The 57,671-nt window shown below is 43.7% G+C and carries 56 protein-coding genes, 1 tRNA gene, 1 pseudogene and 2 riboswitches (1 of these 60 running past the window's edge); of the genes and pseudogenes, 18 read left to right on the forward strand and 40 right to left on the reverse strand.

Annotated elements, in window-relative coordinates; translation table 11 throughout:
• Positions 1-370 precede the first annotated feature (370 nt).
• Positions 371-472, forward strand: a riboswitch (TPP riboswitch).
• Positions 473-571: 99 nt separating this feature from the next.
• On the forward strand, positions 572-1,150 hold the full coding sequence (gene thiT, locus LNN34_RS15815; RefSeq protein ID WP_044158874.1) for an energy-coupled thiamine transporter ThiT: 579 nt from the start codon (positions 572-574) through the stop codon (positions 1,148-1,150).
• Here thiT and LNN34_RS15820 read toward each other — a convergent pair.
• The 3 genes from LNN34_RS15820 to LNN34_RS15830 are packed head-to-tail and all read right to left on the reverse strand — an operon-like array spanning position 1,147 to position 3,812.
• Positions 1,147-1,713, reverse strand: a complete 567-nt coding sequence (locus LNN34_RS15820) for a GNAT family N-acetyltransferase (protein WP_229043791.1) — start codon at positions 1,711-1,713, stop codon at positions 1,147-1,149. The genes thiT and LNN34_RS15820 overlap by 4 nt on opposite strands.
• Positions 1,714-1,739: 26 nt before the next feature.
• Positions 1,740-3,269 (reverse strand): flotillin lipid rafts scaffold protein FloT, encoded by a 1,530-nt coding sequence (floT, locus tag LNN34_RS15825; RefSeq protein ID WP_059292679.1) that lies wholly within the window; start codon positions 3,267-3,269, stop codon positions 1,740-1,742.
• Positions 3,270-3,287: 18 nt separating this feature from the next.
• The gene (locus LNN34_RS15830) at positions 3,288-3,812 is read right to left on the reverse strand and encodes an NfeD family protein (protein WP_199398220.1); all 525 of its coding nucleotides are present in this window, start codon (positions 3,810-3,812) and stop codon (positions 3,288-3,290) included.
• Between the two features lie 167 nt (positions 3,813-3,979).
• Here LNN34_RS15830 and LNN34_RS15835 point away from each other — a divergent pair, with 167 nt between their 5' ends.
• On the forward strand, positions 3,980-4,468 hold the full coding sequence (locus tag LNN34_RS15835) for a DinB family protein (protein WP_044158879.1): 489 nt from the start codon (positions 3,980-3,982) through the stop codon (positions 4,466-4,468).
• A gap of 5 nt (positions 4,469-4,473) precedes the next feature.
• Here the strand turns inward: LNN34_RS15835 and LNN34_RS15840 are convergent, their stop codons facing one another.
• From LNN34_RS15840 to betB, 3 genes are all read right to left on the reverse strand, one after another.
• Complete coding sequence (locus LNN34_RS15840; RefSeq protein WP_010331619.1) at positions 4,474-5,052, reverse strand: MOSC domain-containing protein; 579 nt, start codon at positions 5,050-5,052, stop codon at positions 4,474-4,476.
• Positions 5,053-5,141: 89 nt separating this feature from the next.
• A complete protein-coding gene (gbsB, locus tag LNN34_RS15845; protein WP_229043920.1) occupies positions 5,142-6,350 on the reverse strand; it encodes a choline dehydrogenase in 1,209 nt (402 codons plus the stop codon).
• Between the two features lie 16 nt (positions 6,351-6,366).
• The gene (gene betB, locus LNN34_RS15850) at positions 6,367-7,839 is read right to left on the reverse strand and encodes a betaine-aldehyde dehydrogenase (RefSeq protein WP_229043792.1); all 1,473 of its coding nucleotides are present in this window, start codon (positions 7,837-7,839) and stop codon (positions 6,367-6,369) included.
• A gap of 200 nt (positions 7,840-8,039) precedes the next feature.
• Between betB and cudC the strand changes: the two genes are divergently transcribed.
• From cudC to LNN34_RS15870, 4 genes are all read left to right on the forward strand, one after another.
• On the forward strand, positions 8,040-8,582 hold the full coding sequence (gene cudC / locus LNN34_RS15855) for a choline uptake/conversion transcriptional regulator CudC (RefSeq protein WP_059334714.1): 543 nt from the start codon (positions 8,040-8,042) through the stop codon (positions 8,580-8,582).
• Between the two features lie 207 nt (positions 8,583-8,789).
• Positions 8,790-9,335 (forward strand): biofilm surface layer hydrophobin BslA, encoded by a 546-nt coding sequence (gene bslA, locus LNN34_RS15860; protein ID WP_229043793.1) that lies wholly within the window; start codon positions 8,790-8,792, stop codon positions 9,333-9,335.
• 158 nt (positions 9,336-9,493) lie between these two features.
• Positions 9,494-9,643, forward strand: a riboswitch (cyclic di-AMP (ydaO/yuaA leader).
• Between the two features lie 71 nt (positions 9,644-9,714).
• Positions 9,715-10,383 carry a potassium channel family protein gene (locus LNN34_RS15865; protein WP_024122619.1) on the forward strand — a complete coding sequence of 223 codons (669 nt, stop codon included), beginning with the start codon at positions 9,715-9,717 and terminating at the stop codon, positions 10,381-10,383.
• Between the two features lie 6 nt (positions 10,384-10,389).
• On the forward strand, positions 10,390-11,727 hold the full coding sequence (locus tag LNN34_RS15870) for a TrkH family potassium uptake protein (protein ID WP_229043796.1): 1,338 nt from the start codon (positions 10,390-10,392) through the stop codon (positions 11,725-11,727).
• 35 nt (positions 11,728-11,762) lie between these two features.
• Here the strand turns inward: LNN34_RS15870 and LNN34_RS15875 are convergent, their stop codons facing one another.
• From LNN34_RS15875 to LNN34_RS15885, 3 genes are all read right to left on the reverse strand, one after another.
• Positions 11,763-12,026, reverse strand: a complete 264-nt coding sequence (locus LNN34_RS15875; protein WP_024122620.1) for a YiaA/YiaB family inner membrane protein — start codon at positions 12,024-12,026, stop codon at positions 11,763-11,765.
• Between the two features lie 106 nt (positions 12,027-12,132).
• Positions 12,133-12,981, reverse strand: coding sequence for a glucosaminidase domain-containing protein (locus tag LNN34_RS15880; protein WP_044158885.1), 849 nt, complete (start codon positions 12,979-12,981; stop codon positions 12,133-12,135).
• Between the two features lie 150 nt (positions 12,982-13,131).
• Positions 13,132-14,694, reverse strand: coding sequence for an MFS transporter (locus tag LNN34_RS15885; RefSeq protein WP_229043798.1), 1,563 nt, complete (start codon positions 14,692-14,694; stop codon positions 13,132-13,134).
• Positions 14,695-15,223: 529 nt separating this feature from the next.
• Between LNN34_RS15885 and LNN34_RS15890 the strand changes: the two genes are divergently transcribed.
• A complete protein-coding gene (locus tag LNN34_RS15890; protein WP_229043922.1) occupies positions 15,224-15,709 on the forward strand; it encodes a cysteine dioxygenase in 486 nt (161 codons plus the stop codon).
• Between the two features lie 203 nt (positions 15,710-15,912).
• Here LNN34_RS15890 and LNN34_RS15895 read toward each other — a convergent pair.
• The 3 genes from LNN34_RS15895 to LNN34_RS15905 all read right to left on the reverse strand — a co-directional run bounded on the left by LNN34_RS15895 (position 15,913) and on the right by LNN34_RS15905 (position 18,181).
• Positions 15,913-15,985 (reverse strand) — tRNA-Ala (locus tag LNN34_RS15895).
• 107 nt (positions 15,986-16,092) lie between these two features.
• Positions 16,093-16,923, reverse strand: a complete 831-nt coding sequence (locus LNN34_RS15900; RefSeq protein WP_010331630.1) for an undecaprenyl-diphosphate phosphatase — start codon at positions 16,921-16,923, stop codon at positions 16,093-16,095.
• A 91-nt stretch (positions 16,924-17,014) separates the two neighbouring features.
• Positions 17,015-18,181, reverse strand: a complete 1,167-nt coding sequence (locus tag LNN34_RS15905) for an AI-2E family transporter (RefSeq protein ID WP_024122625.1) — start codon at positions 18,179-18,181, stop codon at positions 17,015-17,017.
• Between the two features lie 180 nt (positions 18,182-18,361).
• Between LNN34_RS15905 and LNN34_RS15910 the strand changes: the two genes are divergently transcribed.
• Positions 18,362-19,348: a Gfo/Idh/MocA family protein gene (locus LNN34_RS15910; protein ID WP_229043800.1), complete on the forward strand. Its 987-nt coding sequence runs from the start codon at positions 18,362-18,364 to the stop codon at positions 19,346-19,348.
• Between the two features lie 40 nt (positions 19,349-19,388).
• On the opposite strand, the gene rhaA is transcribed toward LNN34_RS15910, so the two are convergent.
• The 10 genes and pseudogenes from rhaA to LNN34_RS15955 all read right to left on the reverse strand — a co-directional run bounded on the left by rhaA (position 19,389) and on the right by LNN34_RS15955 (position 33,882).
• Positions 19,389-20,663 (reverse strand): L-rhamnose isomerase, encoded by a 1,275-nt coding sequence (gene rhaA / locus LNN34_RS15915; RefSeq protein WP_059334720.1) that lies wholly within the window; start codon positions 20,661-20,663, stop codon positions 19,389-19,391.
• A gap of 15 nt (positions 20,664-20,678) precedes the next feature.
• Entirely contained in the window at positions 20,679-20,993 is a 315-nt protein-coding gene (gene rhaM, locus LNN34_RS15920) for an L-rhamnose mutarotase (protein ID WP_059292671.1), read from the reverse strand.
• A gap of 15 nt (positions 20,994-21,008) precedes the next feature.
• Positions 21,009-22,466: a rhamnulokinase gene (gene rhaB / locus LNN34_RS15925; protein ID WP_229043802.1), complete on the reverse strand. Its 1,458-nt coding sequence runs from the start codon at positions 22,464-22,466 to the stop codon at positions 21,009-21,011.
• Positions 22,463-23,248, reverse strand: coding sequence for a DeoR/GlpR family DNA-binding transcription regulator (locus tag LNN34_RS15930; protein WP_217828035.1), 786 nt, complete (start codon positions 23,246-23,248; stop codon positions 22,463-22,465). Before LNN34_RS15930 ends, rhaB begins: the two co-directional genes overlap by 4 nt.
• A 57-nt stretch (positions 23,249-23,305) precedes the next feature.
• Entirely contained in the window at positions 23,306-25,375 is a 2,070-nt protein-coding gene (locus LNN34_RS15935) for a bifunctional aldolase/short-chain dehydrogenase (protein ID WP_229043805.1), read from the reverse strand.
• Between the two features lie 143 nt (positions 25,376-25,518).
• Positions 25,519-27,507, reverse strand: coding sequence for a methyl-accepting chemotaxis protein TlpB (gene tlpB / locus LNN34_RS15940; RefSeq protein ID WP_202647628.1), 1,989 nt, complete (start codon positions 27,505-27,507; stop codon positions 25,519-25,521).
• Positions 27,508-27,619: 112 nt separating this feature from the next.
• Positions 27,620-28,570, reverse strand: coding sequence for a methyl-accepting chemotaxis protein (locus LNN34_RS22120; RefSeq protein ID WP_369810968.1), 951 nt, complete (start codon positions 28,568-28,570; stop codon positions 27,620-27,622).
• Positions 28,565-29,605 (reverse strand): annotated as a pseudogene (locus LNN34_RS22125) (cache domain-containing protein); the annotation flags it as partial. The gene LNN34_RS22120 and the pseudogene LNN34_RS22125, both read right to left, overlap by 6 nt.
• A 126-nt stretch (positions 29,606-29,731) precedes the next feature.
• A complete protein-coding gene (locus tag LNN34_RS15950) occupies positions 29,732-31,720 on the reverse strand; it encodes a methyl-accepting chemotaxis protein (RefSeq protein ID WP_229043807.1) in 1,989 nt (662 codons plus the stop codon).
• A gap of 173 nt (positions 31,721-31,893) precedes the next feature.
• Positions 31,894-33,882 carry a HAMP domain-containing methyl-accepting chemotaxis protein gene (locus LNN34_RS15955; RefSeq protein ID WP_229043809.1) on the reverse strand — a complete coding sequence of 663 codons (1,989 nt, stop codon included), beginning with the start codon at positions 33,880-33,882 and terminating at the stop codon, positions 31,894-31,896.
• 154 nt (positions 33,883-34,036) lie between these two features.
• Here LNN34_RS15955 and LNN34_RS15960 point away from each other — a divergent pair, with 154 nt between their 5' ends.
• Positions 34,037-34,774, forward strand: a complete 738-nt coding sequence (locus LNN34_RS15960; protein ID WP_069486991.1) for a protein-glutamine gamma-glutamyltransferase — start codon at positions 34,037-34,039, stop codon at positions 34,772-34,774.
• A gap of 12 nt (positions 34,775-34,786) precedes the next feature.
• Here the strand turns inward: LNN34_RS15960 and LNN34_RS15965 are convergent, their stop codons facing one another.
• From LNN34_RS15965 to LNN34_RS15995, 7 genes are all read right to left on the reverse strand, one after another.
• Positions 34,787-35,041 carry a hypothetical protein gene (locus LNN34_RS15965; protein WP_024122638.1) on the reverse strand — a complete coding sequence of 85 codons (255 nt, stop codon included), beginning with the start codon at positions 35,039-35,041 and terminating at the stop codon, positions 34,787-34,789.
• A gap of 24 nt (positions 35,042-35,065) precedes the next feature.
• A complete protein-coding gene (locus tag LNN34_RS15970; protein WP_069486990.1) occupies positions 35,066-36,097 on the reverse strand; it encodes a nitronate monooxygenase in 1,032 nt (343 codons plus the stop codon).
• A 14-nt stretch (positions 36,098-36,111) separates the two neighbouring features.
• The gene (locus LNN34_RS15975) at positions 36,112-36,510 is read right to left on the reverse strand and encodes a secondary thiamine-phosphate synthase enzyme YjbQ (protein WP_044158908.1); all 399 of its coding nucleotides are present in this window, start codon (positions 36,508-36,510) and stop codon (positions 36,112-36,114) included.
• Between the two features lie 118 nt (positions 36,511-36,628).
• Positions 36,629-38,293, reverse strand: a complete 1,665-nt coding sequence (locus tag LNN34_RS15980; protein ID WP_069486989.1) for a glycoside hydrolase family 13 protein — start codon at positions 38,291-38,293, stop codon at positions 36,629-36,631.
• Between the two features lie 182 nt (positions 38,294-38,475).
• The gene (locus LNN34_RS15985) at positions 38,476-39,765 is read right to left on the reverse strand and encodes a hemolysin family protein (protein WP_059292660.1); all 1,290 of its coding nucleotides are present in this window, start codon (positions 39,763-39,765) and stop codon (positions 38,476-38,478) included.
• 43 nt (positions 39,766-39,808) lie between these two features.
• Positions 39,809-40,486 (reverse strand): zinc metallopeptidase, encoded by a 678-nt coding sequence (locus LNN34_RS15990; RefSeq protein ID WP_024122643.1) that lies wholly within the window; start codon positions 40,484-40,486, stop codon positions 39,809-39,811.
• A 44-nt stretch (positions 40,487-40,530) separates the two neighbouring features.
• Positions 40,531-40,794, reverse strand: a complete 264-nt coding sequence (locus LNN34_RS15995) for a hypothetical protein (protein WP_044160303.1) — start codon at positions 40,792-40,794, stop codon at positions 40,531-40,533.
• Positions 40,795-40,926: 132 nt separating this feature from the next.
• Here LNN34_RS15995 and LNN34_RS16000 point away from each other — a divergent pair, with 132 nt between their 5' ends.
• Positions 40,927-41,181, forward strand: coding sequence for a protein mistic (locus LNN34_RS16000; protein ID WP_044158910.1), 255 nt, complete (start codon positions 40,927-40,929; stop codon positions 41,179-41,181).
• Positions 41,178-42,164, forward strand: a complete 987-nt coding sequence (locus LNN34_RS16005) for a potassium channel family protein (RefSeq protein ID WP_044158911.1) — start codon at positions 41,178-41,180, stop codon at positions 42,162-42,164. The genes LNN34_RS16000 and LNN34_RS16005 overlap by 4 nt, the downstream gene beginning before the upstream one ends.
• Here LNN34_RS16005 and LNN34_RS16010 read toward each other — a convergent pair.
• The 5 genes from LNN34_RS16010 to LNN34_RS16030 all read right to left on the reverse strand — a co-directional run bounded on the left by LNN34_RS16010 (position 42,161) and on the right by LNN34_RS16030 (position 46,958).
• Complete coding sequence (locus tag LNN34_RS16010; RefSeq protein WP_069486988.1) at positions 42,161-42,565, reverse strand: YugN-like family protein; 405 nt, start codon at positions 42,563-42,565, stop codon at positions 42,161-42,163. The two genes, LNN34_RS16005 and LNN34_RS16010, sit on opposite strands and share 4 nt — an antisense overlap.
• 60 nt (positions 42,566-42,625) lie before the next feature.
• Positions 42,626-42,997, reverse strand: a complete 372-nt coding sequence (locus LNN34_RS16015; RefSeq protein ID WP_069487015.1) for a hypothetical protein — start codon at positions 42,995-42,997, stop codon at positions 42,626-42,628.
• A 58-nt stretch (positions 42,998-43,055) separates the two neighbouring features.
• Positions 43,056-44,408 carry a glucose-6-phosphate isomerase gene (locus LNN34_RS16020; RefSeq protein WP_024122649.1) on the reverse strand — a complete coding sequence of 451 codons (1,353 nt, stop codon included), beginning with the start codon at positions 44,406-44,408 and terminating at the stop codon, positions 43,056-43,058.
• Between the two features lie 111 nt (positions 44,409-44,519).
• A complete protein-coding gene (locus LNN34_RS16025; protein WP_044158913.1) occupies positions 44,520-45,692 on the reverse strand; it encodes an iron-containing alcohol dehydrogenase in 1,173 nt (390 codons plus the stop codon).
• Positions 45,693-45,794: 102 nt separating this feature from the next.
• Positions 45,795-46,958: an iron-containing alcohol dehydrogenase gene (locus tag LNN34_RS16030; protein ID WP_229043811.1), complete on the reverse strand. Its 1,164-nt coding sequence runs from the start codon at positions 46,956-46,958 to the stop codon at positions 45,795-45,797.
• Between the two features lie 241 nt (positions 46,959-47,199).
• Here LNN34_RS16030 and LNN34_RS16035 point away from each other — a divergent pair, with 241 nt between their 5' ends.
• Entirely contained in the window at positions 47,200-47,436 is a 237-nt protein-coding gene (locus tag LNN34_RS16035; RefSeq protein ID WP_003220771.1) for a DUF378 domain-containing protein, read from the forward strand.
• 44 nt (positions 47,437-47,480) lie between these two features.
• Here LNN34_RS16035 and yugI read toward each other — a convergent pair whose 3' ends face one another.
• From yugI to LNN34_RS16050, 3 genes are all read right to left on the reverse strand, one after another.
• Positions 47,481-47,873, reverse strand: a complete 393-nt coding sequence (yugI, locus tag LNN34_RS16040) for a S1 domain-containing post-transcriptional regulator GSP13 (protein ID WP_044158915.1) — start codon at positions 47,871-47,873, stop codon at positions 47,481-47,483.
• Positions 47,874-48,073: 200 nt separating this feature from the next.
• Entirely contained in the window at positions 48,074-49,234 is a 1,161-nt protein-coding gene (locus LNN34_RS16045; RefSeq protein ID WP_059292656.1) for an aminotransferase, read from the reverse strand.
• Complete coding sequence (locus tag LNN34_RS16050) at positions 49,235-49,735, reverse strand: Lrp/AsnC family transcriptional regulator (RefSeq protein WP_024122653.1); 501 nt, start codon at positions 49,733-49,735, stop codon at positions 49,235-49,237.
• A 149-nt stretch (positions 49,736-49,884) separates the two neighbouring features.
• Between LNN34_RS16050 and LNN34_RS16055 the strand changes: the two genes are divergently transcribed.
• Complete coding sequence (locus LNN34_RS16055; RefSeq protein WP_044158917.1) at positions 49,885-50,709, forward strand: alpha/beta fold hydrolase; 825 nt, start codon at positions 49,885-49,887, stop codon at positions 50,707-50,709.
• Positions 50,710-50,735: 26 nt separating this feature from the next.
• Here LNN34_RS16055 and LNN34_RS16060 read toward each other — a convergent pair whose 3' ends face one another.
• Positions 50,736-50,996 (reverse strand): YugE family protein, encoded by a 261-nt coding sequence (locus tag LNN34_RS16060; protein WP_024122655.1) that lies wholly within the window; start codon positions 50,994-50,996, stop codon positions 50,736-50,738.
• 87 nt (positions 50,997-51,083) lie between these two features.
• Here LNN34_RS16060 and LNN34_RS16065 point away from each other — a divergent pair, with 87 nt between their 5' ends.
• From LNN34_RS16065 to LNN34_RS16075, 3 genes are all read left to right on the forward strand, one after another.
• The gene (locus tag LNN34_RS16065) at positions 51,084-52,247 is read left to right on the forward strand and encodes a MalY/PatB family protein (RefSeq protein ID WP_059292655.1); all 1,164 of its coding nucleotides are present in this window, start codon (positions 51,084-51,086) and stop codon (positions 52,245-52,247) included.
• Between the two features lie 125 nt (positions 52,248-52,372).
• Positions 52,373-53,659 (forward strand): sensor histidine kinase, encoded by a 1,287-nt coding sequence (locus tag LNN34_RS16070; protein WP_059292654.1) that lies wholly within the window; start codon positions 52,373-52,375, stop codon positions 53,657-53,659.
• A gap of 45 nt (positions 53,660-53,704) precedes the next feature.
• On the forward strand, positions 53,705-54,091 hold the full coding sequence (locus LNN34_RS16075; RefSeq protein ID WP_059292653.1) for a kinase-associated lipoprotein B: 387 nt from the start codon (positions 53,705-53,707) through the stop codon (positions 54,089-54,091).
• A 26-nt stretch (positions 54,092-54,117) separates the two neighbouring features.
• Here LNN34_RS16075 and kapD read toward each other — a convergent pair whose 3' ends face one another.
• Together kapD and LNN34_RS16085 are read right to left on the reverse strand one after the other, a co-directional pair.
• Complete coding sequence (gene kapD, locus LNN34_RS16080; protein ID WP_024122659.1) at positions 54,118-54,735, reverse strand: 3'-5' exonuclease KapD; 618 nt, start codon at positions 54,733-54,735, stop codon at positions 54,118-54,120.
• Positions 54,736-54,812: 77 nt separating this feature from the next.
• On the reverse strand, positions 54,813-55,016 hold the full coding sequence (locus LNN34_RS16085) for a hypothetical protein (protein WP_044160312.1): 204 nt from the start codon (positions 55,014-55,016) through the stop codon (positions 54,813-54,815).
• Between LNN34_RS16085 and LNN34_RS16090 the strand changes: the two genes are divergently transcribed.
• Together LNN34_RS16090 and LNN34_RS16095 are read left to right on the forward strand one after the other, a co-directional pair.
• The gene (locus tag LNN34_RS16090) at positions 54,919-56,127 is read left to right on the forward strand and encodes a multidrug efflux MFS transporter (RefSeq protein WP_348650179.1); all 1,209 of its coding nucleotides are present in this window, start codon (positions 54,919-54,921) and stop codon (positions 56,125-56,127) included. The genes LNN34_RS16085 and LNN34_RS16090 overlap by 98 nt on opposite strands.
• A gap of 92 nt (positions 56,128-56,219) precedes the next feature.
• Positions 56,220-57,671, forward strand: partial view of a transglycosylase domain-containing protein gene (locus LNN34_RS16095; RefSeq protein WP_202657731.1) — the 5' portion only. The gene runs 423 nt beyond the window's last position; 1,452 of the gene's 1,875 nt are visible here — the first part of the coding sequence; the start codon lies at positions 56,220-56,222; its stop codon lies beyond the right edge, outside the window.

The raw sequence follows: 57,671 nt of genomic DNA on the forward strand, positions 1-57,671 counted from the left end.
AATAAAACTTGAATTAACAGGTACGTTTTGTCTTGTTTAGTTTTCAAAGATCATCACTGCTCTCAATGAAGCAGCTTTACTAATATAACACTCAGCTTATTAATTGTCAACAACTTTTTTAAAAGTTGTTTAAAGCTTCTTGTTTTGTCTGCTGTTCATCAGCGACGTTTAATAATATAACACCTACAATTATTTATTGCAATAGTTTTTTTAAAAAAATCTATAAAACAATAAAGCTGTAATCTTTCTTTATTCTATCTAACTTATAATGCTTTATAAAACATTTATCTAATAAAGAACATTTACCACAGTCAATGTCGTCTTGTTGTTTTAACCTTTTTCTTGTATAGTAGAAACGAACTAAATATCCGATGACCACAAGGGGAGCATAAAAGCTGAGAGTGAGCGGTTTCGTTCTGACCCTTTGAACCTGTTAGTTAACGCTGGCGTAGGGATGTGGCAAAGTCAAATGAATTGCAGATTGTAAAGCAGTGCGTGGAACTTTCCTCATCCTTCCGCGTGCTGCTTTTTTGTGTCCTTTTGGATTGTCTATCGATGGAAGGGGATTTTTATGGCTCAATCAAGACAACTGGTACGTCTTATTGAAATTGCAATCATGACTGCTGCTGCTGTCATTTTAGACATCGTTTCCGGAATGTTCCTCCGTATGCCTCAAGGAGGGTCGGTATCCATCATGATGATTCCGATTTTTTTGATTTCTTTTCGCTGGGGAGTTAAAGCGGGGCTTACCACCGGTCTATTGACAGGTCTCGTTCAAATTGCGATCGGAAATCTATTTCTTCAGCACCCTGTACAGCTGTTGCTTGATTACATTGCAGCGTTCGCCGCTGTCGGCATAAGCGGCTTTTTCGCTTCCGCTGTCCGCAAATCCGCCTTATCAAAAGCAAAAGGGAAATTGATCGTATCAATTATTTGCGCAGTTTTTATCGGCAGTTTTCTGCGTTATGCTGCACACGTGATTTCAGGGGCTGTATTTTTCGGCAGCTTTGCACCAAAAGGAACACCGGTATGGATTTACTCGTTAACTTATAATGCTACTTATATGGTTCCGTCATTCATCATCTGTGCGATTGTCCTTTGTTTATTGTTCATGACAGCTCCGCGCTTGCTGAAAACTGAAAAAGCTTAATCTAACCCCCCCCCAGCGGCCGTTCCGCTGGGGGGGTTTTTATCTTCCGTTAAGCAGTTTTTTAATGAAGCGAGATCCGGCCAGCCGAATCCTATTTCTTTCATGCTTTCTCCTGCGATTTCAAAACTATCCTCGGCTGCTCTTTCAGGTGAAAACGACTGATAAAATGTAATCGAAGGATTCTCCTCTACGACCCAAACAAACATGCTCGTAAAGCCTTGATCAAGCAAAAAATCTGTTCCCTTTGTCAAAAGCGCTCTGCCTGCACCTTGCCGCTGCTTTTCTTCTAAAAGGTAAATGGCATACAACTCTCCGTCATAGCCGCTCTGCTCTGAACGAATTGGACCAAAAGATGCAAAGCCGAATACTGAACCTTCTTCATCTTCTGCTACAAAGACCCCCTTTAATGAACGGCTTTTCCATTTGGCTTCAAAATCCTTGTAGTTCAAACCATTTAAGTATTCAGCGGAGACAATGCCGCTGTAAGTTGTCACCCAGCTGTCAACATGCACTTTTGCGATGGCCTTTATATCATCTAGACGTGCTTCTCTTATAGTCACCATTCATTCTCTAATCCTTTCCGCAATGGTTATTCAGATTTTTGAACAGGTTTTGTTTCTTTTAATTCATTTGTCAGTTCGTTGATGCTCTGTTTGATGTTGCCTTTTCCTGAAAAGTTCTCAATCATTTCTTTTACGTCGATTCCCGAAGACGCTTTTAAGCTTTCTTGCAGGCTGGACATTAAGTTTGTCGCATAGCTTGTGACTTTGTTGGCGCCGCTTGAATCACCGTTTCCTCCTGTATCAACGACAGTGATCTTATCAATATTTGAAAGCGGTGCTGATACCTGTTTCGCGTATTCCGGAAGCATTTTGACAATCATATCAAAAATCGCAGCCTGACCGTACTGCTCAAAGGCAGCGGCAATTTTTTCTTTCGCTTCCGCTTCCGCAAGACCTTTTAAGCGAATAACCTCAGCCTCTGTCTCACCTTTTGCTTTTTCAGCTTCTGCTTTTGCAAGGCCGTCAATTCTGACCCTTTCAGCTTCAGCCTTCGCCATTGCTTCTATGCTGTATTTCTTGGCATCGGCTTGGGCGAGCTGTTTGGCTTTTTCAGCAGCGGCAGATTGCTCAACTGAATAGCGGTCTGCATCGGCTTTTTTCTTCACTTCAGAGTCATACTGGCGTTCACGGCGGAGAATTTCTTTTTCTTCTAATTCAATTTGTTTTTGGCGTTCTATAATCTTGACCTGCATTTCCTGTTCAGTCACCTGCTGGCGTGCTTTGGCTGTTTCCAAATCGTATGCCTGGTCAGCGTTGGCTTTTGCTGTATCTTGATCTCGCCGGTATTCAGCCATTTTAAGCTGATTGATTTTTTCAGCTTCGGCAATTTCCGTCGCTCGTTCAAGCTCTGATTTTTTGGCTTCTTTATCGGCTTCCGCCCTCTTAATTCTTGTTTCTTTATCGGCTTCTGCGGTTGCAATGTCAGCATCACGTTTTACCTGCGCAATTCTCGGTTTACCTAGTGATTCAAGATAGCCGTTTTTATCACGGACATCTTTAATGGTAAAGGAGACAATCACAAGACCCATCTTCGCAAGATCCTGTGAAGCGACACGCTGCACTTCTTGAGAGAATTTTTCGCGGTTTTTATAAATTTCTTCTACTGTCATAGACCCGAGAATGGAACGGAGGTGGCCTTCCAGTACCTCACGTGCCTCCTGCTCACGGTCTTCTTTTGACTTTCCTAAAAATTGTTCGGCTGCTGTGGCGATTTCTCCAATAGAGCCGCCGATTTTAATAATTGCAGTTCCGTCTGCCATTACAGGCACACCTTGCTCGGTATACACTTCAGGTGTCGATACATCGAGTTTGCTTGATAACAGACTTAGCGGCTCAGCCTGCTGAAAAACCGGAAGAACAAAGGTTCCTCCTCCGCGAACAATCTTCAGGCGGTTGCCTCCCTCATCAACGTGAACATTTTTATTTCCAAGATAACTTCCTGTAACAATTAACGCTTCATCAGGCCCTGCCGTACGATATTTTGTAATAAATACCGCTATAAGTGCAATGAGTAAAAAGAATACAACTGCGATGACGATGATAATCGGCATTGTCATATGACATTCCTCCTTGTTTTATAAAGATTCATGCGGAGTGACTGAAAGAACTCCGTTTTTGACATCAACAACTAAGACGACTGTTCCGTAACTGATCTGTTCATTTTCAAAGCTGATCGCTGATTTTGAAATCGTACCGCCTATCCCTTCAATCAGTACTTCTCCAAATCCATCAACCGGAACAGCGGTTATGACTTTTCCGAGTCTACCTCTAAGATCACCTTCCCGATAAGTCAATGATTCTTCTGCCGATGATAAAGGGACAAGCACAAATAAATGGAGCAATATCACCAGCAGCACTGAAAGAAGACAGGATAATAGAGCAATAATCAGGCTGGAGAGGGGGAAAACTGTTTCGCCTATATATCCTAATGCGGAGAAAAATGTGAAAAATGAGAGCACCAATGTCGGGTTTAAAAACGGAATAGCTTCGGACAGCCCTTCAAACACATCTCCGAAAAATAAAAATAGCAGCGTGAGGCTTCCGGCTATGATAAGGGTGTAAAGGTAAATCGTTTGGACAGGAATACCGTATAACTCCAATTTTCTCATCCTTTCTAAGCTGCTACTTTAACCGACGGCCGTCGTTACCTTTTATACGAGATACAGAGGAAAAGGTTTCGAAATTTTTCGATAAATGCTCCCCGCAAAGTACTTTATAAATGATAAATGCTTTTATATATGGTAATGTTTTTTCAGGAGGAGATATGATGAGTATCTTTAATGAAGCCAGATTAGAAACATGGAATGAAGTAAAAGGACTTTCCGATGAAAAGCTGAATCAGAAGCCTTCTTCTGATGAATGGAGTATACGGGAAGTTCTTGATCATTTGAAGAAAATTGATATGACCGCCCAAAATATGCTGAAAGAACGAGTAAAGGAAGCGCCTGTTAAGGAGATTGAGGAAAAACCGCTTACGGCCGCACAGGATAGAAGCAATAAACGAAAAGCGCCGGCCCATCTTGAACCGGATCATGATTTTATTTCAGGCAGCCAAATGAAACGGGAGCTTGATGTTGTAAGGGAGCAGCTGACAGCTGTTATTGCCTCTCTTAAAGAAGAAGATTTTGAGAGAGTATTGCCGCATCCCGTGTTTCAAGAGCTGACCGTCAGACAATGGATCGATTTTATCGGCCATCATGAAAAACGCCACCTCAGCCAGATTAAAGAAATTAAAGAGAAAATAGAAAGAGTCTGATTTATTCAGACTCTTTCTGCTTTTTGTTTGATGTTCCGCTGGTATGAATGAACGATTATTTCATCACCCGCATACACGGCACCGGGTCTCTCGACAATACATACAATGCCCCTTATCCCCAACGCATGGCGGACAAAAGCCGGTGCAAGCTTTGGCTTGTCCGGATAATAAGACTGGATGACTTCACCCGGCTGGATACACGGATCATTTTCTCCCTCACACAGTAAAGCGGCGCCGCTCGGAAATATAAGCCGGCTTCCTTCTTTTAATGTTGTGAAATCAGGTATACCGCTGATTGCAACATTTGCACCGAGCCATTCGGGAAAAATACTCGGGACTCCCATTTTCAAAGCAATTTCGTCACATTCTTCTGTTGAAACAATTGAAATTTGTCTGCGGTTAAAAATTTCTGTTCCTCTTGAAAACATTGGCTCTCGGGCCCCAGCTTTTTTTGTCAGGCCGAAATGCAAGTCGCCGGGAATGCCGCCATAATCAAAATCGAGCTTGTCCATTTGTTTTGTTACAAAGCTTTCTGTATCTGCAACATATAAGCCTTCCGTTTTTGCGGTCATGCGTTTCCACATAAGCTTGCACCGTCCTTCATCTCTAGGATTGTCACTTATGTTCAATTATCCAAAAAAATCCCGCTCTGTAAAGGAGCGGGATCATCGCATTATACAGTTTTTGGCGTAAGATTAAAGCAGCGTTTGTAGATCCAGTTATATGCTTTCTCATTTAAATCTCTAGGATTTCCGAAGGTTTGCGGATCTTTCATTGCTTCTTTTGACAAGCGCTCGATCATGTCCGGCGATACCCCTTGTTCTTCTAAAGTCGGTACTTCTAACTCTTTCACAAGATCGTACATCCAGTTGACAGATGCTTTTGCAGCTTCTTCTGTTGTCATATTGCTTGTATCAATGCCGAACGCTTTTGCGATACGGGCAAATTTCTCCGGATAGCCCTTCCAGTTGTATTCCATAACAGGGCCCATCATTGCCGCTACACATTGACCGTGAGCAACCGGGATGATACCGCCGAGTGTTTGGCTCATGGCGTGAGCAGCACCCGCTGATTCACTGCCGTAAGAAAGACCGGCAAGCATAGCAGCTTGCGCCATTCCGTATCTGGCTTCGAGATCTTCTCCGTCAGCAAATGCTCTCTTAATGTAGTGAGCGGCATATTCAATCGCCATCAACGCCACTGCGTCTGTAATCGGCTGCGCAAATTTCATTGTGTAGCACTCAATGGCGTGAGCGAGAGCATCAATCCCCGTCATTGCTGTTACGTGCGGCGGCATTGAGACGTGAAGCTCTGGGGCAATCACAGTCAAATGCGCGGCAATCAACGGACCGCCTGTGTTAAATTTGAATTCTCTTTCTTCATCTGTAATAACCGCCCATTGCGTCACCTCTGAGCCTGTTCCAGCCGTTGTCGGAATTGTCGTAAGCGGAGGAATGCGGTTCTCCAGCGGTTTCTTTCCTTCGGCTGCTTCATAATCAAGTACGCTTCCCTCGTGAGTCGCTTCTACCCCGATGGCCTTCGCTGTATCCATGGAGCTTCCGCCTCCGACTGCCACCAAGCCGTTGCAGTTCTCTTTTTTGTAAAGCTCAGAACCTTCATTTACAAGCCGTACAGGAGGGTTTGGCTCAACTTTATTAAAGAGCACCACTTCAATGCCTGCCCCTTTTAATGACTCGATGACAGGATCTGCGACGCCGGCTTTATAAATTCCAGGGTCTGTAACAAGCAATGCTTTTGAAACACCCAGTCCAGCTACTTCTTTTCCTACGTGGTTGATAGCGCCAATTCCGTGCTTAATCACAGTCGGAATTTCAAATGTGTGAAATTTATGCATGCTTTCTACTTTCATATTTAATGTCATCATCAATCTCCCCCTCTTATGAATTGAACCAATTAACCGCTGCCGGTTTTGTGTTGCGATAGACATGTTTGACTTCTGTGTACTCTTCAAGCCCTATTTTTCCAAGTTCCCGTCCGAATCCGGATTGCTTATAGCCGCCCCATGGCGCCTGCGCAAAGTACGGATGGAAATCGTTAATCCAAACGGTTCCCATTCTCAAACGGGCTGCTACACGTTCACACTTTTCAATATCTTTCGACCATACAGCTCCGGCCAATCCGTAAATCGTATCATTCGCCAGTGAAATTACTTCTTCTTCAGAACTGAATGTTTCGACAGTTAATACTGGCCCAAATACTTCTTCCTGAACAATTCTCATGTCAGATTTACAGTTTGAAAAAATGGTAGGTTCATAGAAAAAACCGTTTTGAAGTGCTGGATCTTCCGGACGTTTGCCGCCAGTCTCCAGTTTTGCCCCTTCTTCCAGTCCGATCTCTACATATTTTTCAACCTTTTCTCTATGCTCCGCGGAGATAAGCGGACCGCTTTCTGTCTCTTCGTGAAAACCGTTTCCGAGTTTAATGCGTTTCGCCCGCTTGACAAGCTCTGCTAAAAATCGATCATGAATATCTTCTTCTACAAGCAATCGGGACCCGGCGGAGCATACTTGGCCGGCGTGGAAAAATACGGCGTTTAGCGCCTGATCAACCGCGACTTCCAGGTCTGCATCTTTAAAGACGATATTTGGATTTTTCCCTCCAAGCTCAAGCGCAATTTTTTTAACGTTGCCGCTTGCCGCCCGCATGATTTTTTTGCCTGTTTCAATTCCGCCTGTAAACGAAATTAAGTCAACATCTTTGTTAACAGCAAGCTCGTCACCCACTGTGGCGCCCGGTCCCAACACAAGGTTTGCGACACCTTTTGGAACTCCGGCTTCCTCCATCAGCTTAAAGACTTTGATTGTCGTCAGCGGTGTGATCTCACTCGGCTTCATGACAATTGTATTGCCTGCCGCTAAAGCCGGGGCGATTTTCCAGCTTGCTTGCAGAAGCGGATAATTCCACGGCGTGATTTGTCCGCATACGCCAATTGGCTCCCTGATGATTTTGCTTTCCGAATCAGGGATTGGAGATGAGATGATTTCTCCTCCATCTTTATCTGCCAGACCAGCATAATACTGAAAAACATTGGCGATATCGTCCATATCGGCTTTGCTTTCCTCAAGCGTTTTTCCTGTATCAAGGGATTCGAGCTCAGCCAGCTCGTCTAGATCGCGTCTGATTAATTCCGCAATTTTCAGAACTGTTTTTCCGCGTTCAAGTCCTGAAAGAGAAGGCCACTCTCCTGCGTCAAAAGCTCTTCGTGCAGCAGCGATTGCTTTAACGGCATCCTCACGCCCGCCCTCGCTAACTGTTGCAATTTCTTCTTGATTAAATGGATTAATAATACTGCGGACCTGCCCTTTTTCGGCACTGATCCATTCACCGTCAATGTATAATGTTTGACTCATCTAAGCCCTCCTTGACGAAAATAAAGTTTGTTAAATAAAAATTTAATGTTTTTAACAACCTTAATCTAACATAAGGTTTTTAAACTGTCAAAGCCCTAATTATGATTTTTCGTTTTGACTTTTCTCTAGGTTTCGTTAAGATAAAGAACATAAAGAAATGACTTAACAAATTTAATTTTCTAAAGGAAAAGAGGGTCAGTATGGATGAAAATCCAGAATTTGCAGCTATAGAACAGGCACGGGATCTTGTTATTGACTCCATTGCTGAAACAATGGATCTTTACGGAATTACCCGAAGTGTCGGGATATTATATGGAACGATGTACATGCGGGACGAGATGACACTTGACGAAATGCGGGAGGAACTGCAAATGAGCAAGCCCAGCATGAGCACAGGTGTCAAAAAGCTTCAGGATTTAAATGTCGTGAAAAAGACATTTCACCGTGGCATCCGCAAGCACACATTTGTAGCCGAAAAAGATTTCTTTAAATTTTTCACAAATTTCTTTCCGCCAAAATGGGAACGGGAAGTTCAGGTGAATGTATCAGCAATAGAGGAGGCTCAGGCTGATTTACAAGAGGTCTTGCATAAGGAAGAACTCAATGAGGAAATGAAAAATGAAGCGCAGCGTTTATACGAGCAGCTGGAAAGTTCTAAAGCCTACTACGATTGGCTGAAACGTCTCGCTGAATCGGTGCAGAGCGGAGAGATCTTTAAATTTATACCAATTGAAACAAAATAATCGAAAAACGTCTGGAAAACCGGACGTTTTTTTGTTTTTCCGCTATATTTACTGCGAATTTGAAAAATACGGGAAAAACACCCCATTTACTTCCATTTTATTTGATGGTAATTTTATGTAGGTAAAATTTGTATTTGGCCTTTAAGAGGAGGTGGAAAGCAGAGGCAGGCCTTTAATCTTTATCACTTATTAGGGGGAATTTTTATTATGAAACGCAAGTTATTATCTTCTTTGGCAATTAGTGCATTAAGTCTCGGTTTACTCGTTTCTGCGCCTTCAGCTTCTTTTGCAGCTGAATCTAAGTCATCTTCTGCTCATACTGAGTCTACGATGAAAGCCCAATCAACAGCTTCATTGTTTGCAACAATTAAAGGAGCGAGCAAAACAGAATGGTCTTTCTCTGATATCGAATTGACATACCGTCCAAACACGCTTCTCAGCCTTGGCGTGATGGAATTCACATTGCCAAGCGGATTTACAGCAAATACAAAAGATACGATGAACGGAAATGCATTGCGTGAAACACAGATCCTCAATAATGGTAAAACAGTAAGAGTACCTCTGGCTCTTGATTTATTAGGCGCTGGTGAATTCAAGTTAAAACTGAATAACAAAACGCTTCCTGCCGCTGGTACATATACTTTCCGTGCAGAGAACAAATCACTGAGCATCGGAAATAAATTTTACGCGGAAGCCAGCATCGAAGTGGCTAAGCGCAGCACACCTCCGACTCAGCCATGCAACTGTAATTAATCACAGAGGGCCGGCTTAACGCCGGTCTTTTTGACGTATTTTGACTCCTTTTCCTCTCCCTTTTCCCTCTATTTCCAGTTGCCTTTTCACTTGTATTAAATTTAAATTGACAAACACTAGAAACAGGAGTAAATTCTTGAGTGTTCAATTTCATAAAGTCTCTTTTACCGCTTAATCAAACACGAACGGGGAAACCAATGATTGGCTGTTTCACAAGACGGCCTTGGGGTGAATCTTACTTAGTAAGAAGGGGTACTCTGAATCCCTAATCCGACAGCTAACCTCGTAGGCGTATACAGAGAGGGGGTCTATTTTGACCATTCTTTGTAATGGTCTTTTTTACTTCAAAACGCTAATTTTATTAAGGGAGTCTTGAACATTGGGAAGAATAAAAAACAAGCAATTTGCAGTAATCGGGCTTGGACGGTTCGGCGGAAGCATTTGCAAAGAGCTGCACAGAATGGGCCATGAGGTCCTTGCCATTGATATTAACGAAGAAAAGGTCAATGCCTTCGCTTCCTACGCAACCCATGCGGTCATTGCCAATGCCACTGAAGAAAACGAATTGCTTTCACTGGGAATTCGTAATTTTGAATATGTCGTCGTGGCTATAGGGGCGAATATTCAAGCGAGCACACTGACCACTTTGCTATTGAAAGAGCTTCACATTCCAAATATTTGGGTGAAAGCTCAAAATTATTATCACCATAAGGTGCTGGAAAAAATCGGCGCCGACCGCATTATTCATCCGGAAAAGGATATGGGCGTCAAAATCGCACAAAGTCTCTCTGATGAAAATGTCTTGAATTATATCGACTTATCTGATGATTACAGTATTGTTGAGCTGCTGGCAACACGAAAACTGAATTCCAAATCCATTCATGATCTGAATGTGAGAGCAAAGTACGGATGTACCATCCTGGCAATTAAACATAATGGAGATGTTCGCCTTTCTCCTGCACCGGAAGAGGTGATTTACGAACAAGACTGCCTGGTGATGATGGGTCACAAAAAGGATATTAAACGCTTCGAAAACGAAGGGATGTAGACAAAGGTGGGACTTCATAAGGAAACTGTAATCAAGTGGGTTCGTTTTTCTCCCCCGCAAGTGCTTGCGATTGGTTTTTTTCTAACTATTATTATTGGCTCTCTTTTGTTAAAGCTCCCGATTTCTGCTGCGAAGCCGTTGTCATGGATAGATGCCCTTTTTACAGCGGCTTCTGCTACAACTGTTACCGGGCTTGCAGTTGTTGACACTGGGACAGAATTTACGGTGTTCGGGCAAACTGTCATCATGGGTCTGATTCAAGTCGGCGGGCTTGGCTTTATGACATTTGCTGTTCTGATCGTCATAATTTTAGGAAAAAAAATCGGATTGAAAGAACGAATGCTGGTCCGGGAAGCCTTAAACCAGCCGACAATTGGCGGCGTGATAGGCCTTGTCAAAGTCCTGTTTCTATTTTCAATCAGTATCGAATTGATCGCCGCCCTGATCTTATCCATCCGGCTTGTGCCACAGTATGGCTGGGCATCCGGATTGTTTGCCAGTGTGTTTCATGCAATATCGGCTTTTAACAATGCTGGTTTTTCTTTATGGCCGGATAATTTAATGAGCTACGTTGGTGATCCTGCAGTCAACCTTGTCATTACGTTCTTATTTATCACAGGGGGCATCGGGTTTACGGTGCTTTTTGACATCCTGAAAAATCGGCGTTTCAAAGCCTTTTCATTACATACGAAACTGATGCTTGCGGGAACGTTCATTTTGAATATTGCTGCTACGCTGATTATCTTTATTTTAGAGTACAGCAACCCCGGCACGCTTGGTTCCCTGCATTTGCCAGATAAACTGTGGGCTTCGTATTTTCAGGCAGTGACGCCGAGAACCGCGGGCTTCAACTCTGTGGATTTTGGGAGCATGAGAGAAGGCACCATTGTATTTGTCCTGCTGCTGATGTTTATCGGAGCGGGCAGTGCTTCAACGGCGAGCGGTATTAAGCTGACTACTTTCATCGTGATTTTAATGTCTGTCATCGCTTATTTAAAAGGGCATAAAGAAACTGTTATTTTTCGCCGGACCATAAAATATCCGATCATTATTAAGGCCTTAGCAGTCAGTGTTATCAGTTTGTTCATCGTCTTTATAGGAATTTTCGCCTTGACCATTACAGAACAAGCGCCGTTTATACAGGTTGTTTTTGAAACCTTTTCCGCTTTCGGAACGGTCGGACTGACAATGGGGCTGACTCCCGAACTGACAACAGCGGGGAAATGTATCATTATCGCGATTATGTTCATCGGAAGAATCGGTCCATTGACGTTTGTTTTTTCATTTGCTAAAACAGAAAAATCAAATATTCGTTACCCTGACGGCGAGGTGTTTACTGGGTGATGTAAAAAAATCCGGCATATTACATGCCGGATTTTTTATGATTCAATATGAGATTGACTTTGTCTTTTTTCCTGCTCCGCGATGATATCATTATCTTCTGCATTATCACGCGTCACTTTTTGTGTAAGGATCGCGCCAACCGCTACAAGGATCATCACTGCAATGTAGTAGCCTTTTTCATTGAGTTCGAGATTATCAGCGTTATAGAGTCCGATACAAAACAAAAATACTCCCGCAAAAAAAGTGAAATAAGCTAATACAGTAAAAGCAACCGTGTTTCTCCGTCTATATTTCTGCACCTTTGTTCCTCCTGAAGCATAGTTATTAAGTGATAACTTCCGTGGAATATTATACCTCAAATTCCCCTGAATGGAACAAAAAAATAAAAATACCAGAAAAAACGGCTCAGGTTGCTTCCTTTATTTCAACAGCTGAGTCATCAATCCAGCCGACCAGTTTATTATTGACTTGGAATTGGTACCATACGGACTGGCCTTTCTGTTTTTTAGATACAACCTTTATATCCTTGCCAACATAAGATTGCGCAGAGGTCAGCTTAATGGATTGATCATCAGTAGAAGGCTTAGACCATACATCTTGAACGGCGCTGTCTTTGATGGAGCCTTTTAAATCCACAGATTTCAGAGATGGATTCATCTCATCGTATTCATCTAAATCGTACTTTTCCACAATGGCGCTGATTTTGTCAGCATAGTCCGGGTCTGTGGCATAGCCTGATGTTTGAAGAGCGCCTGCTGCTTCTTTATAATCCTCAGCTTCAAGCACCGGCTTATACTTCTTTTTATTCCACGATGTGCCTTGGACAAATAATTTGGCGTGATCATCCATTGATTCAAAAAACGTGCTGTATTTGCGGAATTTCGCGCGAATCGTTTTTCTTTCCCCTTTTTCAAATTCATCGGTATCCATGGTGACGTGATGTCCTTTATAATTTCCTTTTACGCCAAACAGGTTGTTGGCTTTAGAGGCAAGCTCGCTGTTTCCCCAGTCAGATTCGAGTATGGCCTGAGCTATCGTTATGCTGGGAAGGACATGATATTTTTCATATAAAATTTGAGCATGTCCGGAAAGGCTGTCAATAAATACTTGCTGTTCATCAATTTCTTCAGGTTCTTTGGATGTTTCAATTGGCTTTGAAAGAGTTGTCGCTAAAACAAACAAGGCTAGTGGAATCGATACAACGAAAAATAGAGAGATGAAGAGTCTACGTTTTTTCAGTTTTTTACGGGCCATGAAAACCTTCCTTCGATTTAAAAGATTACGAGTGTAAAAGAATCTACCTTTAAGAATTTTACTTGTACTTCTAATATTTTTCAATTCTTTAGGGATAAAGTTTGAGAGAGAACACACAAAAAACCTTTCCCCTCAAGGGAAAGGCAGTGATCATGTATCTATTTTTGTAAAACTGTGCTGTTTAAAATGTCTGAGCGCATCACGATATTCTTGATCATGTATGACTTTATGAGATTTTACGGCAGCCTTTGTCAGTCCATGTGCGGTAACAGCCGGTTTTTCCGGAGCGGGTTTTCCTTTCTCATGAGGCTTATGAGAAAGCTTGTGCCCCATTCCGGTGGCGTTCATACAAAACGATAAACAAACGAGCAGCACGCTCAGGATAAAAGAAATCAAAAAAAGATCATGATAGACAATCATCATAGAATCCTGCATCGATCCGTTTTGTCTGGCAGCATCCTTTTTCGTGAAATAGCCGATCAGGATAGGCACACCCATATAGACAAACAATCTTAAAAACTGAACAGCTGTCATTCTTTTGACCAGATCAGGAAGCGGGCCGCCCATAGCGGCTCCCATTAGTCCTGCTGCGACCGTCAGGCCGGTTCCTGCTGCCAGCATGATGAACAGCGCCGCAAACACATAGGGAGACGATTGATACTGCATATGAAGCCATTGACAATTCACAAAAACGAGAATGAGAGAACCTATAATCCCCAGCACCCCTGGTCCGACTTTATCATATAACAGGGCACTCGCAATAGCTGCGATGGCCACTCCAATCAATAGAGTCATGTTTAAAAGAATGAGATGATCTCGGGATATATCATACATTTGACGAAGCAAGCCTTGAAAAGCTGCCAGGCTGACAGCTACCGTAATCGTTCCTGCCGCTATGATAAATAAACCGAGCACAGGTTTAGGCAGCAGCATCTGTTTAATAGAGATGAAAGGGTTTTTCACCTTATATTCTACAAATAACAGAATGAGGAGCAAACATAAAGCAACCCCAAAACCAGCGCGTACATAACCTGATGAAAAGCCCCATTTTTGCAGAAAAATGAATGTAAACGCTGAGGCTGCGGCCACGCATACAGATAAAATGATCCCTGCTCTGTCGAGTGATGACTGTTCCTTTTCTGATCCCCCATGATGCTCATCATAGAGAAAGAAATAACTCACTGCGATGCCGATCAAAGACAGTGTGCCAAAGGTAAAAAACAGCCATCTCCAGTGGCCGTAGCTCAACGCGATCGTTCCTAAAATCGAACCGATAATAACAGAGCCATAGAACCCGCCGATAAGCACCAGTAGTGCGTAATTCCGCCGGTCAATCGGAAATGACAGGACTAGCATCGGAATCATAATCATCAGCATGACACCTGTAGCCGCTCCCTGTAAAAAACGTCCTGCCGCCATCCAGGCAATATCGCTTGAAAATGCGAAGAGCAGTGAGCCAAGTATAAAAACGGGTAATGAAGCCAGATAGATCGGACGGGCACCGAACTTTTTCCTTAGCAGCGGTCCTGCTGGAACGAATAAAGCGAAGGCCATATTGCCGATCAATATTGGATTTACTGATGTGAAGTCACTTGTTCCAACCGTCTTCTGAACAAGGCCTTGAACTGACGACAATGCCGTGTTAGACATCAATCCCGGCCCGACTGCTAAAACAGCGAGCAAAGAAATCACCCAATAGTGTTTTGTCTTCATGTTGTCATTCCTTCCTATATGAATACATACGAAACACATCATTTTTTAAAAACAAAAGAAGCTAATAGATTTTGCATGCCATTAGCTTTCATTCGGATTCTCTCCCCATCATGGGAAATGATATTATTTTATGATATTATGTGAAAAAATGAGCATATATTCAAACATTATTCCAAACCGATTGTGTTTTGTCAATGGCGCAAATTTCAAGCACAAATCAAAAACCTGAACGGCTTTTGCCCGATATCGTGACTTATGAGTCCCTGCCTGCTCCCTCAAGCGATTTAAAGCAGGCCGTTTTAAAAGTAATCCTTTCGGTCTTCGTCTTGGGTAATGACGGCACCTTTCAATTCACTGTTTTTATCAAAATTCAATTTAATATTGGTGATAAGAACAACATGTTGACCGCACATTTTTTTGTGTTCACTAGGCGTTTGCCGCCTCTAAATTGTCTATGGGTAAATATCATGAACTAATCTGCGAAATACCAATGTCAGGAAACTTTAAATGATCCGGGAGGTAAAAACGAATTGAACTGTATGAGTGTATCGAAGAAATTTTTAGCGGCTTGAAAAATCCATCGGTTAAAGATTTGGCAGCTTCTTTAAAACAAATTCCAAACGCGTCAGAATTGAGTCAACCATATATAAAGGAACCAGACCAGTACGCTTACGGCCGAAATGCCGTCTATAGAAACAATGAATTAGAAATGATCGTGATTCACATTCCTCCAAACAAGGAGACAGCAGTCCACGATCATGGTCAATCCATTGGTTGTGCAATGGTGTTAGAAGGAAAACTTCTCAATTCTATTTATCGCTCAGCCGGCGATCATGCAGAACTCTCCAATTCATATTTTGTTCACAAAGGAGAATGTCTTATTTCAACCAAAGGTTTAATTCACAAAATGTCCAATCCGACTTGCGAACGAATGGTGTCTCTTCATGTTTACTCACCCCCTTTGGAAGACATGACGGTCTTTGAAGAACAAAGCGGTGTATTGGAAAATTCATGATTTACAGCCTGAACTACTTTACTTGATTAGTTTGTTATATATCATTTTTCAAACGCAGGAGCCTAACGAAGGAATATCTGACTTTATCATTAGTTTATGAAATGCTCCTGGGGACATAAGATTTCGGATCAACAGAAGGGTTCAACAATGAACCCTTTCTATAAAAAACAAAAAAACCCTTATAGAATAAGGTTTTACAGGTATGGAGCCAAGGGGGCTCGAACCCCTGACCTCTACGCTGCCAGCGTAGCGCTCTCCCAGCTGAGCTATGGCCCCGTATGTAACGTCATGTTTATTATAGATGATTTTTTTTAAAAAAACAAGCTGTTCCTTTCTAATTGACAGAAAAAAATAAGGCCCTTTCCGGAGCCTTATTTTTCGATTTACATCATAAACAAAAGTAAAATCACGCCGAGAATGATTCGGTAGATTGCAAACGGAACAAGTTTGATTTTGTTAATCAGTCTTAGGAAGAAACGGACCACAAACAGCGCAACAACAAAGGCACAGATAAAGCCGACGATAAAAAACGGCATTAAATCCGAGCTTAAGCTGTCCCAGTGTTTCACTAGGCTTAAGGTGCTGGCCCCCATCATAATCGGCATTGCCATAATGAATGTGAAATCGGCTGCCGCACGGTGATTCAACCCGAGAATAACGCCCCCTGAAATCGTTGAACCGGACCGTGAGAAACCCGGCCAAAGGGCAAGACATTGGAATAAACCGACGCCGATTGCCTGCTTATATGAAATACGGTCTAGGGTGTCTGTCGTTTCTTTCCGTTTATTAATCCAATCGGCTGCAAGCATTAAAACTGCCCCTGCAATTAAGCCAATGGCCACGGTGCGGACTGAAAATAAATATTCATCAATATAATCCTCAAACAAAAAGCCGAGAACCGCGGCAGGCACAAGCCCTACTGCGATTTGGGCAATGCTTAATTTGTGACCATGCTCTTGGTCACTCGTGATATTTTTTTTCAAGCCAAGCAAGTTCAAAATCCTGTCTTTAAACACGATCGCAACCGCTAAAATAGAGCCAAGCTGAATGACAACTTTAAATGAGTTGGCTGCTTCTTCAGACATGAGACTGCCTGATTTAAGCCAGATATCGTCTACTATAATCATATGTCCTGTCGAAGAAACCGGTGCGTACTCTGTTAATCCTTCTACGATTCCTAAAATAGCAGCTACAAACAATTCCCATAGAGTCATGATTTTAATTCTCCCCATTAGACATTTATTTTTTACATAACGGGAGCCTTCCATAAATGGAAAGCCCGTCTTATATAACTATAAATGAAATTTATGCTTTATGACTCTTTGCATTTTCATTTTTTTCTTCATCGTATAGATGCGACTGCATTTTAAACCAGTCAAATAAATGTGTCGTAATGACTTTGGCAACTGCATAGCCCGGAATCGCAAGAATAATTCCGATAACACCAAACAGCTTGCCGGCAGTTAACAGCAGAAAAATAATGGTGATTGGGTGGATATGAAGGTTTTTCCCCATAATTTGCGGGGAGATCAGTTTCCCTTCAATAAGCTGAACAATTGTCCAGACGATCACAAGCTTGAGCAGCATCAGAGGCGATGTCACAATAGCGATAATGATCGCAGGCGTAATGGCGATTGTCGGACCTAAATACGGCACGATGCTTGTACAAGCCGCAATAACGGCAAGTAGCGAAGCGTAATCCAGTCCGATGATCAAATAGCCGATAAACAGCAAAAATCCAATGCAGAAGCTGACAATGATCTGTCCTCTGATATAAGAACTTAGCCGATGATTCATTTCGCTTAAAACTGTGTATGTTTGCTCTTTTAATTGTGTCGGCACAAACTTCAGTATGTAGATCGGCAATTTCTTTCCGTCCTTTAACAGATAGAAAAGAATAAATGGAACTGTCACGATCGAAATGATAATCTCAGTTAAGGCGCCGATAAAATTCCCAACGCCGGTAAAGGTGCTGTTTACAATCGTCGCTGCCTGATCTGACACCTTTGTCGCGAGATCAGATATATTAATGTTCATCGTTTGCTGCGCCTGATTGACAAAGTTACTGCCGATCAGTTCTTTTGTCTGATTCTCAACAACATCCACATATCTCGGGATGTTGTCAATCAAACTCATAATTTGCTCTTTTAAAAAGGGGATAATCGACACGATTGTGATCGTGATCAGCCCGATAATCAACAGATATAACAGCAAAATAGAATAGATTCTTCTGATTCTTCTTCTCTCAAGGAAATCAACGACAGGGTTTAACAGATAAAAAACAATGCCTGTTAAAATAATCGGAAGCGATATCGTTTTGAGCAGAACAATGATCGGGGTGAAAATAAATGATGTTTTTGTAAATACGAGAATATTTAAACCAATCAGCAGCAGAACAAGCAAAAATAAAACAAACTTGTTGTCCAAGAAGAATCGCTTGAATCTGCCGCTCCATGTTTGCAACGTCTCCACTATCGTTCCTCCGTCATACATAGTTTAAGTAAATTGTACACTATCGTACCTATAATGAAAAATAAAAACCGCTAATTGCTGGAAAAACTTCCTTAACTAAAAAATGTGATTTGATCTATCATGTGCTTTTCTTCTTTTTAAGCTATAATTTAGCTATATCATACAAAAGGAGCGATATGCGTGATACGATTTGCAATAGTAGGAACCAATTGGATTACAGACCGCTTTCTAGAAGCAGCTTCAGAAATTGAAGATTTCCGGCTCACAGCCGTTTATTCAAGAACACCTGAACGCGCCGCTGAGTTTGCCGCTCGGCATGGGGCTGCAAATACCTTCTCCGACCTTCAGGAAATGGCCGCAAGCGATGGCTTTGATGCTGTATATCTCGCCAGCCCGAATGCTCTTCACAAGGAGCAGGCGATCCTCTTTATGAAACATGGCAAACATGTGTTATGCGAGAAACCGCTTGCTTCAAATACCAGAGAAACAGAAGAAATGATTTCAGCCGCCAGAGCGAATGGTGTTGTCCTCATGGAAGCAATGAAGACCACCTTCCTGCCTAATTTTAAAGAGCTGAAAAAACACTTCCACAAAATCGGCACAATCCGCAGATTTATTGCAAGCTACTGTCAGTACTCTTCAAGGTATGATGCGTTTAGAAACGGAACTGTTTTGAACGCGTTTCAGCCAGAGCTGTCTAACGGCTCATTGATGGATATCGGCATCTATTGTATTTACCCTGCCGTTGTGCTGTTTGGAGAGCCGAAAGCCGTGAAAGCGAACGGATACACTTTATCTTCCGGCGTTGATGGAGAAGGTACCGTCATTCTCTCATATGACGGGTTTGAGGCCGTACTGATGCATTCTAAAATCTCAACTTCCTACGCGCCTGCTGAAATCCAAGGAGAAGACGGGACAATTGTAATGGATACGATTCATCGTCCTGAACGAGTGGAAATCCGCTATCGTGACGGCCGCCTGGAAAACATTTCGCTCTCTGATCCTAAACCGGCAATGTATTACGAAGCGGCTGAATTTGTTTCACTCGTGAAAGAGAAGAAACAGGAATCTGAAGAAAATACATATGAACGCTCCTTGATCACTGCTAAAATCATGGAGGAAGCAAGAAAACAGATGGGTATTGTGTACCCTGCTGATCAAGCCTAAAAAAATCCGCCCGCGGCATGTTGCACGCGTGCGGATTTTTTTAAACGATCGGTGAGGATGCCTGTCTTTTGAAAAGCACGTTTTGTTCATATGCTTTGATATCATCAAGCCAAGCCTCTTTTATCGGCACTCCCATTTGCTCACAGTAATAATCCCAGATGGCACCGAAAGGATAGGTTTTAAATTCCTCCATCAGCGCCAGCCTTTCTGTAAAGCGCCCCTCATCCTGCAATTGTTTTAAATGGTCATTCGGAAGAAGCAAAGCGTACATTAAAGCTTTCATCATATTTCTCGTTCCGATAGTCCAAGCGGCGACACGGTTAATGCTGGCATCGAAAAAATCCAGACCGATGGCGACTTTCTCTAATGCCTGATTACGGACGATCTCAAGGGCGATTTCTCTCAATTCATCGTCTAACATCACGACATGGTCACTGTCCCAGCGAACGGGCCGGGATACGTGCAAGGCAAGTTTGTCTGTGTAAAGCAGCATCGCCGAGATCTTGTTTGATACCGTTTCTGTCGGGTGGAAATGTCCCGTATCGAGCAAGCATAACTTATGGTTCGTTAAAGCATAGGCTAAATAAAACTCATGAGACCCGACGACATATGATTCTGATCCAAGTCCGAACAGCTTGCTCTCGACCGAATCAACATTGTAATCTTCACTGATTTCCTCGCGGAATATCCGATCCAATGATTCTTTTAATCTTTTACGCGGCGTCAGCCTGTCACTCGGAATATCCTTATAGCCGTCCGGAATCCAAATATTCGTCAAGCAAGGCGTGCCTAATTCTTTGCCGAAATACGCTCCGATGCGGCGGCACGCGATGCAGTGATGAATCCAAAACTCCCGGATGGATGGATCAGGGTGTGCGAGTGTAAGCCCGTCATCCGCTTTCTCATGTGAAAACAGTGTCGGATTGAAATCTAATCCGATACCAAGACCCTTCGCCCACTTCACCCAATTTTCAAAGTGATGCGGCTTCAGCTGATCACGTTCAACAACTTCTCCGTTTGTTTCTGCATATATAGCGTGCAGGTTGACCCGATGCTTTCCCGGGATGAGAGACAGAGCTTTCTCCAGATCTCTTCTTAATTCTTCCGGGGTTTGCGCTTTTCCGGGATAATTGCCTGTGACGTCAATGCCGCCGGAAAGCTCGCCCTTATTCACTTCAAACCCTTCAATGTCATCACCCTGCCAGCAGTGGATTGAGATCGGAACTTGCTGTAATTGCCGGAACACAGCTTCAACATCAATTCCCCATTTTTCATATTCTTGTTTTGCGCTGTCATAATTCGCTTTTATCGTCATACGGCTCTCTCCCTTTTATTCGAAATAAAAGACTTCCTTCAGATCGATTGAAACGGGACTGTCATCAGCGTTTGTTTTCATTAATGGCGCCATTGATTTCCACCATCTGCGGCACACCTCTGTGTCCGCCATCTTCTTCCACTTTTCCTCATCCTCTATCTCTAAATAAGCAAATAACCGGCCTGTCTCTTCGTCTAAAAAAATAGAATAGTGATGCGCCCCATGGGCTTTAAGCGCTTCCGCCATTTCTGGCCAAATGTCATCATGCCTCTGTTTATATTCCTTGAATTTATCTTTATGGACGAACATGATACTCGCTTTTCTTTTCAAGCTGATCACCTCTTTTTATTTAGATAACGCTTTTAAAACAGTTTGATGATAGGACTGAATGATGGCGCTTCTGTCAGGATCTTTAGGCATAAACACTTTAATAGGAAAGGAGTTTCTGACGGTCTTGCGGGCCTGGTTTACGTCCTTTATTTCTTTGGCAGTAATCATTTGCATCAGCAGATTTCCGATGGCTGTCGCCTCAGCAGGTCCGGCGTATACCGTTTTTCCGCTCATATCAGCGGTTAATTGATTTAAGAAGTCGTTTTGGGCGCCTCCTCCAATAATATGAAGCTGTTGAATGTTTTTCCCTGTAATGGTTTCTAGTTCTGAGATGGCTATCGCATAGATGATGGCTAAATTGCTGTAGATACAGCAGGCAAGTTCGCCTGCGGTGTGAGGAATCTGTTGGAAGGTTTCTCTGCAATAATGTTGTATTTCCTTTATCATGTCGTTCGGATTCAGAAAACGATCATCATTTAAGTTGATAAACTGCTGAAACGGTTTTGTTTTTCCAGCTTCTTCTGCCAGTTGATGGAATTCATAATCTTTTCGTAATTGTTTCCGGACTTCTTGTATCATCCACATGCCAATGATGTTTTTCAGGAAACGAATGGTGTTGTTTGCGCCGCGTTCATTTGTATAATTGTTTTTCAACGCGAGTTTATTTATAATCGGCGTTTCGTTCTCAATTCCGATTAGCGACCATGTTCCGCTGCTGATATACGCCCAATCATTGTTTATGCCTGGTGCGGCGAGGACAGCTGAAGCAGTATCATGCGTTGCGACGGTAATCACCCTGCAAGCCGGCAAATCATAGCCTGGAAACCAATCATTTCTTAGCATGCCGAGTTCCTGTCCCGGTTCAGTCAGCGGCGGAAATTGCTGTTCCTTAACAGACACGGCCTCGAGCAATTCGGGATCAAACTTTCCTGTTAAGGCGTTTAAGAGCTGGGTCGTAGACGCATTTGTGATTTCCGCTGCTGCTTTGCCGGTTAAGCAATAGCCTAAATAATCCGGCACCATTAAAATCTGCTCTGTTTGTCTCAGCAGCTCTCGGTCTTCTTCATATAATTGATAGATTGTGTTAAATGGCAGAAACTGAATGCCTGTTTTTTGATAGATTGTTTCTTTTGATATCGTTTGCGCAAGCTTCTCCATTGTGTTCTCTGTTCTTTTATCCCGGTATGATATGACTTCTCGTAAGCGGCTGCCTTTCTCATCCAGCAAGACGTAATCAACGGCCCATGTATCAATGCCGACGGTGCAGCAGTCATAGCCAAGGGCTTTCACCTTTTGCAGCCCTTGCAGGATTTGCTCTAGCAAATGATCAATATCCCAATAGCCATGTCCGTCTCTTTGCATGAAGCCGTTTGCGAATCGGTGAATCTCTTGTACTGCAAGCTTTCCTTTCTGGAGTTCGCCTATGATGACTCTCCCGCTTGATGCCCCTATATCAACAGCAGCATATATCATCCTTTCACCCTTTCTTTAGGAAGGGGGACGGCTGTTACTCTCACATTCTTTTCTTCAAGGGCTTTTACTGATACTGGATCAAGTCTGGAATCGGTAATGATGCAACTGACATCCTGCAAAGAGGCGATATGTGAAAACTCGCGGTTCCCCCATTTGCTTGAATCGGCCATCAAAATGGTCTGATCAGATCTTTCAATCATCCGTATTTTAAGCAGTGCCTGCCACTCATTTGAGTCGCTCATTCCATGTTCCATATCAAACCCTTGGCAGGACAGAAAGGTTTTATTTACATGATAGGTTTCTAGTGAACGTTCAGCTAACGGTCCCGCAAATGATAATGATTTTGTCAGCAAGATACCGCCGGTTGAAATAACTGATATTTTTTGTTTTTTGCTCAGTTCAATGGCTGCCTTCATTGAATTTGTAATGACGGTGAGCTCAATATCAGGGAGTATTTTCGCCATGTACCATGCAGTGGTGCTTGCATCGAGAATGATTCGGTCACCGCTTTTTACATATTTGGCCGCTTCATGAGCAATGGCTTTTTTCTCTATTACATTTGTAATTTCACGTTCAGAAAAATGAATTTCCGACTCCTGCTGCTGAATGCTGACCGCACCTCCGTGGCTGCGGCTCAGCTTATGCTCTTTCTCAAGCTTCTCAAGGTCCCGCCGAATCGTTTCTTCTGTGACAGAAAATATGTCACTCAATTCGGATACGCGGATGCTTAAACGCTTATTCACTAGTTCGACTATTTTTTTCTGCCGTTCTGCTACTAACATCGGTAACGTCCTTCCTCATTAATATCCGCCTTGCTTTTCCCATATCATAGCATACTTCTAACGCGTAAAAGCTGCCGGGACGCCGCCGTCTACTGTAATCATACACCCTGTCGTCTTTTCAGCTTTAGACGAAGCCAAAAACGCGATTGATTCGGCAATATCCTGCGGGTAAATATTAACCAAAAGCGTTGTGCGTTTCCGATAATGTTCCTCTAGCTGATCCGGCTCTATTCCATATGACGCAGCCCGTTCCTCCCGCCAGCTTGACCCCCAAATCGCTGAGCCTTGGAGAACCGCGTCAGGCAAAACTGAGTTTACACGAATGCCGTATTCTCCTCCTTCTGCCGCAATACATCGAGCCAAATGGGTTTCAAGTGCTTTTACCGAACTGTAGGCTGAAGCGTTTTTTCCCGCATAGACAGCGTTTTTCGATCCCACAAACACCATGCTTCCGCCTATGTTTTGCTGTTTCATTTGCTTAAACGCTTCGCGGGCCACGAGAAAATAGCCGGTTCCCAATACATTGATATTGAGATCCCATTCTTTTAGGCTTGTTTCGTCAAAAGGGCTTGATGTTGCCAGCCCGGCATTATTAACGACAATGTCAATGCCGCCGTAGGTAAGCGCTGCTTGTTCAAAGGCAGACTGTACCTCATCTTCATTTGTCACATCCATTTTGACAGCCATTGCGCGTCCTTCTCCGTACGTTTCGTTTATTTCCTCGGCAATTTTTTGTGCGCCTTCTACATTCAGGTCAGCCGCGATCACGTGTCCGCCTTCTGCTGCAAAGTGCCGGCAGGCTGCACTTCCGATTCCGCCGGCGCCACCTGTTATCAATGCTACTTTTCGAGAAAATTCTGCTTCCGGCGGGGCCAGCGTGAGTTTATATAATTCCAGCGGCCAGTATTCAACATGATAGGATTCATTTTCGTTTAATGAAACAAATCGTCCGAGTGAGGCAGATCCTTTCATTACAGCAATAGCTCTCTGGTATAAAGCACCGCTAACTTTTGACATGGCAAGGCTTTTTCCCGTATTGACCATTCCAATGCCAGGAATCAATATGACACGCGGCGCTGATTCAAAGATTTGATCCCCTTCCTGCTGATTGCGTGCAAAGTAAGCTTGATACTCTGCTTTGAAGCGCTCGATCCCTGACTTCAAAAGATCCTCCAGCTCCTGTACATCTTGCGTTTCCGGATTCCATTCAATGTACAGCGGGACACGCTTTGTATGAACGAGGTGATCCGGACACGCAGCGCCAATTTGAGAAAGCTCCGGCGCTTGCACGCTGTTTACAAATTCTAATACCTCTTCATGATCGTCATAGGAGAGGATCATTTTCTTTTCATCACTTACAGCTCCTCGGATAACAGGCATGATACCCGCCAGAATTTGTTTCCGCTTATCTGCTGTCAGTGACTCGTATCGCCTGCCGCCGAATCGCTGTTTTTGGTTGAGGCGTTCATGAATGTACTGCTCAGCTTCTTGAATAATGGAGATCGTTTTCTCATAACACTTCTCTGACGTATCTCCCCAAGTGACTAAGCCGTGTTTTTCCATTAAGACAAGCTCGGCATTTGGATTGTTTGCCACGCCGTCTGCGATCATTTTAGACAGAGTAAATCCCGGGCGAACGTATGGCACCCACACAAACCGGCTGCCGTAAATATCTTCGGCAATTTGTTTTCCATGATCTGCGCAGCAAATACTGATAATCGCATCCGGATGGGTATGGTCAACATGATTGTATGGCAAAAATGCGTGTAAGAGTGTTTCAATGGAAGGGCGGGGATGTTTGCTGTCTATCATACAATGAGACAAGTAATCTACCATTTCTTCATCTGACATCTGGTCTCTTTCAATCAGCGGACGGATGTCATCTAATCTCAGACCGGTAAAGTTATGCGCTTTCATTGTTGCCAAGTCTGAGCCGCTTCCTTTTACCCACATCACTTCTGTTTCGCGGCCTCTGAAATCCTTCTCCGTTGTTTTCATCGACGTATTGCCGCCGCCCCAGTTGCATACAGTGCGGTCTGCACCGATTAAATTGGACCGATACACCAACTCTTCAACACCCTTAGGCAGCTGGGCGGCATGTTCTGATTCCCATACATGTTTCACCATTTCATCTTCCCCCGTCCCTTTTATTTGTATCCGCTTTCATTATATATGATGTTTGTTTGTTTTTGAATACTTTTTGTTTGTTTTTGTTTTTATCAAGAAACAAAAAAAAGAAAGCAGCAAAGATATGCCGCTTTCTTTTTCTATTAAGATTCAATTTTAAATTTTTTCGTAATGTCTTGAAGTTCTTCCGCCATGTTCGCCAATGTTTCAGCTGAAGAGCTGATTTCCTCCATAGACGCAAGCTGCTCTTCCGCCGAAGCTGCGATATCTTGAATGCCCGCTGAGCCTTCTTTCGCTACTGCGGAAATCTCCTCAACCGCACTTGATACTTCCTGTGACCCGACTGACAGCTGTTCAACCGTCGCATTCAGATTTTGCAATTCACCGGATATTTGCGATGTCATCTCATAGATTTGCTTAAAGCTTTCAGCTGTTTGATCTGTAATTTGCAAACCTTCTTTTACTTCATGATTCACGGATTGGAACATAGAGAGCGACGTGCTGATTTCTCTGACAATCTCTTGAATTAATCCTTCAATTTCCTTCGCAGAACTTGCAGATTGCACAGCAAGTTTTCTGACCTCTTCCGCTACAACAGAGAAGCCTCTGCCGTATTCTCCGGCTCTGGCTGCCTCAATTGCTGCATTTAAAGCCAACAAGTTCGTTTGATCGGCAATGCCATTGATTACATTTAAGATGCTGGTAATGTCCTGAGATTTTGTTTCAAGGCCTTTGACGACGGCTTCAGCTTTTTGAACGGATTCATCGATTGTCTTCATTTGGCCGACTGTGTGCTCTACCAGTTTTTCTCCGCTTCCGGCTGCCTCAGAGGACTGGATTGAAGACTTTGTAATGGTCGATGAAGCCTGGGCCACTTTTGATATGCCGTGGTTCATTTGAGAAAGATGATCTGAGCTTGTTTCCAATTTCTCGCTTTGCGCCTCGTTGCCATTCGAAAACTGTTCGATTGCCAGCGTAATGTGTTCAGTCGCCTTACTCGTTTGGGCCGCACTTGCCGTCAGTTCTTCAGAAGATGATGCGACATTTTCTACAGACGTTTGAATAACACCGATGACAGAACGCAATGATTCAGACATCTCGTTAAAGCTTTCTCCTAGCTGGCCAAACTCATTTTTCGACTGAATATCAATTACTTCCGTTAAATCTCCGCTGCTGATTTTCGCAGATGTTGAAACCAGTTTTCTTAACGGTTTGGTGATGGCGCGTATAATAAAGAGAATGAGTATGCCGCCGATCACAATTGACACGCATAGAATGATAACGGCAGTGTTCAGTACCGGACTTGAAGCATCTTGCAATTCACTGACAAAATACGTACCTGCGATTTTCCACCCTGTCAGTTTATTTGTCGCAAATGCCATTTTCTTTTCTTTGCCTTCGAAGGTGTATTCAAATGAGCCGTCTGCTTTTGAATATACCTCTTTTGTCCAGTCGCCGGATCCAGTTGTTCCTGGCTTAATCGTCGGATGGGCGATATATTTTTTGTTGCCAGTTGTAATAAATGCAAAGCCGTTTTTACCGATTTTTATTCTCTGTGAAGCTGTCAGCACTTCATCCAGATTTAAATCAAGCGCTATGACCCCTGAGCCATCTTTTAATTGTTTGGAAATCGTAACAACGATATCTCCTGTCGCTTCGTCAGTATACGGCTCTGAGAAAACAGCCTGTCCTTTTTTTGCAACGGCTTGTTTGTACCAGTCACGTTCTGTCGGATCGAAACCTTTAGGAACGCCGCTTTCCGGATATTTGTAGAGCTTTTTATTTTCTGAAGCCGCATAGATTGCTCCTACATCGGCATTTAGTGTTGTGTACTGCTTAAATTTTTCATTCAGTAAGGTTTTATTTTTGCCTTGTAATATGTCCTTATCAATCGTCTCACTGTAATAATCTATTGCTTTTACTTTATTTTTCAATTTGTTTTCAAGTGTGCTGTTGAGTTCTTCAACGTTTCCTATTGCACTATTCGTGAGTTCCCTGTCCAGCGCGTTCCAAGCTGATTGATAACTGAAATATGCTAATACCCCAATCGGCAAAATGAGCACTGTCAGAAACGCAGCGATAAGCGGTTTGCTGATTGATGGCTGTTTGATCCAATGTATGAATTTTCCCATTCTCGATAATTCCTCCTTTAAGCTAAAAATAATATCGTCAAGCTAGGATAAAAGCTTTAATAAAAAAACTAAAAAAAACACCCAAGTGCAGAACCTTGGGTGTTTTGACTCATTATTCGATTTTAAACCGTTTTGTCATATCGCGAAGCTCTTCAGCCATGCTTGAAAGTGTTTCTGCTGATGAGCTGATTTCTTCCATAGAAGCAAGCTGCTCTTCGGCTGATGCCGCGATATCTTGAATGTGGGCTGAGCTTTCTTTAGAAATCGATGCAATATGCTCAGACGCTCCCGATACCTCTTCAGAGCTGGCAGAAAGCTGCTGAACCGTCGCACTCATGTTTTGCAGTTCTCCGGCTATCTGGTTTGTCATTTCAGAGATTCGTTTAAAGCTTGTCTCTGTTTGATCTGTGATGTCAAGGCCTGTTTGCACCTCTTGGTTCACAGACTGGAACATGCCGAGAGATGTGTTGATTTCTTTCACAATTTCAATGATGAGCGCTTCAATCTCTTTAGCTGAATCAGCGGACTGTACAGCCAGCTTTCTGACTTCTTCCGCTACGACGGAGAAGCCGCGCCCGTATTCACCCGCGCGCGCCGCTTCAATGGCAGCGTTTAGTGCAAGCAGGTTCGTCTGGTCAGCAATACCGTTAATCACGCGCAGAATGTTTGTGATGTCTTTTGATTTGGTTTCCAATCCGCGAACAACTTGTTCCGCTTCTTTCACGGACTTGTCTATCACGTTCATTTGGCCGACAGTCTGATGAACAAGCTGTCCGCCCGCACTCGCGATTTCTGTCGATTGAACAGATGAATCTGTAATGACTTCAGAAGCTTGAGCCATATTCGTCAATCCGTCATTCATCTGATAAATATGCTCCGCCGCTGTTTCGATGTTTTCATTTTGTTTTTCATTGCCGTTTGAAAATTGTTCTATTGCCAATGTGATATGCTCGGTCGCCTTGCTTGTTTGCGCGGCAGATGCCGTCAATTCCTCGGAGGAAGCGGCAACATTGTCTACCGAATCCTGAATGGCGTGTATGAGAGAGCGAAGTGAAGACGCCATATTGTTAAAGCTTTTGCCCAGTTCGCCCAGTTCATCTTTTGAACGGATATCAATTGTTTCCGTTAAATCTCCCTCACTGATCCGCTTAGACGAACCGACAAGCTGTTTCAGCGGTGTCGTGATTGATCGAATAACCAATGTCATCACGATGATACCAACGAGAATGGCTGCAATCAGGACAATTAATGCGAGGTGAAGCACAGGCTTAGCCGCATCGTGAATCTCGTCCAGATACATCGTTCCGCCTATCTTCCATCCCGTTAGCTTGTTCGTATCAAAGGCCATTTTTTTCTTATCGCCGTTCATGCTGTATTGAAAATCGCCTTTATCGGCAGACAGCATCTGTTCAAGCCAGTCGCCTTTCAATTCGGTTCCTGAAGTCTCATCAGGATGCGCAACGACCTTTTTGTCTTTCGTCATAATAAAAGCATAGCCTTCTGTGCCGATGTTCACTTGTTTCGTCGTTTTCAGCAGGTTATCGATCGTCATGTTGATCGCGATAACGCCTGATCCGTCTTTTGTCTGCTGGGCAATTGTCACAACCATTGTATTCGTAGATGCTGTTTTGTATGGATCTGTTATGACGACTTTGCCGTTATTGGCAACCGCTTTTTTGTACCAGTCCCGTTCAACGGGATTATAATCGCTTGGCATCGGCAAATCCGGATAACGGGTAAAGCGCCCGTCTTTGTCACTCGTATAAATGGATTCCACGTCTTTATTGATTTTAATATATTGTGAGAATTTCTCTTCAATGCTGGCATTGCTCTTTGCTTTATATTTCTTTTGTGTCAGCCATTCACTAAAGTATTCGGCGCTGTTTTCTTTTTCTCCGATGCTGGTGTTAATGATGTCGTTTAGTTGCTGTACATTTTCTAGGGCGCTTCCCATCATCTGTCTGTCGAGCGAGCTGCTGGCAGACTCATAAGCAATCGCAGCTACTATGGCAACCGGTATGATGAGAATCGATAGAAAGGAAACAAGAAGCTTCCGTGTAATTGATCTCTGTTTGATAAGTTGGAGTATTTTTTTCATCAGTTCATTTCTCCTTTTTTATGCTACCCTTCATATCGGCTGAAAATGGGTAAATATATACATTAAAAAAGAAGAAATTCAAGAAAAATAACTAAATCCCTATTAAAAATTAGTGATTTAGACCTATTAATTATCCAATTTAAATCGTTTTGTCAAATCTCGCAGCTCTTCGGACATTTTTTCAAGCGTCTGCGCCGATGAGCTGATTTCTTCCATGGAGGCAAGCTGCTGCTCGGCTGAAGCGGCGATATCTTGAATGCCGTCCGAACTTGCTTTAGAAATAGCGGCGATATCTATAGAAGCAGCGGATATTTCCTGAGAACCCGCCGACAGCTGTTCAACCGTCGCATTCATGTTTTGCAGTTCTGCGGCAATTTGATTCGTCATTTTTGATAGATGGTTAAAGCTTTGTTTTGTTTCGTCTGTCATGACCAGGCCTGTTTCCACTTCTTTATTTACAGATTGAAGCACGTTTAATGATGTATGAATCTCTTTTACGATTTCGCTGATCAGCGATTCAATTTCCTTAGCTGAATCTGCCGACTGTACCGCAAGTTTTCTCACTTCTTCAGCGACCACAGAAAAGCCTCGTCCGTACTCGCCTGCTCTCGCCGCTTCAATGGCGGCATTTAATGCTAAAAGATTGGTTTGATCTGCGATGCCGTTGATAACACGTAAAATATTTGTGATATCCTTTGATTTGATTTCCAGGCCTTTGACCACTTTCTCCGCTTCTTTCACAGAATGATCAATCGTATTCATTTGGCCGGCTGTTCTCTGAACGAGTGTTTCCCCTGCGCTTGACACTTCGGTGGCGTCTGCAGAGGTTTCTGTAATGACTGCCGCTGCCCGGGCCAGCTCTGCCAGTCCGTCGTTCATTTCGTTAATTTGTTCTGTTGTCGTCTCGATTCTGTCGCTCTGGTTTTCGCTTCCGTTTGAAAATTGTTCGATCGCCATTGTAATGTGTTCAGTGGCCTTGCTTGTCTGATCTGCGGAAGCTGTCAGCTCTTCTGACGATGAGGCGACATGTTCTACAGATTCTTTGATGCCGCAGATCAGCGAGCGGAGAGAGTGCGCCATATTGTTGAAGCTTTGGCTCAGAACCCCGAGTTCGTCTTTTGATTTGATTTCTATCGTTTCTGTTAAATCGCCTTTGCTGATTTTTTCAGCTGACGCCACGATGCGTTTCAAAGGCCTTGTAATCGACCGGATGACAAAATAAATCGCCGTTATTCCGGCTGCAATGGCAATGGCCAGAACAACTGATGCCATAACAAGAACCCTGCTTGCGGCATCATGAATCTCGTCGGCATACATCGTGCCGCTGATTTTCCAGCCTGTCGTTTCGCTTGTAGCGAACGCCATTTTCTTCTTCTTTCCTTTGTGCGTATATTCAAAGTCGCCGCTTTTGTCTTTGTAAAGTTTGTCTATCCACTCCCCTTCTAACTGCGTTCCCGCTTTTTCACCGGAGTAGGCGATGATTTTTTTATTTTGGCTGAGGATAAAGGCATAGCCTTCTTTACCAATACTGATTTCTTTTGCTGTAGCCACAAGATCATCGATTTTCATATCCATGGCGACAACGCCTGATCCGTCCTTTGTCTGGCGTGCAATGGTAACAACCATTTTTCCTGATGAAATGGATTCGTAAGGTTCGGTCACAATTGTCTTTCCTTTATTAGCCATCGCTTCTGTGTACCAGTCACGTTCTAAAGCATTAAAGTCACTCGGCATGTCTGCGTGCGGATAGCGTGTGAATGTTCCGTCTTTGCTGCTTGAAAACACCGCAGCGACATTGTCATTCATTTGAATAAATTGTTTAAATTCTTGTTTGAGCTCCGTTTTTTCCTTGTCTTTCAACCTGTCTGCTGTCGCCCAATCGCTGAAAAACGAGAGGCTTTTTTCAGTCGTTTTGATCTTGCCATCAATAATGTTATCTAATATTTGAACGTTTTCCTTTGCGCTTTGCGTCATCTGTATGTCAAGAGATGCAACTGCTGATTGATAAGCGCTTACGGATAGTGCCGTAATCGGGACAATTAAGATCAGCAGGAAAGAAATAATGAGTCTCCTGGCAATTGATGATCTGCGAATGGTGGTGAGTGTTTTTTTCATTCCTCTTGAACCTTCTTTCAATAATTTACAAATTATATCGACTGATATTCCTTTATCTTACATTGAAAATGAAGGAAAAAATGAAAAATAGTTCAAAACTCACCGATTTAGACAGGTCTTTTATATTATTTCTTATACAAAAAAACAGCGCTTCATAAGCGCTGTTTTTTGTCTTATTCAATTTTAAATTTCTTTGTCAGATCACGGAGCTCTTCTGCCATCTGCGCGAGGGTAGTGGCTGATGAACTGATTTCTTCCATAGAAGCAAGCTGCTCCTCGGCCGATGCAGCAATGTCTTGAATGCTTGCCGAGCTTTCTCTTGAAACATCGGCAATTCCGCTCACTGCTGCCGATACATGCTCTGAACGGCCTGACAGCTGTTCTACGGTTGTATTCATCGTCTGCAATTTGTCTGCAATCTCATTTGTCATGCTGAAAATACTTTGGAAGCTTTCCTTTGTATTGTCTGTGACAACTAGCCCTGATTGCACTTCTTGATTAACGGCTTTAAACATGTGAAGAGAAGTTTCGATTTCTGCAACGATTTCCTGGATCAGATTCTCGATTTCTTTAGATGAATCTGCAGATTGAACGGCCAGTTTACGCACTTCCTCCGCTACAACAGAGAAGCCTCGTCCAGATTCCCCGGCCCGCGCCGCTTCAATGGCTGCATTTAATGCCAGCAGGTTTGTTTGATCAGCAATCCCATTGATGACTCGTAAAATACTCGTGATATCTTTTGATTTTTCTTCTAACCCTTTCACCACTGCTTCAGCCTGCTGAACCGACTCATTAATTGAATTCATCTGCCCGACTGTCTGCTGGACAAACTTCTCGCCTGTACCCGCGATTTCCGTTGATTGGATAGACGCTTTCGTAATGTCTGATGATGTTTGTGAGACTTGCTGAAGCCCTTCATTCATCATGTTCAGCTGATGAGAGCTGGACTCCACTTTTTCGCTCTGCTCTTCGTTTCCGTTTGAGAACTGCTCAATTGCCATTGTAATATGTTCCGTCGCCTTGCTCGTTTGCCCGGCGGATGCAGTCAGCTGTTCGGATGATGCGGCAACATTATTAACCGAGTCTTGAATGGCGCTGATAAGCGAACGCAAGGATTGTCCCATTTCATTGAAGCTTTCGCCAAGCTCGCCCAGTTCATCTTTCGAACGGATCTCGATGGTTTCTGTCAGATCTCCGCTGCTGATCATTTTTGATGATTGAACCAGACGTTTTAACGGTTTTGTGATCGAACCAACGATAAACAGGATTAACATCCCGCCTGCCAGTATTGAAGCAATCAGCACGATCATGCCTGTTGTCAGGACAGATTTTGAGGATTCCTTGATTTCACTCATATACATGGTGCCGGCAATTTTCCAGCCAGTCAGTTGATTTGTCGTATATGTCATCTTTTTATCTTCATGATACAGGGTGTACTGCAGCTCGCCGCTGTCCTTGTTATACATTTTGGCAACCCAGTCGCCAGACAGCTTTTCACCAGCCTTATGGTTTTGATGGGCAACATATGTTTTGTTTTTCGTCGCGATGAAAGCATAGCCTTCTTTTCCGACTTTAATTTGTTTCAACTGTTCTAACAGTTTATCAATTGTGATATCCATGGCGACGACGCCTGAACCATCCTTCAATTCCTGAGCAATGGTAATGACCATGCTTCCGTCGCTGGCTGCCACATAAGGATCGGTCACTACGATTTCACCGCCGGCTTTCATTGCATCCTGGTACCAAGAGCGTTTTCTCGGATCGTAGCCATCCGGCAATTTTTCTTTCGGTGCCTGTACATATGTGCCGTTTTCTGCCCCTCCGTAAATTCTGGCTACGTCTTGGTTAATGGAAACATATTGCGAAAACTTGGTTTTAAGCTCTTCCTGTTTGGATTTTCCTTTAAACGCGGAGCTTTTCAGTGATTCGCTGAAAAAGCTGACGCCTTTCGCTTTTGCTCCTAAATCATTTGTAACGGTTGTATTAAATGAATCGACACTATTTTTCGCATTTCCCATGATTTCCTGATCCAGTTTTCCGCTTGCTGAGCGGTAAGAACTGAATTCCAATATAAGAATCGGAATGATTAAAATCACAACAAATGAAATAATTAGTTTTCTAGAAATAGACGGTTTTGTCAGCCAATTGATAAAAGTCTTCATATCCAGCTTCTCCTTCAGGTTTGATACAGTATATATCGGCTGCTTTAAAAAGTTTTTAAAATAGAAGAAATTTCCTTTTCAACATTTCTCTGTCTTTTTAGCTTTCATTGCCCAAGCCTTGTGCATAGTTTATAAAAAACAAGGGGGGCTTCAGATGATTATTGTATCCGGGCAATGGCTCCGTCCCCAAGACATTGAAAACTGGCAAATAGACAAAAACCTGAATCCGCTGCTAAAAGAAATGATTGATACACCCGTTCAGTTTGATTATCATTCGATCGCTGAACTGATGTTTGAGCTTCATTTGCGCATGAACATTGTTGAATCGGCAAAAGCGCTGCATAAAAGCGGGGCGAAGTTCGCCACCTTTGTAAAAACATACGGGAATACAGCGTATTGGCGGGTTTCACCGGAAGGGGCTCTGGAGCTTAAGTATAAAATGCCGCCTTCAAAGGCGATTCGGGATATTGCAGAAAACGGCCCGTTTTACGCGTTTGAATGCGCGACGGCAATCGTTGTGATTTATTACTTAGCATTGCTTAAAACCATCGGAGAAGAAAAATTCGACGCAGCCTTTGACAGAATTATTTTATATGACTGGCATTATGAGAAATTGCCGATATATACGGAAACGGGACATCACTTTTTCCTTGGAGACTGTTTGTATTTTAAAAATCCTGAATTTGATCCGCAGAAAGCGCAGTGGAGAGGCGAAAATGTGATTTTATTAGAAAAGGACAAATATTTTGCTCACGGCCTGGGAATTTTAAACGCTCAGCAAATTGTTGATAAGCTGAATTCTTTCAGACGAAAAGGAGCCGTACAGTCAGCTTATCTCCTTTCACAAGCGACCAGACTTGATATTCCGTCACTCTATCCGATCACCCGCTAAAAACCCCACCGTCTATTTTGGGGACGATGGGGTTTCAAATGCTTTTCGTTTTCGATAGAAAGGGGCTGTGCCGACATACTGGTTCGCAGCCCATTCCATTTTTTCAAGGTCATTTCTCGTCACGATGGGATCTTGGCTGCTCCACTTGATAAACCGGACAAAATAATACCCTTTGATGGGAGCCATTGTAACTTTTGAATGAGGCCAGTCTTCAAATACAAACTCAATTTTCCCTTTCTTTTTATAAGAATATTGAAGAATGTTCATCGTCTGTCACCTCTGTTAGTTATGTTACGATTGGCAAAGCTCAGCTATCAGCGTTTTCACGTCAGCGGGCCCATTGAGCATTCCGACTGATTGCCCCGCCCACAGAGACATGTGACCGGAATCTTTGGCTGCGGCGGCATGTTTTCTCATCGGTTTTGTTAACGTGTTTTGCAATGGATAAGGAAGTGTATTTGCCTCTTCAGCTTGTTGCTCTTTCATCCATTGGTTGACTATCCCCCTTGCAGGCTTCCCCGAAAACAATGCGGTAAGGCGCGTGTCTGTTCCATGCGCTTCTTTTAATTCCTGTCTGTACGTTTCAGAGGCTGCGCTTTCCTCACACATAAGAAATGGAGTCCCGACCTGTACACCTTGCGCTCCGAGACAGTGAGCCGCTTGGACGCCGCGGCGGTCTGCAATTCCGCCTGCCGCAATCACGGGTACTGAAACAGCGTCTGCGGCTTGGGGAATCAGTGACATTAAGCCAATTGAAGACTCTCCGCTGACCGGCAGAAAAGAACCACGGTGGCCGCCTGCTTCACTGCCTTGCAGCACGATGATATCCATTCCGCGCTCTTCCAGCAGGACGGCTTCTTGCGGCGAAGTAGCCGTTCCGATAAGACAGCAGCCATTTTTCTTTAATAAATGAATGCTTTCATCAGGCGGAATGCCGAACGTAAATGAACAGGCTCTTACATTGTATGTAAGAATCAGATTTATTTTTTGATGAAAATCCTCCCACTCTTCCTCCTCTAAAGGAAAAGCAGCCGCCTGTTCCGCAAACGGAATGTTCTGTTTCCATGTGTGAACCGTTTTATCGTCCGGTGTCTTCCTTTTTTCCGGCACAAACACATTTACCTGAAAAGCGCTGCTGGTCAATTCCTGCATCTCGATGATTTGTTTTTCAAGCGTACCTGGACTGAGATATCCGGAAGCGAGACTTCCGAGCGCGCCTTCATTCGACACAGCGGCTGCCAGTCGGGGTGTGACCAGGCCGCCTGCCATCGGCGCCTGAATGACAGGCTTTGATAATGATAGTGCTTTCATCCATTGAGTCATAGAAGCACCTCCTGTTATTCCATGATTTTGATATGGCAAGTTCGTTGGCGCGGACCATCAAATTCGCAGAAATAAATACCTTGCCACGTCCCGAGAATGAGACGCCCGTTTTCAATGATGACATGCTGTGAAGCGCCTACCGTACTGGACTTCATATGTGCAGCTGTATTGCCTTCCATATGGCGGTCCAGCTCATGGTCCCATGGATACATCTCATCAAATCTTCGGAGCATATCTCTTTTCACATCGGGATCGGCATTTTCATTAATTGTAATGCCCGCCGTCGTATGCGGACAGTAAATCAGCGCTGCCCCGCTTGCCACTCCTGTTTCTTGAAGAAACGCTTCGACCTCGTGAGTGATTTCAACCATTTCATCTCTTTTGTTTGTTTTGATTTGCAGAGTTTTCAGCATTTGTTTCTCCTTTCAATTCCCTTCTTCTCTTTGCATATTCGTTCTGTGTTCTTTTTTTCCTGTTAAATCAGGCTCATAAACCTGAAGAAAACAAAAACTCCAGCTTTTTTCTGGAGTTTTATTGCCATAGGTATACTCTGGCTTCATAAGGTTTTAACAGCAATGATGTCGTATGCTTATGCAGTTCTGTTTCCATATTCGACAATTGGAGTTTGTCAGAAGATAACGGCAATGCGGGATATCTGCAGAACGCCGGCGCACCCGTCAGATTTGCCGCAATTAGCGCAGTTTGGCTCTCGTTTTTGCGAAGGTATGCAAAGATTTGCTGATCTTCCGGCAAAATCAGCTCGTATTGGCCATAAATAAATACATCATATGTTTGGCGGAGTTTGATCAAGCTTTTGTAAAAGTGATAGACAGATGTGTTATCGTTTATTTGCGCCTCGGCGTTCAGCCATGTGTAATTGTCATTTACCCCAATCCATGGCTTGGCATCGGAAAACCCAGCGTGAGAAGATGCATTCCATTGCATTGGTGTTCGTGAATTGTCTCTACCCTTTTTCCAGACAATCTTCATTACTTCCTCGTGAGAAGCGCCTTTTGCGGTCTCTATGTCATACAGCCGCTTCATCGCGACATCATCATAATCCTCAATGGAAGGAAACGCCACATTGGTCATGCCGATTTCCTGTCCCTGATAAATAAACGGCGTTCCTTTCATCAGAAAATAAACAGAGGCGAGTGCTTTTGCACTTTCCTTTAAGGAATTCCCGTCGTCTCCCCATACAGAAACAGAACGGGGCTGATCATGGTTTTCCATAAACAAAGCATTCCAGCCAATTCCCTCCAAACGGTTCTGCCACTCTGTTAAAATCCGTTTGAATGCAGCGATATCGATGCTTTCATTGGCCTCTATATCCCACAGGCCGAGATGTTCAAATTGAAAAATCATGCTGAAAATGCCGGATTCCTCCCCCGCCCACTCAGCCGCCTCCTTTGCCGCTACACCGTTTGCCTCTCCGACCGTCATGATCGGGTAGCGGGAAAATGTGTTTTCCTTCAGCTCTGTTAAAAAATCCAATATGCCCTCAGCATTCATATGATAAGGAAAAGAAGGAACATAGGGCAGCCCTTTCGGATTCGGCAGATCAGGCAGCCCTTCTTTTTTCTTAATATGAGAAATGGCATCCACCCGAAATCCGTCTATGCCTTTATCGAGCCACCAATTGACCATGTCATAAACGGCGTTTCTTACCTCTTGATTTTCCCAGTTCAGGTCTGGCTGCTTTTTATCAAAAAGGTGGAGATAATACTGGCTTGTCTGCTGATCATACTGCCAAGCCGATCCTCCGAAAATGCTTTCCCAATTGTTTGGCTCTTTTCCGTCTTTCCCGTCCTTCCAAATATACCAGTCGCGTTTTTGGGATTGTAAAGATGCGCGTGATTCAATGAACCATGGATGTTCATCACTTGTATGATTCACGACAAGATCCATAATGAGCTTCATGCCAAGCTCATGAATATCATGAAGCAGCTGATCGAAATCTGCCATTGTGCCGAAATCGCTCAATATGTTTTTATAATCTCTTATATCATAGCCGTTATCCGCATTGGGTGAGTCGTACAAAGGACAAATCCAAATCACATCGGCACCAAGTTCTTTTATGTACGGAAGCTTGGACCTGATTCCTTGAATATCTCCGATTCCATCGCTGTTTGAATCCTTGAAGCTGCGGGGATAAATTTGGTAGACCACCGCTTCCTTCCACCAAGCCTTTTTCATACAGCCACTCCTTCCTGCGTGTGCGGTTTTTATATCTTATGTAGAAAAAGGCCTTTGAAGCATTCATTTTTTCAGAAAAAAAGCCTCTTGCCGATGACAAAACACTGATCAATTTTCAGAAGCCTTTTGTCCTGATTTTCTTTGAGCTCAAAAAAACAGCCGCGATCCCCGGCTGTTTTTGATTAAAACTCTGTTTTTTTGATTTCGACAAATCGAATGTGATGGTCTTCAGCGTCGAGGATTTTAAATTCGCAGCCCTCCGCCTGTATCACATCTCCTGCTTCCAGCTCCATTTTTTGCGTCAGAAGCCAGCCTGCAATCGTATCAATTTCTTCATTCTCAATGGCAATGTCGAGCAGGTCGTTCACTTCATCTATTAGCGCTTTGCCATCCATCACATAATGGTGCTCGCCTTTTTTCAAAATATGCGGCGTTTCATCCTGATCATATTCATCACGGATTTCCCCGACGATTTCTTCGATAATATCCTCGACAGTTACAAGCCCCGCCGTTCCCCCGTATTCATCTACGAGAATCGCCATATGAATCCGTTCCTTCTGCATGCGGATTAAAAGCTGCTGGACAGGAATGCTTTCAATGACTCTGATGACAGGCCTCATAATTTGCTTCAGCTTAATCGGCTGGCCGAGAAAATACGCTTTAAACATATCTTTGCTGTTGATAATCCCTAAAATATGATCCTTATCTTCTTTGATGACAGGATACCGTGTATACCGTTCGTTAATGATGAGATGAATCGCTTCTTCAAGCGACTGTTCCAGAGAAATGACAACGATTTCTGTTCGCGGAATCATAATTTCTCTCGCCACGCGGTTGTCGAATTCAAAAATCTTATTCACATAGCGAAATTCGGACTGGTTGATTTCCCCTTTTTCATAGCTTTCTGACAGGATCAGCCTCAGTTCCTCCTCGCTGATGACAACCTCATGCTCCTTGACTGAATGAAAGCCAAACAATTTCACAAGAAAACTTGCAGAGCCGTTCAATGCTTTAATAAACGGATATGTGATTTTATAGAACCAGATCAGCGGCTTTGCAATCCATAAACTGACAGCTTCAGCCTTCTGAATGGAAACCGTTTTCGGCGCAAGCTCACCCATTACCACATGCAAAAAAGTGACGATGATAAATGCAATTACAAATGTGACTATGTGGTTAAACGGTTCCGGTATGCCTGCCGCTGTAAATAAGGGATGAAGAATGCGTTCAAATGTCGGTTCACCAAGCCATCCAAGGCCGAGGGCTGTAATTGTAATCCCGAGCTGGCAGGCTGATAAATACTCGTCAAGATTGGAGATGATTTTATGTGCGGCAAGCGCCCGGCTGTCTCCGCTTTCGATGAGCTGATTGATTTTTGAACCTCTGATTTTGACGATTGCAAATTCTGCTGCAACGAAAACAGCCGTAATGCCAATCAAAACAAAAATGGCGATCAATTGTAATATAAGCAAAAAAAGCCCTTACCATAAATGGTAAGGGGCCACCTCCTTAACGTTAATTCTCATTACGACCGTTTAAGAAGATCATCACAAAGCGAAGAAGTTCAAACAGGGAAACCAGGGCGGCGGCCACATACGTTAAGGCGGCGGCGCTCAGCACTTTATTTACCCCATTCTCTTCATTGTTCCGGATGAATCCTTCTGACACAATAATTTGCTTCGCGCGTGAACTTGCATTGAATTCGACCGGCAGTGTGATCAGCTGGAAAAAGACAGCGGCTGAAAACAGAATAATGCCAAGCCCGATCAAATTCAGGCTGCCGAGAAGCATGCCTCCTAAGAAAAGCAGAGGAGCCACACCGGATGCAAAATTCACGACTGGGAAGATTTTATGTCTCAGCACAAGCGCACCATATGACTCCTGATGCTGCAAGGCATGTCCGACTTCATGGGAAGCTACGGAGATGGCGGAAATTGAGCGGCCGTAATAGACCGGCTCAGATAAACGCACCACCCGTCTTGTCGGGTCGTAATGGTCTGTTAAAGCGCCTCTTACCGGTTCGACCGGCACGTCGTAAAGACCGTTTATATCTAGAATCCGTCTTGCCGTTTCTGCCCCTGTTCGACCGCTTGAGGCTTCCACTTTTGAATACTTTTCAAAGTTGCTCTTTACTTTAAATTGTGCCCAAAACGACAATCCCAATGCGGCTATTGTTAAAAATATAAACAGCATGTTTCATCATCCTTTTTTAAAGATCGTATGTTTCTTTATTACGATTATTTTAATGAGTTTTCTTTCTCGTGTACAGAAAAGCGCTTCTTCTTCCGTCTAGGCGCACACATTCCGATAAGCAAAAGGAACAAGCCGGCCGAAAACAAATAAAAAGAAAAGCCTCCAATCAGCTCTTTCAAAAAATGATGCCATGAGAAGCTATTGGAGAAGTGATTATACGAATTCAAGTCGAAAATAAACAAAATCACTGCGGATGCCGCAAGCTGCGTACCGATCAAAACCACGACGGTTCTTTGAATGATCGTCATCTGTTCCATCCTTTTCTCGCCTATTTGTTTTAGTTTATGGAGAAATCCGGTTTTATATGTTTTGTTCATTTTTTGAAAAACAATGCCGAAAGTGGGACATACTGTTATAAAAAGAGCACGGGTGTGATGAACATGAAAGTGACGAGCGAGGAAAAGGAACGGCTGAGTACAGCGATTGACCGGATGAATGAAGGGCTGGACGTATTTATCCAATTTTATAATGAATCCGAAATCGACGAACCGCTCATTCAGCTTGAAGACGATACAGCTGATCTCATGAAGCAGGCCCGCGACCTGTACGGCCAGGAAAAGCTAAATGAGAAGCTGAATACGATTATTAAACAGATTTTATCTATTTCATTATCTGAAGAAGGGGAAAAAGAATGAAATCAAACCGGATCTTTATTTCTTGGCTGAGATGGCCGTTATTTATCCGAATCGGGCTGATCATTCTTTTTCTGATTCTTTTGTTCGGGCAAATCATTTATTTACTTGAGCCCGAGCAGTTTACTTCCGTCTTCGAAGGTATTTGGTGGGCCGTGGTTACCGTCTCAACAGTGGGCTACGGAGACTATGTGCCGCACACGCCGCTTGGTCAAGCAGCCGGAATGCTGCTGATATTCATCGGCGCAAGCTTTGTCACTGCTTACTTTGCCACCTTATCCGCTGCCGCTTTCAGCAAACAGCACCGCTACATAGAGGGAAAGGTCGCTTACAAAGGACGGGGCCATGTGATTATTATCGGCTGGAATGAAAAATCAAATCGCCTTTTGAGAGAGCTTCAGCTGGCGGCGCCCTCCAAGACAGTCGTTCTGATTGATGAATCGTTAAAAGAAGGGCCGCTCATTGAAAATGTCCATTTCATACGCGGACACGCCGCTGATGATGAAACGCTGAAACGAGCCAATATTACTGAGGCGGACACAGTTATGGTCACTGCCGACCAATATAAAAGTGAAGCGGAGGCGGACATGCTGTCGGTGCTGATTCTGTTATCAGTCAAAGGGTTGAATCCGCTGGCATACTGTATTGTCGAAATTCTGACAGACCGCTTTGTCACCAATGCAGAACGGGCGGGCGCTAATAAAATTATCGGGACGTCCCAGCTCTTAAGCCGCGTGATGCTGGAACATTACCGGGTCAAATTGCAGCTGTCTAAACCGCAAAGCTTAATCGAACTGACATTAGATAAAAAAGTGCGGCTGATTTCGGTTCCTTCTGAACTGCATGGTGCCGCTTATAAAACATGCGTCCTCTATTTTCTTGATCACAACACCACTATTATCGGCATACAAAAAGAGGAAGGGCCTATGATTACCCCTCCTCTTTCATATAAAGTGCTTGAAACGGACCAGTTCCTTGCGCTTTAACCCAACAAAACATCCTCCAGCTCTTTGACAAGGGAGGCGCCGATATCCAAATACGCCGGATCAATCTCTGCGTCCCGTCTCTCGGGCTCAGAAAATTGATTAAACAGCGATTGAAACGGCCCTCCTTCAGCATGATCATCAAGGCCTGCCTGGAACACCTGCCTCAGCATAAACGGAGTTCCGATACGGACAGCTGCCCCGCGTTCATCCAGACTGCCTTGTATGGCATTGACGGGAATTCTTAAAAATAAATATCCGTCTCTATTATCAATTTTATAATCAAAATAGCCGTGGTCGTACTCCCAGCCGCCGTTTATCACATAACCGAGCGGCTTCATGACTTGTTCCAGCTCTTGAAGCAAGAAAGGCTGTCCATCTATCGCGGAAGGTATCGTAATCATCAAACTGCCCCTTTTTTCATTTATCCTGTCCCGCAGAACAAGACTTCATTCAGAGGCTGATTACATGGAAACCGTTTTTTCCTTTGCACGGCCAACCGAAAAGAAAGCGCATTCAATTAAGAAGTAAACAATCATCGCTGCAGCAATCCCCGCCGCAGATTCCCATGAAACATATACAACAGCTGCATAGAGCCCTACCTTTGTTAAAAGGGTGTGAGATCGCTTCAATTTCAGAAAATGGTGCACCGCATCGGTAAAAATGGCAAGCGGCAGCCCGATCAGAAGAAAGGTGTGGATAAAAAAGTGTGAGAGTGTGCCGCCAAGGTTGGAAGAAAGCTCTGTATTCACGGCATCAAAGGATATGAGAATAACTAAAACAGCTGCAGAAAAACCCGCAATGATGAGATGTTTGACCATTTGTTTCATGAACATCAGCACCTTTCTGATTTGATAAAAAGCCGACCGGCAAATGCCAGTCAGCTTTCTTACATTAATCTTCGAGACGTTTTTCAAGCTCAGCTTTTTTCTCTTCAAAGCCAGGTTTGCCAAGCAATGCAAACATATTGACTTTATATGCTTCTACTCCAGGCTGGTCAAACGGATTGACGCCGAGGAGATAACCGCTCATCGCGCAGGCTTTTTCGAAGAAATAAACAAGGTATCCAAAAGTATATGCATTCAGCTCAGGAATGTTGACGATTAAGTTCGGAACATTTCCGTCTGTATGAGCCAGCATTGTACCTTGGAATGCTTTTTTGTTAACGAAGTCTACAGTTTTTCCGGCTAAATAGTTTAAGCCGTCAAGATCGTTATCCGCTTCTTCGATTGTCAGCTCGTGTTTAGGTTTTTCCACATTCAGCACCGTTTCGAACAAGTCTCTGCGGCCTTCCTGTACGTACTGTCCTAATGAGTGAAGGTCTGTTGAATAGTTGGCAGAAGAAGGATAAATGCCCTTCTCGTCTTTGCCTTCACTTTCGCCGAACAGCTGCTTCCACCACTCCGCAAAATATTGAAGCGCCGGCTCATAGTTGATAAGCATTTCAATCGTTTTGCCTTTATTGTAAAGCACATTGCGAACGACCGCATACTGGTATGCAGGGTTATCTTCCAATTCTGATGTGGCAAAATCCTTGCTCGCATCAAATGCGCCTTTCATCATGTCGTCAATGTTGACGCCGCTGACAGCAATCGGCAGGAGACCAACAGCTGTTAAGACAGAATAACGGCCGCCGACATCATCAGGAATGACAAATGATTCGAAGCCTTCTTCGTTAGAAAGTGTTTTTAACGCGCCGCGCTCTTTATCAGTTGTCGCGTAAATCCGCGCTTTCGCTTCTTCTTTGCCGTATTTCTCTTCAAGAAGCTTGCGGAAAATACGGAAAGCGATTGCAGGTTCAGTTGTTGTACCTGATTTAGAGATGACGTTAATGGAGAAGTCAACATCTTCGAGAAGATCCATGACATCTCTCATATAAGATGAACTGATGTTGTTTCCGATGAAAATGACTTGCGGATTGCCTCGTTTTGCTTTCGGCAGTGTATTGTAAAACGCGTGATTAAGCGCTTCAATCGCTGCCCGCGCGCCGAGGTAAGAACCGCCGATACCGACAACAAGCAATACATCAGAGTCAGATTTGATTTTTTCCGCGCTTTTTTTAATGCGCGCAAATTCTTCTTTATCATAATGTTCAGGGAGGTCCACCCAGCCTAGAAAATCGCTGCCCGCGCCTGTTTTTTCATGAATATTATGGTGTGCTGTTTTTACAAAGTCGCGCAAATATGTAAGTTCATGTTCGTTGAAGAAAGTCAACGCTTTTGAGTAGTCAAAGCGTACATGCGTCATTGCTTGTCCCTCCATAACGGTATAATGTTTTCATCTTTCACTTTATATGAACTTATCTGTGAAATCAAGTCAAGAAGAAAGGACGGAATGCAGTCATTCCGTCCTTAAAAATCAGAGTGACGCGCGAAGGATGGCAAGCACGTCATCTTTGTTCAGTTTTTGGAAGTTGCCGAAGCCGCCATGCTCCATTTCTTTGGCTGCGATATCAGCAATCAGTTCCAGTTTATCCTCTCCGATATCATAGTCGGATAAACGGGAAGGCGCACCCAGACTTGTCCAGAACGCAGACAGCTTGTCGATTCCTTCAAGCACGATTTCTTTATCCGTTTTGCCTTCTGTATCAATGTCAAACATATTGAGCATAAGGTTTTTAAAGCGGCCGACATTTGTATCAAGCGTGTATCTCATCCAGTTCGGGAACAGGATCGCGAGTCCGCCGGCATGCGGAATATCGTAAACAGCTGATACGGCATGCTCCATAGTGTGAGAAGCCCAGTCGCCGAAGTAGCCCATTTGAAGCGTGCCATTCAGAGCGATTGTGCCAGCATATAAAATCGTTTCACGATGTTTGTAATTTTCCAGATCCTCCAATAGTTTTGGAGCTGTTTCGATTACCGTCTGCAGAACGGCAAAGCACATTCTGTCTTGCAGCGGTGTGTTTTCGACATTATGGAAGTATTGTTCAAACACGTGGCTCATCATGTCAACCATGCCGTAAACCGTTTGATTTTCAGGCACTGTAAACGTATTTTCAGGGTCTAAAATCGAGAACCGCGGATGAGTTACATTGCTTCCCCATACAAATTTCTCGTTTGTTTCCCAGTTTGTAATCACAGAGTCAGGGTTCATTTCAGAACCTGTAGCAGCAAGGGTTAGAACGGTACCGAACGGCAGTGCATCTTCGGCTGTTACTTTCTTGCTGAAAATGTCCCAAGCGTCTCCGTCGTATTTTACTCCCGCAGCGATCGCTTTTGTGCAGTCAATTACACTTCCGCCGCCCACAGCAAGCAGAAAATCAATATCATGCTGTCTGCATAGGTCAATGCCTTTTTCCACAGTGGCAAGACGCGGGTTCGGCTCTACCCCCGGCAGTTCATAGACAGCGGCGCCTTCTTCTTTTAATATGCCTGTTACCTGGTCATAAAGGCCATTACGTTTAATGCTTCCGCCTCCGTAGACAAGCAGAACATTTTTACCGTATTGCTTTACTTCTTTTCTTAATTGTTCAAGCTGGCCTTTTCCGAAAATCAGCTTCGTCGGGTTATAATAAGTGAAATTTTCCATTGTAAAACCTCCAAATACTGCTGTATCAAAAAACAGATTAACAATTGTAACATAAGTCCAAAGAAAAAGGGAAGCAGCCGGATCGGCTATTTCCCCCTTTTGTTATAGAGATGCTTTTAAAATAGCGAGTACATCTTCTTTGTTAAGTGATTTAAACTGGCCGAACGTACCGTTGGCCATTGCCTTGTCGGCAATTGTGCCGAGCTGTTCGTCATTTATATCGTAGTCAGCCAGACGGTTTGGAGCGCCTAGGCTTGTCCAGAAAGCAGACAGCTTGTCGATGCCTTCCAGCGCAATTTCCTCATCTGATTTTCCAGCTTCTTCTACATCAAAAACACGCACCGCAAGCTGCTTCATGCGGGTCGGGTTTTCTGATAATGTATGTCTCATCCAGTTCGGGAAGAGAATCGCAAGTCCGCCGGCATGCGGAATATCGTAAACGGCTGAAACGGCATGTTCGATATTATGAGTTGCCCAATCCCCTCTTGCACCCATTGACAGCATACCGTTTAAAGCGATTGTCCCTGTGTAAAGGATCGTTTCACGCAGCTCGTAATTTTCAAGATCATCGATCAGTTTAGGCGCTGTTTCGATGACTGTGCGTAAAAGAGATTCGCACATGCGATCCTGGTAAGGTGTGTTTGATACATGGTGGAAGTATTGTTCAAACACGTGGCTCATCATATCAACCATTCCGTAGATCGTGTGGTTTTTAGGAACAGTAAATGTGTTCAATGGGTCCAAAATAGAGAATTTAGGGAACACGAGCGGGCTGCCCCAGCCATATTTCTCTTTTGTTTCCCAGTTGGTAATAACTGAACCTGCGTTCATTTCAGAACCAGTTGCGGCGAGAGTCAATACAGTTCCGAACGGCAAAGCTTCCTTCGGCTGGTGTTTTTTCGTTACGATATCCCACGCATCACCATCATATTTTGCCCCCGCAGCAATCGCCTTTGTACAGTCGATGACACTTCCGCCGCCGACAGCCAATAAGAAATCAATGTTGTTTTCTTTGCAGATCGCAACACCTTTATTAACAGTCGACACACGCGGGTTCGGCTCTACGCCTGCTAATTCATGCACCGTGACACCGGCTTTATTCAGCTGTTCCATCACTTGATCATAAAGGCCGCTGCGTTTAATGCTTCCGCCTCCGTAGACTAACAATACATTTTTTCCGTAAGGTTTCAGTTCCTCCGGGAGTTTTTCAACTTCTCCGCGGCCGAAAATTAATTTCGTCGGATTCCAATATGTAAAGTTTTGCATGACATCTCCTCCTTAGATTTTCATTATGCAGAATGCCTGCGCTCCATGTAAAGCAATCAGCTCTTTCCGTTTTCAGCGTATCGGGCAGTTTTCATTTGCAAGATGCTGGGAAAGGAACAGATACAAGCTGAGTTTGGGCCGTTTCGTCCGGCTACTCTCAATATGGAGAATGCATGTATAGATTCTCCAATTTGTCACAATCTATAACTGTTTTAATAATTCATGGAGGAGGTTGCAAAACATGAGTACAATTCAGAGAATTTGCCTAGTATTAACAATCATTGGCGCTATTAACTGGGGACTGATCGGATTTTTCCAATTTGATTTAGTAGCGGCCATCTTCGGCGGCCAAGGGTCAGCTCTTTCCCGTATTATTTACGGTCTTGTCGGAATCGCCGGCTTAATCAACCTCGGTCTGCTGTTTAAACCAAACGAGGAAAGATCACGTGAAGAGGCAGCAAATCCTGAAATGCGATAGGATAAAAAAAGCACCGAACATTCCTGTCCGGTGCTTTTTCATGCTTATTTTTTGATAAGGTCTTTGCGGTTGGACATTTCGATCCACTCTTCAAGCTTATCTTTTAATGTGTTGAAGCCTTGTGGTGCAGAAGCTTCTTCGCTTACTTGCGCAGCTTTATGTTTTCTTGGTTTGCTTTCTTTTTTCTCAGGCGCAGCTTGTGTCGCACGAATAGAAAGGCTGATTTTTCCTTTTTCTTCGTCAACAGCTAGTACTTTTACTTGTACTTCGTCGCCAACTGAAAGGTGCTCGTTGATGTCTTTTACGAAACCGTGAGTCACTTCAGAAATGTGTACTAAACCTTGAGTTTCTTCATCTAATGCAACAAACGCACCATACGCTTGTAATCCTGTAACTTTACCAGTGTAAACACTGCCCACTTCAAATTTTGCTGCCATTCATAACAACTCCTAAGTTAAATTAAATATCTGTTTATACGCAATTTAAAATTATATCATACATGTTTCATTTTCGCAAAGGAAACTTTTTTATATGATATCAGGTTTAAGCATATCAAAAAGAGGATATACTGCAAATACCAAAGGCTTTCTAGTATTCCCCCTTTTATTGGATGCGAACAAAAGGTTCGTATCTTTTTTTATGTTGTTTTGTGTAAGAAGCGTTTCATTCTCACCAATGCTTCTTGCAGCTGTTCAATTGATGTCGCATATGAACAGCGGATATATCCTTCCCCGCTCGGCCCAAACACATTACCGGGAACAACGGCTACTTTTTCCTGCATCAGGAGCTCCTCGGCAAACTGTTCTGAGCTCATCCCAGTGCTTTTGATAGATGGAAAAGCATAGAAAGCACCGCTCGGATGGTGACAGCTGAGACCGATTTCATTTAGCGTTTCAACAAACAAATTACGTCTTCTTCGGTAGCTCTTTTTCATCTTTTCTACGTCTTCTATTCCGTTTTTCAATCCTTCAAGCGCTGCGTATTGCGCCATTGCAGGTGCGCACATCATCGCATACTGGTGGATTTTAAGCATCGCGTTGCGAATTTCTGAAGGCGCCGCGGCAAAACCGAGTCTCCAGCCTGTCATGGCAAACGCCTTTGAAAATCCCGAAATGACAACCGTCCGCTCTTTCATCCCCGGGAATGCTGCTATGCTTGTAAATTCCTCATCGTATGTCAGTTCCGCGTAAATCTCGTCGCTCAGTACAATCAAATCATGTGTTTTGGCAAACTCAGCAATTTCATGTAACTCTTTCTTTGAGTAAACCGAGCCGGTCGGATTCGAAGGCGAACAAATGAGAATGGCCTTTGTTTTTTCGGTCACTGCCGCTTCAAAATCCTCAGCGGTTGCTTTAAAACCTTTATCAGCCGTCGTATGGACATGAACAGGGACGCCGCCTGTCAAAGACACAAGCGATTCATACGCCACAAAACACGGCTCAGGAATAATCACTTCCTCACCGGGATTTACAATGGCGCGGATCGCAATATCCAAAGCCTGACTCGCCCCTACCGTCACAATCAGTTCATCGTCAGGAGAGTATGCAAGACCAAACCGGCTGCTGACATAACGGCTGATTTCCTCCCGCAATGAGTATAAACCTGCATTAGCGGTATATGACGTATACCCTTGTTCAAGGGAAAGAATGCTTGCTTCACGGACATTCCAAGCCGTTACAAAGTCAGGTTCTCCGACCCCTAAAGAAATAACACCTTCCATCGTTGCCGCCAAATCAAAGAATCTGCGGATGCCGGATGGTTTTATTTGTTGTACATAATCGGATAAATAAGAAGTCATTTACGGTGACACCACGATTCTTTTGTCGTCGTCTCCCGTTTCAAATACTTTGCCGTCATGCTTGTATTTTTTCAGGATAAAATGTGTTGTCGTAGACACAACTGAATCAAGAGTTGACAGTTTATCAGATACGAAACGCGCAACATCAGACATTGAATTGCCGCGGATCACGACAGACAGGTCGTATACGCCCGACATCAGGTAGACTGATTCTACCTCCTGGAATCGGTAAATCCGCTCCGCCACTTCGTCAAAACCGACTCCGCGCTTCGGAGTGACTTTAACATCAATCATGGCTGTCACGCCTTCATGGCCGTCCACCTTCCGCCAGTCGATCATAGCGGAATAATCGATGATAACCTTTTCTTTTTCCAATTTGTCAATGATCGCTTTTACTTCATTTACAGGGATACCGGCCATCTTTGCGATTGTTTCTAGGTCGGCGCGGCTGTTTTCGTCTAAAATTTCTAATATTTCTGTTTCTTTCTCGGTCAATTTCATTCAATTCACACCTTTGCAATGTCAAGAAATCTCATGACATTATATCACGTTTTTTGACGAATGCTAAGAAAAAACGAGGAGAAACTTCCGCTAGAACTGACAATTTCAGGGCATAATACAGGACATCCTATGAAGGGAGTGACGGCAAAATGGAGGCGGTTACACCAATAAGGCGTGTTAAAGTCGGAGGAGTACATGTATATTATGAGCACTATCAAAATCCGGGCAAACAAACAATTGTCTGCGTACACGGTTTTTTATCTTCTGCTTTCAGCTTCAGAAAATTAATCCCCTTGCTTCGGGACCAGTATGACATCATCGCGCTCGATTTGCCTCCTTTCGGCCAATCAGAAAAATCAAGGACATTTATATATACCTATCAAAACCTCGCCATGCTTATCATCGGACTCCTGGAGCACTTGCAAGTGAAACAGGCGGCGCTTGTCGGGCATTCGATGGGAGGACAGATATCGCTGTCGGCTGCTCTATTAAAGCCTGAGCTCTTCTCAAAGATTGTGCTGCTTTGCAGTTCAGGTTATTTAAAACGCTCGCACCCGACGATTATCTTCGGGACTCACCTCCCATATTTTCATCTTTATATAAAACGCTGGCTTTCCAAAGAAGGCGTGATGAAAAACTTATTAAATGTCGTCCACAACAAATCGCTGATTGACGAGGTGATGATTGACGGCTACGGCAAGCCTTTTCAAGATGAACAGATTTTCAAAGCAATGACGAGGTTCATCCGGCACAGAGAAGGAGATTTACAGTCTGAGGAATTGAAAAAGATCAGCAAACCCGCTTTATTGATTTGGGGCGAGGAGGACAAGGTGGTTCCGTTGAAAATCGGCGAACGCCTGCACCGTGACCTGCCGGATTCCAAACTGTATTCATTGCGGGAAACAGGGCATTTGGTGCCGGAGGAACGCCCTGAATTCGTTTCCGAACGAATTGCAGAGTTTATCACAGAATAAAAAAACCGGTTTGTATCCCGGTTTTTTCAAGGCGTGCAAGAGCTGCTGTCTTTAATGAACAGCAGCTGGCCAGCCACATTCCGGCAGCTGTCGATCGGAAGTGTTTGTTCAAAAGAAGCTTCGAAAATATGCTGTATGCTTTTCGCTAACACTTCAGGATCGTCTTCATCATAGACGGCCTGTACGACATCAACAGCCTCCGTTTCATAAAAATCTTCACCATATTTAAACGGGTCCCATTTGGCAATGACATTGATCATTTCCCTGACCGCTTGACTTTCTTCCATTTTCATCACCGCTTATAATAAAATTTGCAGATCTATTTTATCATAGTTACGCTAAGAAAAATAAACATACATAAGAGGTGGAACAGAATGAACTTTGATAAACAAGAACAGCGCCTCGGCACCCAATCCGTCAAATGGGACAAGACAGGCGAATTGTTCGGCGTGACAGACGCGCTCCCGATGTGGGTGGCGGATATGGATTTTCGTGCGCCGGAAGCCATAACAGAAGCATTAAAACAGCGCCTGGAACAAGGAATTTTCGGATATACAGCTCCAGATCAAAAAACAAAAGATGCAGTGTGTGCATGGATGCATAACCGGCACAGCTGGAAGGTGAACCCGGAAAGCATTACATTCAGTCCCGGTGTTGTCACAGCTTTGGGCATGGCGGTTCAGGCTTTTACAGAACCAAAGGATCAAGTGATTGTCCAATCCCCTGTCTACACCCCTTTTTACCATATGATTGAGAAAAACGGCCGGCGTATTTTACATAATCCGCTTAAAGAAAAAGACGGAACATATGTAATGGATTTTGAAGATTTGGAGACAAAAATCAGTGATCCGAGCGTCAAAATGTTTATTTTATGCAATCCGCATAACCCTTCAGGGCGTGCCTGGGGCCGGGACGATTTGCTGAAGCTCGGCGAATTATGCCTTGAACACGGCGTTACAGTCGTTTCAGATGAAATTCATTCCGATTTGATGCTCTACGGAAATACCCATACACCGTTTGCCTCTCTTTCTGATGATTTCGCTGAGATTTCTGTGACTTGCGCAGCACCGAGCAAAACGTTTAACATCGCGGGTTTGCAGGCGTCAGCAATCATTATTCCAGACCGGCTGAAGCGCGCTAAATTTTCAGCAAGCCTGCAGCGAAACGGTTTAGGCGGATTAAACGCGTTTGCCGTGAGCGCAATCGAAGCCGCTTACACAAAAGGCGGGCCGTGGCTTGACGAACTGATTTCATATCTTGAGAAAAATATGGATGAGGCGGCAGCCTTTTTGATCAGCGAGCTCCCGAATGTCAAGATGATGAAGCCTGATGCGTCTTACCTGATCTGGCTCGATTTCCGCGCATACGGCCTGTCTGATGCAGAGCTGCAGCAAAAGATGCTGCACAAAGGGAAAATTATTTTGGAGCCCGGCACGAAGTACGGCCCTGGCGGAGAAGGATTTATGCGTTTGAATGCAGGATGCCCTCTGGCAACCTTGCAGGACGGACTGCGCCGGATAAAAACAGCGTTAGAGTAAAGATTCGTCACAAACGCCTTTACGCATCAATCGTAAAGGCGTTCTTTATAAAGAAATTTTGTATATTACTTCTTATGATAAGTGTTATAATAGATTCATATTTTATACGAAAGGATTTCACTCGAATGGAAATTCTAAAAGACTATCTCCTGCATATTTGCTTTATTTTGTTTCCCATTCTTCTTTACCAAGTGTTTTGGCTTGGAAAACCGTCAATCCTTGTACCAAAAATCAACAACGGATTGGTCACGTTATTTGCATGCGGCGCCTCCGTTTTATGCATTATCTTCCCTATACAGGAAATGGACTACATCCAATACGGTCTTCAAATCATTCCTGTCATCATTTGTTTATTTTACATAAACACTGCTTCCGGGCTAACAGTCGCTGCATCCGTCTTATGTTTTGAACTGCTGTTTTTTGAGCCTTCCGCCATTTATGTTTTCACTTTGCTGCCTTTTCATATCATCATCCCAATTTTGCTTCAAAAAAAGTGGCCATTCATGTCCAAAGCGAGAAAACTGCTGCTGTCTTTATTCATCGGTTGCTTGGAGATCTTCTTATTTTTCGCCTCCATCTTGGTTTTTTCCGCCGTGAATATTTTAAATTTTCAAAATTCAGAATCCTTATATTATGAGGCAGCTGTATCGGGTTTGTTCCGCTGCATCGTTCTTCTTTTAAGCATTTATATTATAGAAAGCATCGCAGAAAATATCGCCCTGCGTTCCCAGCTTATTCATTCGGAAAAAATGGAGATTGTGAGTGAACTTGCGGCAAGTGTGGCTCATGAAGTTAGAAATCCGCTGACAGTTGTCCGGGGATTTGTCCAGCTGCTTTTTAATGATGAATCCTTTCAAAACAAATCCAGTGCGGATTATAAAAAACTTGTGCTGTCAGAGCTTGACCGGGCTCAGGGCATTATTACAAATTATCTTGATATCGCCAAACAGCAATTATATGAAAAAGAGATTTTTGATTTATCTTCTCTTATCAGAGAGACGAGCTCCCTCATGATTTCGTATGCCAATTACAAATCTGTGACAGTTGAGGCGGACGCCGAGCCGGACCTTTTGGTATACGGGGATGCAACAAAGCTGAAGCAGGCTGTGATCAACCTCATGAAAAACAGCATTGAAGCCGTCCCCCCGGGTAAAGGGGTCATCCAAGTTTCAGCCAAAAGAAGCGGCCATATGATCGTAATCAAAATCTCAGATAACGGTGTCGGCATGACGGATCACCAAATGCAGAAGCTGGGTGAACCTTATTATTCTTTAAAAACGAACGGAACAGGACTTGGACTGACTGTGACGTTTTCCATCATTGAACATCATCACGGAACCATTTCGTTCAGCAGCAGCTTTCAAAGAGGAACCATTGTGACGATCAAGCTCCCCGCGGACCTTCCTCACTAGCAAATCAATTGGAACTTTTATAGAATGAATGCGAGGTGATAACAGATGAGTACATTTGAGAAAGGCTCTATCGTAAAAGGATTTTACAAAACAGGTGTATACATAGGAGAAATAACAGATTGCAGACCGCAGCATTATTTAGTCAAAATCAAGGCGGTTCTTACCCATCCCGCTCAAGGAGACCTTCACAATCCAAAACAGGCAGATGTGCCGTTTTTCCATGAGAGAAGAGCGCTCGCTTTCGGCGAACAGACCAATATCCCTCATCATATGGTGAAGCCCTATGACAGTGAAGTGCCGGATTATAACGAGTCTTTGCGGGAAGCGGTTGCACAGCTGAGAGCCAAACTGACCAGAGATGATTCAGAATGGGCAAAGCGCTCACTGAACAATCTGGACGTTTTAGAAAAAGAATACTTTACCCGGCCATAACCCAGTCTGACGAAAGATTGGGTTTTTTATGTGGCGCGCCGGAACAGTTCAGATAAATCAATCCTCTCGCCGATTGTCGGCGGTTTAGGTTTTTCAAGATACTGCTTATCCTGCTCGACAAGCTTAAAAAGCTTATAGGCTGTAAGAGCATCGTCAAGCGCCTTATGATGGGTGCCGGTTCCTTTATCTCCATACTCTTCCGCGGCCTTCCACAAGCCGGTCAGTGTCCGGTCTCCAAAAAAGTTTTTATATTCAAGCGATAAATCTCTCATCTCCCCTTTAAAAGGGAAAGGAATATGGTTAAACATACAATTTTGCTTCAGCACTTTCATATCCATGTTTCCCCACGTGATGATCGTGCAATTTTTTTCAGGATCAAGCTCATTTAATTTACGGATAAAGTCCTCGAACCTCATCCCCTCATCTACCTGGTTTTGCGTAATGTTTAAAAATGATCTGCAGCGCTTCGTCAGCTTGGGGAATTTTTTCGGCCTGATATAACTCGAAAACGTCTCAACTACTTCACCATTAACCGACTTTACAATTCCTGCTTCAATGATTTCCGGAAAAAAATTTTGCGGACTGTATTTTCCTTCGGGCATCGTAAATTCGAAATCAATAATGAGTAAGTTGCCTGCCTCCACTATTTTCACACCTGCCTTTCCTCCGATCAGAAGAATGCTATCTTTATAGTATATCAATTCTCCTTCTCTTCATTTCTTCATTTTCTAAAAATAATGAATTTTCCCAGCCGCATTGTTTCTTTTAAATGGTGCACTGTTTCTTTATAATTAGTAAGGAACCCGAAATAATAAGAAGGTGATGTTATTTCTATCCGCAAGAAAAACTTTGTCATTGTGTGGCTGGCGAATTTCTTTGTATCAGCCAGCACAACGATGATCGTCCCTTTTCTCTCCTTGTATATTGAGACGCTCAGCACCTTTTCCAACGGCTTTGTGCAAAGGTGGAGCGGTTATGTGTTCGGCATTACGTTTTTAATGGCTTTCTTGGTATCCCCATTCTGGGGGCGGTTCGGAGACAAACGCGGTTACAAGAAAATCCTTTTGACAACCGGAACCGGCATTGCCGTCAGCATTTTATTAATGGGCTTTGTCACGTCGGTTTATCAATTGTTTTTTCTGCGTATGGCAATGGGGCTTGTAACCGGATTTATCCCGACATCCCTTGCAATGATTTCCGCGCAGACGCCTAAAAGCTCAGCTGGCAAAACGCTTGGCACGCTCCAAATGGGGCAAGTGTCCGGAAGCTTGTTCGGCCCGCTTTTGGGAGGCGTTCTTGCTGACCACTTCGGCTTTACGTATACCTTTTTTATCACATCCTTTGTGATTTTCTTAGCCGTTCTTCTCGTGTTATTCGGGGTCAAAGAACAGCCGCTCACAGAGAAAATAAATAAACGTCAGTCTTATACGAGAAAAGAAGTGCTCTCCTATATTTTTCACCAGCCCGCGCTTTGGGTCATGATGCTGTTAACCATGCTGATTCAAACAGGAAATTTCAGTATCCAGCCGTTGCTCGCTTTATATGTAAACGAGCTGCACGGATCTGACAATCTGGCCTTTTTCTCCGGCATGGCATTTTCGGCAACCGGACTCGGCAGTTTGCTGCTGGCAAGAAAATGGGGAGATTTAGGAGACCGCTACGGCCACCGCCGCATTTTAATCGGGCTTTTAATCGCCGCCTCTTTATTTTTTATTCCGCAGGCACTCGCTTCTTCATTCAGTGTGCTGCTTGTTTTCAGGTTTTTATTCGGGATGGCGATGGGCGGCCTTCTGCCATGCATCACGGCGGCGATCCGCGTTCAGGCTCCCGGCTCCATCCAGGGAGAAGTCCTCGGCTACAATGTCAGCTTTCGCTTTTTAGGAAACGTTCTCGGACCTCTTCTCGGCGGTATTATATCAAGTCACTTCAATATCTCTGCAGCCTTTTATGTCACAGCATTTCTCTTTTTCGCAGGTGCCTGCCTGCTTTGGATCATGAAGAAATTCCAAAAAGAATCGTATGCCAAAGCAAGCTGATTCTCAGCAAAAATTGAGGAGTCTTCTAAATTTAACCTTCTCGTAAACTCAAAAGAATGGTACGATATGGCTAGAATTTAGGAGAAAAGAGAGTGACCATGTTACGAAAAATGATCGGATGGATTTTGCTCCTTTGCATAATCCCATTGTTTGCATTTACAGTTATCGCTTCCGGAAAAGAAGTAAAACAAATGAAGTCCCTGGATCAGGTGCTTGATAAGAATATTGATTTGAAAGAGATCAGCCTTGTTCAGAACAGCTACATGTACGACAGGGACGGGTCTCTGGTCTCGGAAATCGTCAGCGATGATGAGAACCGTGTGCTGGTTCCCTTCAAGAAGATTCCCGTAGAAGTCAAACAGATATTTTTAACTTCCGAGGACCGCCATTTTTACGAACATAAAGGCTTTGACTTTATGGGGATGGTGCGGGCGGCCGCTTCCAACGTGAAGGACAAAAAGATTGACCAGGGGGCCAGCACCATCACACAGCAGCTTACAAGAAACTTGTATTTGAGCCATGAGCGCTCCTTCAGCCGCAAACTGACTGAGCTCGCGTACTCCTATCAGCTTGAGAAAAAGTATTCGAAAAATGAGATTCTTGAAGCCTACCTAAATACGATTTATTTTAATAACGGCGTTTATGGCGTCGGATCAGCTGCTGAATTCTATTTCAGCAAACCGCTGAAATCTCTCACACTGGGAGAAATGGCTTTTATTTGCGCTATACCTAATAACCCTACATTATATGATCCTCTCAAGCATTTTGACTACACGAAAAGCCGTCAAGAACGCTTGCTTAAAGGGTTAAAAAATGCCGGAGTCATTACGGACAAAGAGCTGAAAAAAGCCGTAAAACAAAAAATCAAACTGGATGTCGAAGAGAAAGAAGACAAATATCCGGACTACGTTTCCTACGTAAATGATGAATTCACTCAACTAGTGTCTGAATCCGAAGGCTTTGATAAGCGTCTTCAAAAAGCGTCAGGAAAACAAAAAGACAAGATAGAAAACGAGCTGTCCGCCAGAGTCAGCACACTTCTGAAAGACGGCGTAAAAATTTATACCGCACTTGATCCATACATGCAAAATCAAGTCGTGGCACAAATGAATTCGAAGCTTCCGTATGCGGGCGTACAGGGCGGAGCGGCTGTGATTAATCACCAGACGCATCAAGTTGTCGCTCTATCCGGCGGCAAAAACTATCGCAAGTATGATTTTAACCGTGCCTACCAAGCATACAGACAGCCAGGGTCATCCATTAAGCCGCTTCTGGATTACGGACCTTATATTGAACAGACAGGTGCGACGGCAAGCAGCACAATTGATGCCGGCAAATTTTGCAGCAGAGACTACTGTCCGCAAAACTACAATAACCGCACATACGGCACAGTAACGCTCGATACAGCGTTTAAAAACTCGTATAATACACCGGCCATCAGAATGCTGGACCGTGTTGGCATCCAAAAAGCATTCAGCTATATTGAGCCGTATCATTTTTCAAAGCTTGTCAACAGCGACTATCTTCTGCCGGCGGCGCTTGGC

The sequence above is a fragment of the Bacillus sp. AF23 genome, from assembly GCF_020861455.1.
Lineage (GTDB): Bacteria > Bacillota > Bacilli > Bacillales > Bacillaceae > Bacillus > Bacillus halotolerans.

What these genes read in the sequence shown, in the direction of transcription:
- thiT (WP_044158874.1), top strand. Translation starts at nt 572, where the DNA reads ATGGCTCAATCAAGACAACTGGTACGTCTTATTGAAATTGCAATCATG.
- LNN34_RS15820 (WP_229043791.1), bottom strand. Translation starts at nt 1,713, where the DNA reads ATGGTGACTATAAGAGAAGCACGTCTAGATGATATAAAGGCCATCGCA.
- floT (WP_059292679.1), bottom strand. Translation starts at nt 3,269, where the DNA reads ATGACAATGCCGATTATCATCGTCATCGCAGTTGTATTCTTTTTACTC.
- LNN34_RS15835 (WP_044158879.1), top strand. Translation starts at nt 3,980, where the DNA reads ATGAGTATCTTTAATGAAGCCAGATTAGAAACATGGAATGAAGTAAAA.
- LNN34_RS15840 (WP_010331619.1), bottom strand. Translation starts at nt 5,052, where the DNA reads ATGTGGAAACGCATGACCGCAAAAACGGAAGGCTTATATGTTGCAGAT.
- gbsB (WP_229043920.1), bottom strand. Translation starts at nt 6,350, where the DNA reads ATGACATTAAATATGAAAGTAGAAAGCATGCATAAATTTCACACATTT.
- betB (WP_229043792.1), bottom strand. Translation starts at nt 7,839, where the DNA reads ATGAGTCAAACATTATACATTGACGGTGAATGGATCAGTGCCGAAAAA.
- cudC (WP_059334714.1), top strand. Translation starts at nt 8,040, where the DNA reads ATGGATGAAAATCCAGAATTTGCAGCTATAGAACAGGCACGGGATCTT.
- bslA (WP_229043793.1), top strand. Translation starts at nt 8,790, where the DNA reads ATGAAACGCAAGTTATTATCTTCTTTGGCAATTAGTGCATTAAGTCTC.
- LNN34_RS15880 (WP_044158885.1), bottom strand. Translation starts at nt 12,981, where the DNA reads ATGGCCCGTAAAAAACTGAAAAAACGTAGACTCTTCATCTCTCTATTT.
- LNN34_RS15885 (WP_229043798.1), bottom strand. Translation starts at nt 14,694, where the DNA reads ATGAAGACAAAACACTATTGGGTGATTTCTTTGCTCGCTGTTTTAGCA.
- LNN34_RS15900 (WP_010331630.1), bottom strand. Translation starts at nt 16,923, where the DNA reads ATGACTCTATGGGAATTGTTTGTAGCTGCTATTTTAGGAATCGTAGAA.
- rhaA (WP_059334720.1), bottom strand. Translation starts at nt 20,663, where the DNA reads ATGACGATAAAAGCGAATTATGACAGCGCAAAACAAGAATATGAAAAA.
- rhaB (WP_229043802.1), bottom strand. Translation starts at nt 22,466, where the DNA reads ATGATATATGCTGCTGTTGATATAGGGGCATCAAGCGGGAGAGTCATC.
- LNN34_RS15930 (WP_217828035.1), bottom strand. Translation starts at nt 23,248, where the DNA reads ATGTTAGTAGCAGAACGGCAGAAAAAAATAGTCGAACTAGTGAATAAG.
- LNN34_RS15935 (WP_229043805.1), bottom strand. Translation starts at nt 25,375, where the DNA reads ATGGTGAAACATGTATGGGAATCAGAACATGCCGCCCAGCTGCCTAAG.
- tlpB (WP_202647628.1), bottom strand. Translation starts at nt 27,507, where the DNA reads ATGGGAAAATTCATACATTGGATCAAACAGCCATCAATCAGCAAACCG.
- LNN34_RS22120 (WP_369810968.1), bottom strand. Translation starts at nt 28,570, where the DNA reads ATGGCGTCTTCACTTCGCTCTCTCATACACGCCATTCAGGATTCGGTA.
- LNN34_RS15950 (WP_229043807.1), bottom strand. Translation starts at nt 31,720, where the DNA reads ATGAAAAAAACACTCACCACCATTCGCAGATCATCAATTGCCAGGAGA.
- LNN34_RS15955 (WP_229043809.1), bottom strand. Translation starts at nt 33,882, where the DNA reads ATGAAGACTTTTATCAATTGGCTGACAAAACCGTCTATTTCTAGAAAA.
- LNN34_RS15960 (WP_069486991.1), top strand. Translation starts at nt 34,037, where the DNA reads ATGATTATTGTATCCGGGCAATGGCTCCGTCCCCAAGACATTGAAAAC.
- LNN34_RS15965 (WP_024122638.1), bottom strand. Translation starts at nt 35,041, where the DNA reads ATGAACATTCTTCAATATTCTTATAAAAAGAAAGGGAAAATTGAGTTT.
- LNN34_RS15970 (WP_069486990.1), bottom strand. Translation starts at nt 36,097, where the DNA reads ATGACTCAATGGATGAAAGCACTATCATTATCAAAGCCTGTCATTCAG.
- LNN34_RS15975 (WP_044158908.1), bottom strand. Translation starts at nt 36,510, where the DNA reads ATGCTGAAAACTCTGCAAATCAAAACAAACAAAAGAGATGAAATGGTT.
- LNN34_RS15980 (WP_069486989.1), bottom strand. Translation starts at nt 38,293, where the DNA reads ATGAAAAAGGCTTGGTGGAAGGAAGCGGTGGTCTACCAAATTTATCCC.
- LNN34_RS15990 (WP_024122643.1), bottom strand. Translation starts at nt 40,486, where the DNA reads ATGCTGTTTATATTTTTAACAATAGCCGCATTGGGATTGTCGTTTTGG.
- LNN34_RS15995 (WP_044160303.1), bottom strand. Translation starts at nt 40,794, where the DNA reads ATGACGATCATTCAAAGAACCGTCGTGGTTTTGATCGGTACGCAGCTT.
- LNN34_RS16000 (WP_044158910.1), top strand. Translation starts at nt 40,927, where the DNA reads ATGAAAGTGACGAGCGAGGAAAAGGAACGGCTGAGTACAGCGATTGAC.
- LNN34_RS16005 (WP_044158911.1), top strand. Translation starts at nt 41,178, where the DNA reads ATGAAATCAAACCGGATCTTTATTTCTTGGCTGAGATGGCCGTTATTT.
- LNN34_RS16010 (WP_069486988.1), bottom strand. Translation starts at nt 42,565, where the DNA reads ATGATTACGATACCTTCCGCGATAGATGGACAGCCTTTCTTGCTTCAA.
- LNN34_RS16015 (WP_069487015.1), bottom strand. Translation starts at nt 42,997, where the DNA reads ATGTTCATGAAACAAATGGTCAAACATCTCATCATTGCGGGTTTTTCT.
- LNN34_RS16020 (WP_024122649.1), bottom strand. Translation starts at nt 44,408, where the DNA reads ATGACGCATGTACGCTTTGACTACTCAAAAGCGTTGACTTTCTTCAAC.
- LNN34_RS16025 (WP_044158913.1), bottom strand. Translation starts at nt 45,692, where the DNA reads ATGGAAAATTTCACTTATTATAACCCGACGAAGCTGATTTTCGGAAAA.
- LNN34_RS16030 (WP_229043811.1), bottom strand. Translation starts at nt 46,958, where the DNA reads ATGCAAAACTTTACATATTGGAATCCGACGAAATTAATTTTCGGCCGC.
- LNN34_RS16035 (WP_003220771.1), top strand. Translation starts at nt 47,200, where the DNA reads ATGAGTACAATTCAGAGAATTTGCCTAGTATTAACAATCATTGGCGCT.
- yugI (WP_044158915.1), bottom strand. Translation starts at nt 47,873, where the DNA reads ATGGCAGCAAAATTTGAAGTGGGCAGTGTTTACACTGGTAAAGTTACA.
- LNN34_RS16045 (WP_059292656.1), bottom strand. Translation starts at nt 49,234, where the DNA reads ATGACTTCTTATTTATCCGATTATGTACAACAAATAAAACCATCCGGC.
- LNN34_RS16050 (WP_024122653.1), bottom strand. Translation starts at nt 49,735, where the DNA reads ATGAAATTGACCGAGAAAGAAACAGAAATATTAGAAATTTTAGACGAA.
- LNN34_RS16055 (WP_044158917.1), top strand. Translation starts at nt 49,885, where the DNA reads ATGGAGGCGGTTACACCAATAAGGCGTGTTAAAGTCGGAGGAGTACAT.
- LNN34_RS16060 (WP_024122655.1), bottom strand. Translation starts at nt 50,996, where the DNA reads ATGGAAGAAAGTCAAGCGGTCAGGGAAATGATCAATGTCATTGCCAAA.
- LNN34_RS16065 (WP_059292655.1), top strand. Translation starts at nt 51,084, where the DNA reads ATGAACTTTGATAAACAAGAACAGCGCCTCGGCACCCAATCCGTCAAA.
- LNN34_RS16070 (WP_059292654.1), top strand. Translation starts at nt 52,373, where the DNA reads ATGGAAATTCTAAAAGACTATCTCCTGCATATTTGCTTTATTTTGTTT.
- LNN34_RS16075 (WP_059292653.1), top strand. Translation starts at nt 53,705, where the DNA reads ATGAGTACATTTGAGAAAGGCTCTATCGTAAAAGGATTTTACAAAACA.